Genomic DNA, 57,226 nt, shown 5'->3' with positions numbered 1-57,226 from the left:
ATCGGTGTGCGCCATGAGCGCATCGCCGCCATCGGCCAAGACCTGGGCACGGCTGCGCAGGAAATCGACGCCAGCGGACTGCTGGTGACGCCGGGCTTTGTGGATGTGCACACGCACTTCGACGGTCAGGCAACCTGGGATGAAAGGCTTTGGCCAAGCTCCCAGCAGGGCGTGACCACCGCAGTGATGGGCAACTGCGGCGTGGGCTTTGCCCCCTGCCGGCCCGAGGACCGCGACACGCTGATTGCGCTCATGGAGGGCGTCGAGGACATCCCCGACACCGCGCTGCATGAAGGCCTGCCATGGAGCTGGGAAAGCTTCCCTGAATACCTGCGAGCCCTGGCAGCGCAGCGCTACGACATCGATATTGCCGCCCTGCTGCCTCACGCTCCACTGCGCGTCTATGCCATGGGCAAGCGCGCCATACGCCGCGAGCAGGCCAGCGCCGAGGACATCAGAACCATGCAGGAGCTGATCAGGCAAGGCCTGACAGCCGGAGCCGTGGGGCTGTCCACCTCGCGCACCATGGCCCACCGCTCCAAGTCGGGGGACTTCACCCCCATGTACCAGGCCGTGAGCGAGGAGTTGCTGGCGCTGGGACTCTCGCTCAAGAGCTATCCGAACAGCGTTTTCCAGATGATCTCGGACTTCGAGCAGGTCGAGGACGAATTCAGCATCCTCACACGCGTCAGTCAGGACACGGGCTGCGCCAGCACGCTCACCGTGCTTCAGTATCCGCACCGCCCGCAACTGCACCGAGAGCTGCTGCGGCATATTGACGCCGCCAATGCCGGCGGGCTGCGCATCATGGGCCAGGTGCTCAACCGCCCTGTGGGCGTACTCATGGGGTTTGAATGCAGCCTGAACCCCTTCTCCTGCAAGCCCAGCTATGAAGCGCTGGCGCAGCTCAGTCCAGCAGAACGCCTCCAGGAGCTGGCCCGACCGGGCACGCGCAGCGCCATCCTCGGCGAGAAGGACCGCAATCCCCACCTGTTCATGGAGTACTTCGGCCAGAACTTTGCGGGCATGTACCCCTGGTGCGGCCAAGAGCCCAACTATCTGCCGCAAGAAGGCGAATCGGTTCAGGCGCTGGCCGACGCAGCCGGCCAGCCGCCGCTCGATTGGATGTATGACTTCATGCTGGGCAATGAAGGCCAGGCGCTGGTCTATCTGCCCATGGCCAATTATCTAAACCATGACTGCAGCGCCCTGCACGAGCTGCTCGACCATCCGCACACCGTACCCGCCTTGGGCGATGGCGGCGCCCATGTGGGCACCATCTGCGATGGCAGCGCAACGACTTTTCTGCTCACCGAATGGGTGCGCGAGCGCGGCCTGTTCAGTATCGAGCAGGCCGTCCATATGCTGACGCAGCGGCCGGCTTCGCTCTACGGCTTTGCCGACCGAGGAGCCCTGCAGGTCGGCAAGCTGGCGGATCTCAACCTCATTGACCTGCAGGCGCTCAAAATTCTGCCGCCGCACATCGTTCGCGACCTGCCTGCCGGCGGCAAGCGCTTCTTGCAAGGCGCGCAAGGCTACCGCTACACCATCAAGTCCGGCCAGATCACCTACCGCGACAGCATGGCCACCGATGCATTGCCGGGCCGCTTGCTCAAGCGCAGCGAGCAAAGGGCCAGCTGAACGCTGTGAGTCCTGCCGCCAGAGCGGAGCAGATCCGCTCGACCCGCCCTGCTTGCGAGCCGCCATACTCCCTGGCCTCCTTCGCACAGATCGGACGTCTCGACCAAGCGCCTCGAACAGGTGCATCAAGCAGGTGCCCTGAACAGGTGCCTTGGGCAGATCGTGTTCACGCCATGCAGATGCCAACGATATAGTGACCCCGTCATCCTCCATGTCTGCCCACCATGCATTTGCGCAAGTTCTACCCCCCGCTTCAAACGTGGCTCATGCTGCTGGGCTTTTGCGCCATGCCTTGCGGCGCGCAGGAAGCTGCGGCCTGGGAAAAGCAGGTCACGGGCCACACATCCATCACCAAGCTGGGCAGGATTGACTACGAGGTGAGCTACAGCAGCGCCGGCTTTGACCATTTCTCTTCTGAAATCGTGGCCAGATGGAATGACGGGGAAGCGCAGGAGCAGACGCTGTACGAAGGCATTTACGACAGGCCGCCCGCCAAGGTCTGGGGGAACGGGCCTCATCTTTGCATTGCCATGCAGACCTGCGCACGCTATTCGGACCGCTGCAGCCGGTATGTGATCGCACACCGCTATGACGCGCAGGCCAAGGCCTTTGTGGAGCTGAAGTCCGAGAAGACGGCGCGCCGGATCTGCGCTGCGCCACGCTGAAGATAAAAAAGAAGGAGGCCGAAGCCTCCTTTAAATCCCGTCGTCAGGCGCGACGAACAGGGTATTCTTTCTGCTGTCTGCAACTGCTCTCTTGCCTCCGGTTCAGGCCTCTATGGCGCTCAGCGGTTCATGCTCGGCCGCATAGGCCTTGGCCCAACGGTAATCCGCCTTGCCTGCCGGGCTGCGCTTGACTTCCGGGGCCAGATACACGGCACGCGGGATCTTGTAGCCCGACAGATTGCTGCGGCAGATCTTTTCGAACTCCTGCAGGTCGAACTCGCGGCCCTGCTGCACCTGCACCACGGCCACCACCTTGCTGCCCCAGCGCTCGTCGGGAAGCCCCACGACCACCACATCCTGAACCGGCGGGTAGCGGCGCGCGGTTTCCTCCACCTCTTCGGGGTAGACCTTCTCGCCTCCGGTGTTGATGCACTGCGAGCCTCGTCCAAGCACCATCAATTCACCCGTGGTGTCGATGCGGGCCTTGTCTCCCGTCAGCACCCAGCGGCTGCCCTCCACGACCACAAAGGTTTCGGCCGTTTTCTTGGGGTCGCCGTAGTAGCCCAGGGGCATGTGACCACGGCGCGAAAGAATGCCTTCTTCCCCTGGCTGAGTCAGGATGCGCAGATCTTCGGAAATCACGCTGAGGTCGGGACGCGGCGCGATGCGCATAAAGCCTTCGCCCTCGGGCGTCTTCTCTCCCCCGCCCAGAACGCCGGATTCGGAGCTGGCCATGCCGTTGTTGAGCATCAGATGCGGCACCTGCACCAGCAGCCGCTCCTGCAGATGACGCGAGAACACGGCACCGCCGTTGCCGAAGATCCTCAATGACTTGAGAGGCCAGCGCCCGGGGTTGTTCTCCAGCGCCTGGATGATGGGCAAGGCCATGGCATCGCCAACCACGGCCATCACATTGATCTGGTGATGCTCGATCAGGTCCAGCATATGCACGGGATCGAAGTGCTTGCGATCGTTCACATAGACCGGATGCCCGGAAAACAGGCTGATCAGGGTGGCCCACATGGCTGCGCCATGCATGAGCGGGGCCGCAGCCAGATAGGCCAGCGCCGGGCTGTTGGGCACCAGCTGCAGCAGCTCCTCGGGCCTTTCGATGGGAGGTCGACGGAAGTAATAGCCGCCACCGCCCAAGGCCCCCATGAACAAGGATTTATGCGGCCACATCACCCCCTTGGGCAGCCCCGTGGTGCCGCCGGTGCAGAGCATGAAGATATCGTCATCGCTGCGATCGGCGTCCGTGAGCTCCTTTGCACCTTCGGCCAACACGCGCTCGTAGGGTTGCACCGTCCTGGACTGGCCATGGCGCTCCTCGCCAACCCGCAGCGCCAGGCGCAAAGTGGGCACCAGGGCAATGACTTCCTGCACCGACGCATCGAAGTCCGCGCCATAGACCAGGCCGCGCAGATCCAGGCTGTTGAACAGCCCCTGAAGTTCATCGGCCACATAGCGGTAGTTGACGTTGACCGGCACGGCACCGACCTTGCTGCAGGCGAAAAAGGCCTCCAGATACTCGGCGCAGTTGTAGAGCTGGATGCCGACGTTGTCGCCCCGCCCTATGCCACGCGCACGCAGCGCATTGCCCAGCCGATTGGCTCGCTCATCGAGCTGTCTGAAACTCAGCGTCTGGCTGCCGCAGCCAAAAGCAACGCGATCCGGCACAGCTTGCACCACCAACTCAAAAATATCCGCCAGATTGAAGGTCCGTGTCATCTCTTGTCTCCGTCTGTCTTCCCGTTTTATGAATCCACTTGTCCCGCAGGTGCTGCAATGCTCGTCGGCGGTCTGTCCACATTCATCGTCCGCTTGAACCTGGTGCAGACCCTTGTGGTTTCGAGGGGGCATGCTCGCAGATCGGTCAGCAGCGCCCAACAGCACCTACCCTGAAAAAACTTCCGCCCGGGCATTCCCCGGGGCTTGGTCGACGAAAGCACAATCTCAGAGGAAATACGCTCCATCGTTTGTCTCCAGATCGCCTCAAGCCATCTTTTTCGTAGTCACCATCGATGCATAGGGCTTGATGGTCCCGGCATAGATCAGCAGCGCAAGCGCATAGAAGGCGAGCATGCAGATCAGCGCCCAGCGCAGCGATTCATTGCCCGCCCGAACGCTGAATGCATCGCTGAGAAGGCCCACCGCCAGAGGTCCCAGACCACCGCCAACGGCAGTCAGCAGCAGGTTGTAGATGGACAGCGAAGTCGCCAGACGGCTGGAGGCAATCACATTGGTCAGAGCAGCAAACACCGGCGCCGCCCAGAAGCTGGAGAAGATGGAGAACAGGCCGTAGTAGGCAATCGCATGCGGAATCTGCAGCCCGGCCAGCGCCCACTGTCCCGCAGAGTCATCCAGATAGAAAGCCAGCCCCAGCGGAATCGAAATCAGCGTCCCCAGAACCGGAATGCCAATCTGCCAGCGCACGTCCCTCCTTGCCATCAGATCGGTGACCCAACCGCTGAGCAAGGCCCCAAAAATCGCCCCCGGCCCGCCGATAAATCCCATGATGGCGCCAGCGTCCTTGAGCTGAAGACCATGGGAGCGCACCAAAAACGCGGTATTCCACATGCCGATCGCATAGCCCGAGAACGCCATCAGCATGCTGGCCAGCCCCAGGCCCACAAACGCCTTGTTGCGCACCAGGGCCGACATCACCTCGCTGAACTTCTCGGTTGCTGCCTGCACCACGGCACGACCTTCCTGCGCGCCGCGCAAGGGCTCGCGGCAAGTCAAGCGCAGCAGCAAAGCGATCAGCACGCCGGGCACAGACAGCCACAAAAAGGCCGCACGCCAACCATAGTGCTGGGCAATCCAGGCGCCCACACCCAGACCCACCAGCGAGCCCAGATGCGGGCCCAGGCTGAACACGCTCATGGCTCGGCTGCGCTGCTCGGGCGGGTAGACGTCGGCGATCATGGTGGTCGATGCCGCCGTGCTGCCCGCCTCGCCCACAGCCACGCCCACACGAGCGGCCGTCAGGCTCCAGAAGCCTACCGCCATGCCGCAAAAACCCGTGGCAACGCTCCAGCCGGCGCAGCACCAGGCAATCAGGTTGCGGCGATTGGTGCGGTCGGCAAAGCGGCCAAAGGGTACGGCCAGAATGCTGTAGAACAGCGCAAAGGCCAGACCCGTGAGCAGGCCCATGGCACTGTCCGAAACCCCCATCTCCTGCTTGATGGGCTGAATCAGCACCCCCATGATCTGACGGTCTATCATGCTCACGCCATACACGAGCAGCAGCACCAGCAGCAGATAGTGACGACGCCAGCCCGTCACATTGCTCGCCGGCAGCACCCTGACCGAAGCGGCTTGCGGCACTTGGGCCGCAGCAGATGCACTCATTTCCTGTCTCCTGAAAAACGTGATCTCCGCCACGTGGATTGAATGGAGCCTTGCATGCCCGGCAAAAAAGGACGCGGCACATTGCGGCGTGCCGCGCCAAGTCACTAGGCGAGCAGTTCGCAGAAGGGAAGGTCCTTGTCCGCACGGGGCTCGGCAGCCAGCCCCAGCACGCGTTCGCCAATGCTGTTGAGCACCACCTCGTCGGTACCGCCCGCAATGCGCATGCCGGCAGAGCCGAACCACAGGCGCTCCACCATGGCAAAACGCTCGCCAAGTTCGCTGGCGGCCAGCACGCCGCGCTCGCCCAGCAAGTCGATGGCGAAATAGCTGAAGGACTGCAGCGCGGCAGCGGCCACGTTCTTGGCGCCGCTCATTTCGGGGCCGGGCTGTCGCCCCTTGCTCAGCGCCGTCAGCGCGCGGCACTGCAGCAGCCACAGCGCCTGCTCCTTCAGATAGAGGTCGGCCCAGCGCTCGCGCAGGCGACCGTCCTGCAGCGCCGGCTTGCCGTCAAATCGATGATCGGCCAGCAGGCCCGCCGTGGTGCGCCACAGCTCGGCGGGCATCACGCCGCCAATGGCCAGGCGCTCTGCCATCAAGCCTGTCAGCGTGACCTTCCAGCCACCGCCCAGCTTGCCCACCATCTGACTGTCGGGCACGAACACGTCCTCGAAGAAGACCTCGTTGAACTCGGACTCGCCCCCTGCCTGGCGAATCGGCCGCACGGCAATGCCGGGCGAGTTCATATCGAGAAAGAAGGTGGTCAGTCCCTCAAACTTGCTTGCCTGCGCATTGGTCCTTGCCAGCACCAGACCCAACTGGGCAAACTGCGCAAGAGAGGTCCAGACCTTCTGGCCGTTGAGGATCCAGCCTTCGCGGCCATCGGTTGCACGCTCGGCACGTGTGCGCACCATGCCCAGATCGGAGCCGGCACCCGGCTCGCTCAACAGCTGGCACCAAAGGTTTTTTCCGCTCAGTGCCGGGGCCACATGCTGGCCCAGCACTTCGGGACTGGCATGTGCCATCACCGATGGCAACACCATGCCCAGGCTCACATTGAACATGCCCGTGGGCACTTTGACCTTGCCCTCTTCCTGGCGCCAGATCAGCTCCTGCATGGGTGTGCCGCCCCGGCCCCCCAGCATCTTGGGCCAGGTAATCGCACCAAAACCCGCTGCCGCCTTCTTGCCCTGCCAGAGCCGGGCTGCTTCCATGCGCTGCTCGGCAGTCATGTCGCGACCGAAGTAATCGTCGGCACTTGCCTTGGGCTGGGCATTGGCTTGCAGCCAGTCGCGGCATTCGGCACGGAAGACGGCTTCTTCGGGCGTGTCCTCAAAGTCCATGGACTGGCGCTCCGCCGCGGCCGTGCTCTGCACAATCTTCTCTTGCGCAGGAGCAAGCACCCGCTTTTGCAACTCGACCGCCACCTGCTCGCGCCAGGTGTGGATACTGCCCAGCTCCACGGCCTGCTGACGCGCGCGGCGATAGAACAGATGGCAGTCCAGCTCCCACGTATAGCCCATGCCGCCGTGGGTGTGCAGGTTTTCCTGCGCGGCATCCGACAGCGCCTGGGTGCTGCTCACGCGAGCTGCCGCTGCTGCGCCGGCCAGCTCGGGCGCACCATCAGCCAGAGCCATATCTGCCGTCAGCGCCCAGGCTCCGTAGTAGCAATGCGCACGGGCCAGCTGGTTGCTGGTGTAGAGGTTGGCCAGCTTGTGCTTGATGCCCTGATAGGAGCCAATGGGCCGGCCAAAGGCCTTGCGCTCCCTGGCATAGCTGCAGGCCATCTCCAGCGCGGCGTCGGCGGCTCCCAGCTGTTCGAAGGCCAGCATCACGGCAGCACGATTGCGCACGCGTGCCAGCACCTGAGCAGCGCTGCGGGCTCCGTCAAGCGGCTCGGCCGCCGTGCCGTCAAAGCGCAACAAGGCATAGGGCTTGGAAGGATCCAGCGTCTTGAGTTTCTTGCGCTGCACCGAGCCGTCACAGCTGAAGGCCACCAGCACATCCGCCCCCGTCGCATCGCGCGCCAGCGCCACACCCCATTGCGCGGCCATGCCGTCGGCCACCAGCGGACATTCCCCCTTCAAGGTCTTGCCGTCAAACAGGGGCAGCCCGGATGGCGGCTCCTGCCCGTCCACAGGCGCTGCCAGGCAGCCAATGCTTCCCCCCGAAACCGGCAGCAGCCATTGCCGGCGTTGCGCAGACTGATCCTGTGTAGATAACAGGACGGCCTGCACCGCCAGATACATGGTCGATGCCAGAGGCACGGGGCTGAGCTGGCGGCCCACCTCTTCGGCCACCACGCACATCTCCATGGCACCGAGGCCGATACCGCCACAGTCCTGCGGCAGCATCAGGCTGGTCACGCCCAGCTGGGCCATGCCGCTCCATACGTCCCGGGCATGGTGCCCCTCGCCGTCGAGCAAGGCACGCGCCTGGGTCAGCGGCGATTCGCGGGTCAGGAATTTGCGTATCTCGTTGCGCAAGGCGTTCTGGTCGTCACTGAAATCGAAGTTCATCTTTGTTGTCTCCACCCATTCTTCCAACGCTCAAACCACGGCGGCGGCAGCTGCGACATCCGGTAGCACCGCAGCCACACTCCACTGCCTTGCAGCGGGCGGCGCCAGGCCCAGCACCAGATCTGCGCCCTTGTCGCCAATCACCACCGATGCAGCATTCGTGTTGCCCGACACCAGATGCGGCATGACCGAGGCATCGATCACACGCAGCCCCTGCACGCCCTTGACCCGCAGGTCTGGCGTGACCACGCTTCGCGAATCGGTGGCATGGCCCATGCGGCAGCTGCCGCTGGCGTGGTGGCCCGAGCCCATGTACATGGAGATCCAGTCCAGCAGCTCCTCATCGCTTTGCAGGCCAGGTGCCGGGCGCGTCTGCGTTTCGATCAGACCGGCCAGCGCGCTCTGGCGGGCAATCGTGCTGGCCATGCGTACTCCATGGAGCAACGCCTTGCGGTCACGCTCGTCATGCAGAAAGTTCATGCGAATGCTGGCCAGTTCCTCGGGATGGCGGCTTCTGAGCCTGAGCTGCCCGCGTGAATAGGGCCGCACCTGATAGGGTGCCATCGTCATGCCGGGGAAGGCTTCGGTGCGGTAGTTCCTGCCGCCCCGCATATAGCCCTCGATATCGCCGGTCACGGGCAGGCCGTGAATCTGGATGTCGTTGTAGGGCAGGCTCGCATCGCTGCTGAACCAGGCGGCAAACTCCGAGGCCGGCATGGCCATCGCGCCCTGCCTGGTCAGCAGGTACTGAATGAGCGAAGCGCCAATACCCAGGCCGCGCAGCGAGCGGTTGAGGCTGGGCGTGCCGGCCTTCATGCGCCAGGACATGGGGACAATCGCATGGTCCTGCAGATTGGCGCCCACTCCGGGCAGATCCACCTTGACCTCGATGCCCATCTCCTGCAGGTGCGCTGCCGGGCCGATGCCCGAAAGCATCAGCAACTGGGGCGACTGCAGGGCCCCTGCACACAGCAGCACTTCCTTGCCTGCGCAGGCGGAGTGGCTTGCGCCGGCTTGGTCCTTCCAGTGCACCGTGCTGGCGCGCAGCCCGTCCAGGCCTATGCGGGTGACCAGCACCTGCATGCGCACATCCAGATTGCGCCGCTGCATGGCGGGCTCGATGGCGTTCCTGGCCACCGACGAGCGCTGACCATTCTTGAGATTGACCTGAAACAGCCCTGCCCCGTCGGGGTGGCCGTTGTTGAAATCCTTGCAGGCGGGCATGCCGGCTTGAATGGCGGCCTGCACCATGGCCAGCGATACCGGATGTGGGTTGTGCAGATTGTTGGCCGTCAGTGGCCCGCCGCGCCCGTGCCAGGGCCGGGTGAATTCCTGTTCGCTGCTCTGCTGGTCTTCGGTGCGCACAAAGTAGGGCAGCAACTCGTCATAGCTCCAGCCCTTGGCCCCTTGCTCGGCCCAGCTGTCGAAGTCCGCCCGATCGCCGCGCACATAGATCATGCCGTTGATGGAGGATGAGCCCCCCAGGCGCTTGCCTCGCGGCAGGCTGATGCGGCGCTTGGCGGCGTACTGCTCGGGCTCTGTTTCGTGCCCCCAGGAATACCGGGGGCTGTTGATCATCTGGCCCCAGCCCGAAGGCATGGAAACCAGCAAATCCTTGTGGCTCGCGCCGCCTTCGAGCAGCAGGACCTTGTGCTCGCGGTTCTCGCTCAGCCGCGCAGCCAGTGTGCCGCCCGCCGAGCCCGCGCCTATGACGATGTAATCGAAGACTTCATCCATGGCTTGTCTCCATTGATGTATTTATCGGATGAGTGTCTGCACCTGGGGCAAGCCCTGGCCCGCCCCTTGCGGCACGTTGGTGCTCTTGTCAGGCTCTTGCGCTCTTGCCGTAGAAGGTCTGCCCCCTGGCCGCCATATCGCGCAGCAGCTGCGGCGGGCGCAGTTGCTCGCCGAACAGATCGGCCAGACGGTCGGCCTCGGCCACGAACTGCGGCAGACCTATGCCGTCGATAAAGCAGAACGGGCCGCCTGTGTAGGCCGGAAAGCCCACGCCCAGAATCGAGCCGATGTCGCCGTCGGCCGGTGCCAGCAGCACGCCCTCCTCCATGGCACGCGCTCCTTCGACGGCCTGCACATAGAGAATGCGCTGCTTGAGATCGTGCGCGCTGGGCTGCAGGGCTTTGAGCGGGTAATGCCCGGCCAGGCCCGGCCAGATGCGCTTGCCGCTGCCACCCTCACTGGGGTCGTAGTCATAGAAGCCCTTGCCCACCTTGCGGCCCAGGCGGCCCAGCTCGAACAGCTTGCCGATTACCGGCACGGAGCGACCGGGCCGGTACTCCTCTGGGAACTCCTTGGCCTGGGATTCGCCCGCATGCTTGGACAGATCAATCGACAGCTCATCGGTAATCGCCAGCGGCCCCACGGGCATGCCCGCATGTTTTGCACAGTTCTCTATCAATGCAGGGGCAATGCCTTCGGCCACCATGCCGATGGCGTCATCCACAAACGCGCCGATGAAGCGGCTGGTGAAAAAGCCGCGCTTGTCGTTGACGACAATGGGCGTCTTCTTGAGCTGAGCCACGAAGTCCAGTGCCTGCGCCAGCGTGGCATCCGATGTCTGCTTGCCGCGAATGACTTCCACCAGCGGCATCTTGTCGGCCGGCGAGAAGAAATGCAGACCGATGAAGCGATCGGGCCTGTCGCTCGCCTGCGCCAGCAGGCTGATGGGCAGGGCCGAGGTATTGCTGGCCAGCACGCAGCCAGGCGGCAGCACGGCGTCCAGCTTGCGGGTCACTTCGGCCTTGATGGCACGGTCTTCGAACACGGCTTCGACCACCATATCGGCATCGCGCAGCAACTCGTAGTCGGTGCCGGGCGTAATGCGCGCCAAAATGGCATCGGCCTTCTCACGCGTCTGGCGGCCCTTGTCCACCTGTTTGGCCAGCACCTTCTCGGAGTAGCGCTTTCCCTTGTCCGCAGCGGCCTGATCCCGGTCTATCAGCACCACCTGGATACCGCGCTGGGCTGCCACCAAGGCAATGCCCGCGCCCATCATGCCTGCGCCAATCAGACCCAGCTTGCGGCATTTGAAGGGCTCGAAGCCTGCAGGACGGTGCATGCCTTTTTCGGCCTTGGTCTTGTTGACGAAGAGCGTGCGGATCATGCCGCGCGCCACGGGGCTGCGCGACAGCGTGGCCATGTACTTGCTCTCGATGCGCAGGCCCTTGTCGATGGGCAGCTGGCAGCCTTCGTAGATGCAGCTTTGAATGCACAGCGGCGCCGGCATATTGTGAAAGGTCTTGGCCTGCAGCAGGGTGTTGCCCACCACGAAAGCCGGGGCCACGCGCGCATCCAGCGGGCCGCCACCGGGAATGCGAAAGCCTTTCACGTCCCAGGGCTGCACCGCCGTGGGACTGGCCAGCAGCCAGGCCTTGGCAGCGCCCAGCAACTGCTCGGGAGCCACCACCTCGTCCACCAGACCCGCTTCCCTGGCCTTCACGGCCTGCAGCTGCTTGCCTTCCATCAGAAAAGGCATGGCGGCCAGAATGCCGATCATGCGCGGCAGGCGCTGGGTGCCGCCGGCGCCGGGCAGCAAGCCCACTTGCGCCTCGGGCAGGCCGACCATGACCGTGGGGGCATCGGCGGCAATGCGGTGGTGGCAGGCCAGGCAGATTTCATAGCCACCTCCCAGTGCCATGCCGTTGATGGCCGCCACCAGCGGCTTGCCCAGACTCTCCAGTTTGCGCAGCAGCCTGGAAAGCGATGCGCAGGAGGCGAACAGCTCCTCGATGGGCATGTCCGCCATGGCGTCGATATTGGCCTCCATGCCCATCAGGTCGGCCCCCGCGACAAAGCTGTCCTTGCCCGAGGTGATGATGCCGCCGCGCACCCGGTCGTCGCCTTGCATGCGTTCAATACAGGCCTGCAGGCTGTCCATGAAGGCCTGGTCGATCACATTCATGGTCTTGCCGGGGTAATCCAGCGTCAGCGTGGCAATGCCATCCTCATCGACGGCGTAGCGAATGATTTCTGTTGTCATGACTTGTGCTCCCTCATTCACACGCGTTCGATGATCATGGCCGAGCCCATGCCCGCCGCAACGCACAGACTGATCAGCGCCGTGCGCTTGCCGGTGCGCTCCAGCTCGTCCAGCACCGTGCCCAGAATCATGGCGCCCGTCGCTCCCAGCGGGTGGCCCATGGCAATCGCTCCGCCGTTGACGTTCATGCGCTCATGGGGAATGTCCAGCTCCTCCATCATGGTCAGCACCACCGTGGCAAAGGCCTCATTGAGCTCCCACAGATCGATGTCGGAAGCCTGCATGCGCGCCCGGGCCAAGGCCTTGCGTGCGGCAAGGGCCGGGCCGTCCAGCATCAAGGTCGGCTCGGAGCCGATGCTGGCAAAGGCGCGGATGCGGGCCCTGGGCTTCAGGCCCTGCCTGGCACCGGCCTCGGCCGTACCTATCAGCACGGCAGCCGCACCGTCGACAATGCCCGAGCTGTTGCCGGCATGGTGATGATGGTGAATCTGCTCGACCTGCGGATAGCGCTGCAGCGCCACGCTGTCGTAGCCGTATTTCTGGCCCATCTCTGTAAACGCGGGCTTGAGTGTCGCCAGCGACTCCACCGAAGTCCCGGCTCGAATGGTCTCGTCCTTTTCCAGCAGCGTCATGCCCAGGAAGTCCCTGACAGGCACGACAGACCTGTCAAAGCGACCTTCAGCCCAGGCCGTGGCCGCACGACGATGGCTTTCAGCCGAGTACGCATCCAGATCACGGCGGCCGTGGCCACGCAGCGATGCCAGCAGATCGGCCGAGATGCCCTGCATCACGAAATAGGTCTTGCTGGCCAGCTGCGGGTCCTGCGCCCAGGCACCACCGTCCGAGCCCATGGGCACTCGGGACATCATCTCCACACCGGCACCGATGACCATATCGGCCTGGCCCGCCATCACCTTGGCCGCGGCAAAGCTCACCGCCTCCAGGCCCGAGCCGCAGTAGCGGTTGAGCTGCACGCCGGCCACGCTCTGCGCATAGTCGGCCTGCAGCACCGCCATGCGGCCCACATTGCCGCCCTGCTCGCCCACGGGCACCACACAGCCCATGACCACATCGTCCACCACCGCCGTATCAAGCCGATTGCGCTCACGCAGCGCCACCAGTGGCTGCGCTGCCAGCCAGACCGGCGTCACCTCATGCAGCGCTCCATCCGGCTTGCCCTTGCCTCTGGGGGTACGGACATGGTCGAAGATCAATGCCTCCATCTGCTTTCCTCACATCACCAGGTTGTTATCGAGTTCTTTTTCAGATTGCCATACGGCTTTTGCTCCAACCTACCTGATTCAGACTAGGGGCAGACTATGAGAAAAACCGGCCACAACCGCCCCTGGCGGCACATGGCTTGCCTCTGCGGACGCGAAAGCCGGTTTGCGCCGCGACAATGCCCCCAGCGGGGGCTTTGTCGCCCTCGGAGCCACAGCTCGCGGTCTCTTGAGTGACAAAAAAGCCTCCCGGCTTTCACCACCGCAATGCCGTCGAGCAAGGCTGGCGGGCTCAGGCCACCAGACCACCGCCGCTGACCAGCGCCACTTTCCCGTCCAGCCTGAACATGTCTTGCTCTGCTTTTCTATGGAATATCCAGTGTTGGCCTGGCATGCACCCCGGACATACTCCAAACGGACGGGTCCAAAACCGGCAGGATCCACAAGATAGAAAAGTCAGACACCCAACAGGAGACCGACTTGAGCACAGAAAACCCGTCCCAGGGCCAGAACGCTGGCCCCTTGTCCGGAATGCGCGTCCTCGAATTTGCCGGCATAGGCCCTGCACCCTTTGCCGGCATGATGCTGGCCGATATGGGCGCCGAAGTGATTCTCATCGAGCGCAGCGCCGACCATGCGGCGGCATCCCGCTACCCGCGCATGGCGCAGAACCGGGGCAAGAAGTCCATCGCACTGGACCTCAAGTCCGAGGCCGGACGCGCCGCCGCCTGGAAGCTGATCGAGTCTGCCGATGCACTCATCGAAGGCTTCAGGCCCGGCGTGATGGAGCGCCTGGGCTTCAGCCCCGAGGAAGTAGCCCGCCGCGCGCCCCGGCTGGTCTTTGGCCGTGTCACCGGCTGGGGCCAGACCGGCCCGCTGTCCCAGGCCGCCGGTCATGACATCAACTATGTGGCGCTGACGGGCGTGATGTCCACCTCCATGCGTCCCGGACAGGCTCCCGTGCTGCCACCGACCATCGTGGGCGATATGGCGGGCGGAGCCATGTTCCTGCTGTTCGGCATCATGTGCGCCATGCACGAGGCGCGAAAGTCCGGCAGGGGTCAGGTGGTGGACGCGGCCATGATCGACGGAGTGACCGCCATGAGTGGCCTGATGCACCAGATGCGCGGCGCCATGGGCTACTGGAAGGACGATCCCGCGCAGAATCATTTTCTCAACACTTCCCCCTTCTATGAAGTGTTCGAGTGCGCAGATGGCAAGCACATCACCCTGGGCGCCATCGAGCCGCAGTTCTATGCCTTGCAGCTGCAAAAGCTGGGCCTGACCGATGTCGATCCCAAGCGCCAGTACCAGAGCTGCGACTGGCCCGAAGTCAAGGCCCGCGTGGCAGAAATCGTGTGCAGGAAGACGCAGGCACAGTGGTGCGAAGAGCTCGAAGGCAGCGATGTCTGCTTTGCCCCGGTACTGAGTCTGGCCGATGCACCCGCTCACCCGCACAACGCCCAGCGCAATCTGTTCATCGATCTGGAAGTGGACGGCAGCACCCAGCGCCAGCCCTCACCGGCCCCACGCTTTTCACGCACCCCCGCGCGCAGCCCCACACCGGGAACCAGGATCGGGCAGGACACCGATGCCGTGCTCGCATCCCTGGGCTATGCCAGGGCAGATATTGCAGCGCTGCGCGATAGCGGGGCCTGCGCCTGAACCCCGGCGCAGAATATACGCTATAGAAAATATAGCTTCTACCGCCTTTGTTTATTGAATTTCAGATACTTTTTATATTGAAACTCATATAAATCATACGGTAGTAGCTATCATTAATTATCAGTCTGCGGGGCACGCCACTATGCAGCGGGCGCGCTGGAGAGAACGACCTTGTTGCGCCCGGTCATCTTGGCGCCATACAGCGCCTTGTCGGCCGCACGCAGCACCTCCTGCATGTCCAGATCCTTGCCCGGCACCCAGGCCGCACAGCCAATGCTGACCGTGATGCAGCCGAATTCGCTTCCGGTGTGCGCAATCGCAAGTTCAAAGACCGCCTCCCGGATGTTCTCCGCAATCAGCGCGCCCCCATCCAGGGCCGTGTCCGGCAGCACCACGATGAATTCCTCCCCCCCATAGCGGGCCGCGCTGTCCTCGGGGCGTCGGATATTGTTGGCAACGCACCTGGCCACGGTAGCCAGAACCGCATCCCCGGCCTGATGCCCGTAGGTGTCGTTGTAGGCCTTGAACCAGTCGATATCCACGAACAGCAGCGAGAAGGCGCTGTGACTTCTTTTGGCCCTGTGCCACTCGTACTCGATGATCTCGTCGAGCTTGCGGCGGTTGTTCAGGCCGGTCAGGCCATCGGTGCGCGCCAGCAGCGCCAGTTCGGACTCTGCGCGCATGCGGCGCTTGAGCTGCACTCCGAACGCGAAGGACAGGCCGATGAACGCCATGGTGAGCGCTCCCATGACCGAGGTAATCAGCAAGGCTCTCTGTCGCCAGACCGCGTAAATATCGGAATGCGCCTTGGCGACCATGATGATGAATGGCAGGCTGGGCAGATTCTTGAAGTAATACGCCCGCTGAGCACCATCAAGGTAGGAGGTATCCGAAAAGCTCCCTTCGGGTGCCGACATGAACTGCTGGAACGTGCTTGCATTGCGGATATTGCGCCCGATGACTTTTGCATCGAAGGGCTGCCGCATCATCATGGCCCCGTCTTTCCTTATCAAGGCCAGCGATCCGTGTTTACCTAGCGAAAGCACGGAAAACAGTTTCTGAAAGTACTCCAGCTGAACATCAATCAGCACAATGCCGGCGAAAGAGCCGTCTGCATGGGAAATCCGACGGCTCAGAGGAATGCTCAGGGAGCCACCATGCAGCATGGATGAATAAGGGTCTCCCACGTAGAGACCGATGCTCGGGCTCTCCTTATGCACTTTGAAAAAGTCATAATCCGAGTAATGCCCGTTCGCCGAATTCTCGCCCCCTGCATTCAGGACAATTTTTCCGTCTGCGTCAAGAACCAGGATGGATCCCAGATAGCTCGCAGTTGCGGCCTTGTCGAACAAGGCCGCATTACGCACATGCGGCGAGGCAGCCATCACTTCGGAATCGTTGAGTCCATCGACCACGGCTTGCAACGACAGTGCATAGAGCTCGAAGTTCCGCACCACATCGTTTTCAGCAAGAAGCGCCACATTGCGCGATGTCTCTATCGCATGCTCCATTGCATCCAGTCGACTCTGATAGAGGACTACGGTACAGATCGCCGTCATTGACAGCGCAATAATCCCTCCCACCACGAGCATTGCATAGGGCGCACGAGAGATGAAGTTGAAGTGATCAAAAGCAGGCTTGCGAAATAGTTTCATGTCGTTGCTTTATTTGAGCGAGCCGGTCACATTTCTTCCGTTTAGCCATGCAGGTGCTTTCTTCCGTAGGAACACCGAATACTCCCCCCCGCGCCCCGTCATTCTGCCTTGGTTTCTCCAGTGAGGGTCGGGGCTTATCTTGCTGTGACTGGCTGGCATTCGCGCCGCGACCGCCAGCTTGTTTTCAAACGATTGAACTTGCGTGGATGGAATATGCGAGAAGCAAGCCAGCGAGACAACAGGACCATCCTGCACAGACAAGCTGCACGCAAGCAGCCTGAACCGGGCCTCCCATCGACCGGCTGCGCGAGGTGTTTTTGCACGGTCATAGTTGAAGGCAGATTGTCCGACTCTGCTCCAAATGCAAAAAACGGGCCGAAGCCCGCTTTTCATTTCCACCAACCGTCTTCACTTGTTGCCCAGCCAGGCCACGCTGTTGAGGAAGATACGCACCAGCTCGGTCTGGCGGCGCACCCCCGTCTTGGAGAAGATGGAGCGCAGATGGGCTCGCGCCGTATTGCGGCGGATGTTGAGCGCTTCGGCGGCCTCTTCCAGCGACAGGCCGTTGGCCAGCTGGATGGCCAGCGAGGTCTCGGCCGGCGTCAGCTGGAACAGCTGCTGAGCCAGCTTCAGGGGTGGGTCGGCCTTGCCACCGGTGTCGCGTACAAAGACGGCGACACTGGGGCGCTGCTTGCCCTCGGTCCACTCGTCGGGCGAGATGCTTTGCACCACCACGCCCCAGTTGAGCTGGCCGGACTGGCGGCTGACCGACATGCCTTCGGTCATCGACAGGCGCGAGACCTGGGTATGCATGAGCGCATCCTTGATCAGGCGCTGCAGCTTGCGGTTGTCGTTGGCGTAGTTGGCCTCCAGCATGCCGCCGGAGATCTTCAGGCCGTCCTGCATGTCCAGGATGCTGGCCGCAGCGGGATTGCACTCCAGCACATTGCCGTTCTGATCGAGGATGACCACCCCCACCATCAGCTGGGCCGTGGCCTTGCTGTAGAGGGAGATGACCTGACGGTCCTGGTTCACCGACAGATGCAGATTCAGCGCGCGCTTGATGTGAGGCAGCATCATGGAGCCGAAGGCACGCTCCTGCTTGTTGAAGGCCGGAGCCCCTTCGGGCCGCGTGATGCGCAGACCGTAGACGCAGCGGTCCTTGGTGACGATGTCGGCAGCCATCACATGAAACACCTGCAGCTGCTTGCACCAGTCGTTGTAGTAGCTTGAAGCGCGCCACTCGGACTCGGGCATCACATCCCCCACCGTCACGATGCGGTCGGTAGGCATGCTGCGAAACGGGCTCATGCTGATCTTGGGACAGTTGGGCATCAGATCGCGGCGGTCGCCTGCGGCCGAGACGATCAGCCCCACATCGTCGGCGGAGCCGGGGCGCACTATGAGCGAAGCGTAATTGCCGCCCAGTTGCAGACGCAGGGTCTCCAGAAAAGGCTTCCAGCCTTCTGGGTCCATGGCAGCTTCATAGAGCTGACTGATCAGCGAGCTGAACTGCTCGGCGCTCACGAAGGGCGCATCGGCCGATGCGCGCACGGGAGCCGGGGTGTCGAATATGGGCACATCCTTGATCACGCAAGCGATGGAGCTCGGCGTGTAGGTGGAAAAGCCCATCTTGGCGAAAGCGCTGTCCATCATGTTCAACTCCTTGGTTGAAGGTTGGTTGCAGACAGATAGGCTCAGTTCAGCTCAAACAGGCCGGCAGCGCCCATGCCGCCGCCGATACACATGCTCACCACCACAAAACGCACGCCACGGCGACGCCCCTCCAGCAGGGCGTGACCCACCAGGCGGGCGCCCGACATGCCAAAGGGGTGGCCGATGGAGATCGCGCCGCCGTTGACGTTCAGGCGCTCATCGGGAATGCCCAGCTTGTCGCGGCTGTAGATCACCTGGCAGGCAAAGGCCTCGTTGATTTCCCACAGGCCGATGTCGCCAACCGTCAGCCCATGCTGCTTGAGCAGCTTGGGGATGGCATAGACGGGACCGATCCCCATTTCATCGGCACGGCAGCCTGCCACGGCCACACCGCGATAAGTGCCCAGTGCCGCGAGGCCACGACTGCGAGCTTCATCAGCGCTCATCACCACACAGGCGCTGGCACCGTCGGACAGCTGGGATGCATTGCCGGCCGTGATGAACTGGCCTTGCTCCACCCATTGGCCGTTCTTCCAGACAGGCTTGAGCTTGGCCAGACTCTCCAGCGTGGTGTCGGCACGATTGCCCTCGTCGCGGGTCAGCGTGACTTCCTCGCTGCCGGCGACATTGCCTTCCTTGTCAAACAGCTGCCTGACCGTGGTCAGCGGCACGATTTCATCGTCGAACAGACCACGCTGCTGTGCAGCGGCCACGCGCTGCTGGCTGCGCAGCGAGTACTCGTCCTGGGCTTCACGACTGATGCCGTAGCGCTGACTGACCAGCTCGGCCGTCTCTATCATCTGGATGTAAGCTGTGGGCTCTGCGGCCAGCACCGCCTTCGACTGGGCTCGGTACGAATTCTTGTACTTGTTCTGTACCAGGGAGATGGACTCCAGGCCTCCGGCCACAGCGATATTCATCTCGCCGGTCATGACACCCTTGGCAGCCGTAGCAATGCTCATCAGGCCCGATGCACACATGCGGTCGATCACCATGCCGCCCACGGATTCCGGCAGGCCGGCGGTATAGCCGCACAGACGCCCCAGGTTGTAGCCCTGCGTGCCCTGCTGCGCGGCAATGCCCAAAATGACATCATCCACATCCGCACCAGCCACACTCACCTTGTTGAGCGCCGCGCGAATGACGTGTCCGCCCAGCACCGGAGCTTCGGTGTCGTTGAAGGCACCACGGTAAGCCTTGCCTATGGGGGTACGTGCCGTCGAAACGATGACTGCGTCTTTCATGTCTTTGTCTCCTAACTTTCTTGTCGTCGCGCCCTGGGCAGCTTTTGCTGCCGTATCGAGGTCGGCCACTCTGCTGGCGGCTCGTCCCTCCTCACAAAAAATGCAAACGTCCACCGAAGCAGGCGCTTGCACACACTCAATTTTCCGGGATAAAGAACAGCCTGCTGATGGTTTCAACCACACAGCCGGGTTTATCCTGATCCTTGACCTGTACGGTGATCCGGATCGTGACCTGTACGCCGTCTTCCCCGATCGGCGTCGCCGCCACCACCTCGCCACTGCCACGCACGAAGCTGTTCACCAGCACCGGAGCCGGAAAACGCACCTTCTCGCAGCCATAGTTGACGCCCATCTTCAGCCCCTGATAGCTGACCAGCTGAGGCAAAAACAGATTGGCCAGCGACAGCGTCAGATATCCATGGGCCACGCAGGCGCCGAACGGGCCGCTCCTGGCCTGCTCGGGGTCCACATGAATCCATTGGTGATCGCCCGTGGCATCGGCAAACTGATTGATGCGCTCCTGCGTGATCTGCACCCATTCGGTCTCGCCCAGCTGACGTCCCACCGATGCCTGCACCGAGGCTGCCGAGTCAAACAGCATCTTGTCTGCGACTGCATTCATGCTCAGGCCCTCTGCGAGCTGACGGAAACCACTTCACCCGTCATGTACGAGGAGTAGTCGCTGGCCAGGAAGATCATCACGTTGGCCACTTCCCAGGGCTCGGCACCACGGCCAAAGGCTTCCTTCTCGGACAGCTTGGCCAGCAGCTCTTCAGAGGCGGACTTCTTGAGGAAGGCGTGAATGGCGATGGAAGGCGCCACGGCGTTGATACGGATGCCGAATTCGGCCGCTTCCAACGCCGAGCAGCGTGTGAGGGCCATCACGCCTGCCTTGGCGGCGGCGTAGTGCGCCTGCTCGGTCTGAGCGCGCCAGCCCAGCACCGAGGCGTTGTTGACGATCACGCCCTTGCCGCGTGGCTGCATCAGCTTGAGCGCTGCGCGCGTCATGCGGAAGGTGCCGGTCAGCGTGATGTCGATGACCTTGTTCCACTCGTCATCGCCCATGTCGACGACCTTGCAGCTGGTGCCCAGACCGGCGTTATTGATCAGCACATCGATCCCGCCCATGGCGCTGTCGGCTTCGGAGATCAGTGCCTGAACCTGTTCTTCCTTGCTCACATCGCAGAGCTTGCCAAAGACCTGGGTCAAGCCCGTATCCTTTTTGATCTGCTCCACGGCTTCGGCCAGCCGGCGCTCATGCACATCGGAGATGAACAAGGCCTTGCAGCCCTCCTCTGCTGCTCGTTTTGCAGCTGAAAAGCCGATACCGGCGCCAGCAGCAGCGGTAACGAGCACAGTTTTGCCTTTGAGCAGGCCATGGGGAGCAACGTAGGAAGGAGCGCTAGTCATTTGTCATTCAGAAGGTAGTTACCCTGATCTTCCGGCTCCCGCTGCGCTGCAGCATCGTCACTTTGGACGATAGGTCATTCCCTAGTGTCGCTGGACCGACATTTCAAACGCAAAGACGCCGTAAACCTCCAGGGGTCAACCCTTGATTTACGGCAGCTTTACGTCAGCCAATCAGAGTCATCACCCGCACAAAGACGAACACTCCAAGCACCTGGAATCAGCGCGGCATGCCCAGCGCACGCTCGGCCATGAGGTTCATCTGAATCTCGTTGGTGCCGGCGTAGATGGTGTCGGCGCGGCTGACCAGCCACAGTTGCTGCAGGACAGCAAGCGCAGGCTCCTTGAGCACCAGCTCGCCCTGCTCGCCAAGCACATCCATGGCCAGCTCGCCCAGATCACGGTGCCAGTTGGACCATGCGTATTTGGAGACGGAAGCCACACGCAAGGGCGTGCTCTCATCGCTGGAGCGCAGCGCATGGGCGCGCAGAGTCTGCAGGCCCATATCGGCCTTGGCCAGGCGCTGACGGATCAGCGGGTCACGGGCCGCGCCGTTGCGCTTGGACAGGGCGATGATCAGGTCCAGCTCATGACGGAAATGCGCCTGCTGACCCAGCGTGGAGGCACCGCGCTCGCAGCCCAGCAGATACATGGCGACCTTCCAGCCATCGCCCACGGGGCCCAGGTGCAAGGTGCCTTCGGTGCGTGCACCGTCGAAGAAGACTTCATTGAATTCCGAGGTGCCGGTGATCTGGCGGATCGGACGCACTTCCACGCCCGGCTGCCTGATAGGCACCAGCAGCAGCACCATGCCGGCGTGGCGCGCGCTGACCTCTGCCGCTGCGGCCTCATCGGTGCGAGCCAGTACAAACACCCATTCGGACTCATGGGCCCAGGAGGTCCAGACTTTCTGGCCATGGATCACCCATTCCCCCGTGTCCGCATCGCGGCGGGCCCTGGTACGGATGCCGGCCAGGTCGGAGCCCGCGCCGGGCTCGGAGTAGCCCTGAGCCCAATAGTCGGTGCCGGCCAGAATGCCTGGCAGGAAGCGCTGTTTCTGCTCGGCCGTGCCAAAGGCCATCAGCGTAGGGGCCAGCAGGGTCTCGCCGATATGGCCGATACGGCCTGGGCCACCGCAGCGCACATACTCCTCGTGGAAGATGACTTGCTGGGCCAGCGGGGCGTTACGACCGCCATACCGGGCCTCCCAGCCCAGCCCTGTCCAGCTGCCCTTGGCCAGCTCCTGCTCCCACTCCTTGGCCAGTTGCGCGTCATACCCCTCGGCACCCAGACCGCTGGCATGCTTGAGCGGGGCGAACCGCCCTGTCAGATGTTGCGCCATCCATTCACGCACTTCAGCGCGAAAGGCTTCATTGATTTCCGACTCCTGCATCTTCATGCTGCCTCCGTCACGCTCTCGTCCAACAAACGCGCAGCCACCAGCTCGCGCCACTGCTCCACCGTGCCCATGCGCTGGCTGGATGCCTGCGCGCGGCGAAAGAACAGATGCGGATCGAACTCCCAGGTAAAGCCCACGCCGCCGTGCAACTGAATGCTTTCACGCGAGGAAAAGAGAGCAGCCTCCGTCGCATCTGTGCGGGCTTGCGCTGCAAAATACGTCAGATTGTTTGCATCACCAGTGGTATCAGCTATGAAAGCTGCAGCATAGACGGCTGATCTGGCCGTCTCCACCTTCACCAAAATCTGCGCTGCACGGTGCTTGACGCCTTGGAAGCTGCCCACGGCTTTTCCAAACTGCTGACGCTCCTTGGTGTAATCCACCGCCAGATTCAGCGCGCGATCGGCCACACCGACCTGCTCGGCGGCCAAGCCAATCGCCGCCAGATTGCGGGTCTGAGCCCACAGTTTTTTGAGCGCGTCGCCATGCACCAGAACGGCAGCGCCGCTCAGGTTTACATTCACGGCAGCCACATTGGCGCTGCTGCGCGTGGCATCTACCGTCGTCAGCGCCTGCACGCTCAGGCCTTCAGCCTTGGCGGACACTTCCAGCAGGCCCAGCGAGCCGCAAGGCAGCGTGGCGGGCAGCAAAAACACATCGGCGTGCGAGCCCGAGCCCACTTGATTCCACTGGCCGTTCAGCACCAGCGTATCGCCTTCAACCGTCACCGTCGCAGCAGCAGGCAGCTCGCCGCGCACCGTCATGCCCAGCACGCAGATCTGGCCCGAGGCCGCCAGCCGCTCCACCACGGGCAAGCCCTGCTCGGTCTGACTCAGCGCCTGCCACAGTGGAGTGACGGCGACAACAGCATCAAAAAACGGCACGCAGGCCAGGTGGTAGCCCATCTGCTCTTGCAGCAGCACCAGCTCGCGCCAGCCCAGGCCCATGCCGCCTGCGGCTTCGGGCAGCGCCACGCTGCACCAGCCCATGTCCACCACTTCCTGCCATAGAGCGCGGTCCAGGCCCCCTTCTGTTTCTGAGACTTTGCGCACCTGCGCCGTGCTGCTTTTTTCCTGCAGAAACACCGCCGCGCTTTCGGCGATCATTTTTTGTTCTTCGTTCAGACTTAAATCCATGATGGCTCGCGTCCTGAGTTCTTCATCGAATGGGAAGGCCAGGCCCCACGACCCGGCTGTTTCTTGCGCTCAGGTCCCGTAGACCTTCTGAGGAGCCTTGCCCTCGGCGATCAGCCGATCGACCACACCAGACAGCTCGGCAGGCTCCCAGCGCGCCTGCTTGTCATTGACCTTGCCGGTGAACCAGCCGTCGGCCACGGACAGCTCGCCGCCCTTGGCTTCAAAGCAGCGGCCCGTCACATGCCTGGACTGGCTGCTGCCCAGCCAGACGACGATGGAGGCCACGTTCATGGGGTCCCACACATCAAAGCCGGATTCGGGCTTCTTGACCATATCGGGCATGGCGCCTTCGGTCATGGAGGTGCGCGCGGCAGGTGCCAGACAGTTGGCTGTGATGCCGTAGCGCGCCAGCTCCGCAGCCTGCACCAGAGTCAGACCGGCGATGCCGGCCTTGGCTGCGGCATAGTTGCTCTGACCGATGGAGCCTTGCAGGCCCGCGCCGGAGCTGGTGTTGATGATGCGCGCATCCACGTCCTTGCCGGCCTTCTTCTGATCGCGCCAGTAGCTGCCAAACACCTTGGCCATGCAGAAATGTCCGCGCAGATGCACGCGCATGACCATATCCCAGTCCTCTTCGGACAGGCTCAGGAACATGCGGTCACGCAGCACGCCGGCGTTGTTGACGATGACCTGCACATCGCCAAAGGCGGCCAGTGCCGCATCGAGAATCGATTGCGCTCCGGCCACGGTGGTGATGTCGCCCGTGTTGGCCAGGGCCTTGCCGCCAGCGGCCCTGACTTCCTCGGCCACGGCCTGAGCGGCTTCGGCACGGATGTCGTTGATCACCACATTTGCATCCTCTTGCGCGAAGGCCAGCGCATAAGCGCGGCCCAGGCCACCGCCTGCACCGGTGATGACGACGGTTCTCTGGTTGCAAATACCCATTTCTTTCCCCTTTTGCTTGCAATGCAGACAAGCTCATGGCCGTCTGCCTTTTTGAAATTACGCTTTGAAAACCGACAGATCAGGCTGACGATGTGCCCAGGCAGCGGCCTGCTCCAGCTGCGCGGCCAGCGCCAACAGGCGCCCTTCGCGGCCAAACGGCGCAGCGAAGTGCGCCCCCACGGGCAAGTTGTCCCTAGTCCAGTGCATGGGCACAGACATGGCGGGCTGGCCCGTCATATTGAAAAGCGCGGTATAGGGCGAAGCCTTGACGGCTTCGCGCGCGAATGAGTCATAAGGCTGGTCCAGCGTCAGCACACCCAACAGCGGTGGCGGCACGGCCATCACGGGGGTCAGAATCAGGTCGTACTTCAGAAAGAAGCGGTCCAGAATCTGGCCGGCCGTATCGAAGTTGGTACGCGCCATCAGCATCTGCTCGGCGGTATAGGACTTGGCCTTTTCCAGATACAGCCAGTCCATCTGCTCTAGCTCATCCTGGCGCACTGCGCGACCGAGCAGCTTTTCGCGCGCACGGATGCTGGCCATCATGCCCACGGATGTCACCACGCCCAGGCCCGAGAACACCTCAGCCACAGGCAACTCCGGCATGTCTTCCACGATTTCATGTCCCAGCGCCAGGCAGGTCTTGATGGCCTTGTCCACCGCAGCCTGACAGTCCGCATGTACGGGAATGCCAAAGTAGTTTTTGGACCAGACGGCAATCCTGAGCTTCTTGGGCGGCTGTTTGAGGGCGTCCAGATAGCTGCCCTCCACGTCGCGCGGCGGCACGGTGCGCGAGCCGGGCTCACGCCCCTGCGTCAGATCGAGCAGGTGAGCGCTGTCGCGCACGCTGCGACTGATGACATGGTTCATGGACAAGCCCATCCAGCCTTCCATATTGGCCGGACCGGTAGGCAGACGGCCACGGCTGGGCTTGAGGCCAAACAGGCCGCAGTGCGAAGCGGGAATGCGGATGGAGCCGCCTCCATCGCTGGCATGGGCCACGGGCACAATGCCTGCGGCAACCACCGAGGCCGCACCACCCGAGGAGCCGCCTGTCGTGTGGGCAGCATTCCAGGGGTTGGGCGACTTGCCGTAGAGCAAGGACTCGGTCGTGGGCGTCTGGCCGAACTCGGGCGATGCCGTCTTGCCGAAGATATTGAGACCGGCCGCCTTGTAGCGTGCCACCAGGGTGCTGTCGTACTCTGCCACGGCTCCCTTGAAAAAGCGGCAGCCATTGGTAGTGATCGTTCCCTTCAGATACTGGTTCAGGTCCTTGAGCAAAAAGGGCACGCCCCACATGGGCGCCCTGGCTGTGGCTTCGGCACGCGCAGCGCTGCCCAGAGCCGACATCTGCCTGGCCTGATCACGTGCCAGCTCGTAGTCCTTGATGACCACTGCATTGAGCTTGGGCAAGGCCTCGGTGCGTGCAATCGCTGCTTCCAGCGCTTCCAGCGGCGTGATATCGCCCCGGCGGATCTGTTCTGCCCAGGCGTAGCCATCCACCGCAGTCGCCTCATTTTTCTTCTGTGCGGCCATCGCCGGCATGGTCGCGGCGGCGGCTGCGGCACCTGCGCCCTGAATAAAGCCGCGACGATCCACACCTTGATTCAATGTATCCATGGTCTCCATCCTTTTGTTGTTCGGGATTCATGTTCCGCGTGCGGACAGTCAGGCACCCGATGCGGGGCCGGCGCTGGCTGTCGCGTCGTCTTGCATGTCCTTGTCTCCGCTGGTTTTCTGGACGACTTGCCCAGGTGCTCACACCTGAAATCCGGGGCGATGCAGGCACTGCAGTGCCTGCATGAGCGCCCTCAGAGACGTTCGATGATGGTGACGTTGGCCTGACCACCACCTTCGCACATGGTCTGCAGCCCATAGCGACCGCCCGTGCGCTCCAGCTCGTGCAGCAGTGTGGTCATGAGCTTTGCGCCCGAGGCTCCTAGCGGATGACCGAGCGCAATCGCGCCGCCGTTGACGTTGGTCCTGCCATGGTCGTAGCCGGTCTCCTTGAGCCAGGCCATGACCACGGAAGCGAAGGCCTCGTTGATCTCGACCAGGTCGATGTCGGACATGGTCATGCCAGCCTTCTTGAGCGCATGCTCCGTGGCGACAATCGGAGCGGTCAGGTGCCAGATGGGGTCATCGGCGCGCACGCTCATATGGTGAATGCGGGCGCGTGGCTTGAGGTTGTAGCGCTTGAGAGCGGCTTCGGACACCACCAGCACCGCAGCCGCTGCATCGCAGGTGGAGCTGGAGACAGCTGCCGTGATGGAGGGATAGCTGGGGTCCACCGGCTCCAGAGTGGCCATCTTCTCCAGAGTGGAAAGGCGAGCCGTCTCGTCCATCCTGAAATCGCCGAACGGCACGATTTCACGGTCGAAGCGGCCCTCGGCAATCGCATTCAAAGCGCGGTCGTGGCTTTGCTTGGCAAACACTTCCATGTCGGCACGACTCACACCCCAGTGATCGGCAATGCGCTGGGCGGCATAGAACTGGTTGACGGGCGCGTTGCCGAAACGGGCCTGCCAGCCCTTGCTCTCGGCAAACGGCGTGGTAAAGCCCAGGGGCTGACCGGCGAGCATGGCCGAGGAGATGGGAATGGCGGTCATGGTCTGCACGCCACCGGCCAGCACCACGTCCTGCGTGCCGCTCATCACGGCCTGGGCCGCAAAATGAATGGCTTGCTGGGACGAGCCGCACTGGCGGTCGATCGTGGTGCCGGGAACGTTCATGGGCATACCGGCTGCCAGCCACGAGGTGCGGGCAATATCACCGGCCAGAGAACCGATGGTGTCCACGCAACCAAAGATCACATCGTCGTAATCGGCTGCGGGAATGTCGTTGCGCTCGACCAGCGCTTTGATCACATGGGCGCCGAGGTCGGCACCGTGCACGGTGGCAAGAGAGCCCTTGCGCTTTCCGGTAGGAGAGCGCAGCGCATCAACGATATAGGCCTGGGCACTCATGCAGCCACCTCTTCAGCAATGTTCTTGATGGCATCTTGCGCAAAGCAGGAGGCACATGAATCGATTTCTCGATCAAAAGTCGATCCGGGCCCCACAGGGGCATTGGGACTTCGCAGCAGGCCCTGAGTCAGGCGGGCTGCATGGTATGCCTTGTCGCCCCAGGCCGCGTCCAGTACCCAGGCGCGCTTCATGAACATCTGCAGATCGACTTCCCAGGTGTAACCCATGGCGCCATGCACCTGCAGACTGTTGCGTGCCGCAAACCAGCTCGCTTCGCTGCACTGGAGCTTGGCGTGCGAGATACGCACGGCCAGATCGGGTTCGCCGTGCTGCAGCGCATAGAAGGCACGATAGAGCACGGGTTTGGCAAACTCGATCTTGGTGACAATGTCCGACAGGTGGTGCTGCACGGCCTGAAAGCTGCCGATGACCTTGTCGAACTGCTTGCGCTGCGCCACATAGTCCACCGAAAGGTCCAGCATGCGCTGAGCCAGGCCCAGCATCTGGGCAGCTGCGGCGAGTGCACCGCGCTCGCCGGCAGTGTCCCAGACCTTCTGGCCCTGAGTTCCATCGAGCAAACGGGTGGCATCGGATGCCGTCCAGCGTACCCGTGACAGACGACGCGAGGAGTCAATGCTGCTCAGCGCCGTGATCTCGCACTGTGCGGGCCTGACCAGGTGCAGTTCCAGGCCGGTGGCCGTGGCATGGGGCAGCAACAGCACATCGGCCAGTGCGGCGTCCGCCACATTAAGGTTGACGGGATGGCCCACGGCCACGCGGCAGCTGCCTTCGGCAATCCTGGACAGCCAGACACGGCTGTCATGTCCTTGCGGCAATGCACTCAGCATGCCCACGGCCACATAGGCCGTGTCGGTCAAGGAATCGGGCAGCGCGTAATAGCCCACTTCCTGCAGCAGCAGCGCCCAGTCCACATCGGCCATGCCCATGCCGCCATCGGCTTCGGGGGCGGACAGCCCCATCAGGCCTTGTTCTGCAATCTTGGCCCACAGCTCGGGGCTGCGACCGGTCGGGGTTTCCCAGATGTCGCGCAGCAGCTCGGGGGCAGCTTCGGTCATCAGAAAGCGGCTGATCGAGTCACGGAATGCGATTTGATCTTCGGTAAAGGTGAAGTCCATGGTTGTCTCCCTGCCGATCAGGATTTGGGCAGGCCCAGCATGCGCTGAGCGATGATGTTGCGCTGGATCTCGTTGCTGCCCGCGTAGATGGGACCGGCCTGCGAGAACAGGAAACCTTCCAGCCATTCGTTGGCCTCGGCGTCATCGATGAGTTCGGCACGCGCGCCCAGAATGCGCATCGCGGTTTCGTGAATCATGATGTCCAGCTCGGACCAGACAATCTTGTTGGTGCTGGCTTCGGCGCCAATCTGTGCGCCCTTGTTCAGGCGGCCTACCGTGTGATAGGAAGACAGCGTGTATGCCTCCGCCCCCTGCCAGGCACGCAGAACAGCGTCGCGAATGGAGTGGTCGCGGTCGGCATCGCCCTGATTGCGCAGATACAGGTCCACCAGCTTCTGCGCACTGCGCTGATAGCGGGCGGGAGAGCGCAGCAGCAGGCCGCGCTCGAAGCCGGCCGTCGCCATCGCCACATGCCAGCCCTTGCCTTCTGCACCCAGCAGGTTCTCCACGGGTACTTCGACATCGTCGAAGAAGATTTCGGCAAAGTGCTCGCGGCCATTGATGGCACGAATGGGACGCACGGTGATGCCGGGCGTATTCAAGGGCACCAGTATGTAGCTCAGGCCATGATGGCGGCTCGATGTCGGGTCGCTGCGAAACAGGCCGAACACCCAATCGGCAAAGATCGCACGGGTAGACCAGATTTTCTGACCGTTCAGAATGAATTTGTCACCCATGCGAATGGCGCGGCTGCTGATGGCCGCCATGTCCGAGCCAGCGTTGGGCTCGGACCAGCCCTGGGCCCACATATCGTCGCAGCGGGCCATACGGGGCAGAAAGCGGGCCTTCTGCTCGAGCGTGCCGAATTCCATCAACGTTGAGCCCAGCAGCAGAATGCCGTTCTGGTTCACGCGGGATGGCGCATCGGCTGCCCAGTACTCTTCCTCAAAGATCAGCCATTCGGTCAGATCGCAGCCGCTGCCTCCCAGGTCCTTGGGCCAGGTCACGGCGCTGTAGCCGGCGTCGGCCAGCCGGGCTTCCCACTGGCGGTGCTGCTCGAACCCCTCTCGAGTGTCATAGCTCTGCAGTCGCTCCGCAGGCACATTGTTCTTGAGCCATTCACGTACCTGGGCACGGAAGGTCTTCTGCGCTGGGGTGTATGTCAAATCCATGGTTGTCTCCTCTTCGCGCTAGTGATGCTCAGAATTTGGCGTCGCGCTTTTCCACAAAGGCGCTGCGCGTCTCGGCAGAGTCGGGACTCATATAGGCTTGCAGGGTGAACCCCTGCTCCCAGCGGTATTTGTCTTCAAGATTGCCGTCTTCGATGCCGGTCAGCGCTTCCTTGGCGATGCGGATCATGGCGGGACTCTTGGCGGCAATCTTGTTGGCGATCTCCATGGCGACGTCGCGCAACTGCTCACGGGGAACTACACGCTCGATGGCCCCCAGGCGCAGGGCTTCTGCCGCAGCGATCATCTCGCCCGTGAAGAAAAGATAGCGGGTCTTTTGCACGCCGAACATGCGCTGCAGATGGGCGGCGCCGCCCATGGCTCCTCGGTCCACCTCGGGCAGACCGAAAGTGGCGTCTTCGGCCGCGATCACGATGTCCGATGCCCCGCAGATACCGATGCCGCCGCCCAGCACAAAGCCGTGCACGGCCGCAATCACAGGCACCTTGTTCAGATGCACGGCCTTGAACGTGGCGTAGTTGCCTGCGTTCACGTCGATGATGAGCTTGTCGTTGGTCGCCAGCTCCTTGATGTCCACACCCGCGCAGAAGCCACGGTTTTCGGCACGAATGACGATAACGCGCACGTCAGGGCGTTGACCCAGCGCCTCGATTTCCTGGGCCAGGCCGTTCCAGCCAGCGGCATTCAGGGCATTGACGGGAGCACGGTCGATCACCAGCTCTGCCACACCGTTGTCGTGAATATTGGAGTGAAATTGTTGAGTGGACATATCCAGCCTCGTTGGCTTGTTGTTATGCGGGAGTCAATGCGTTCAATGCGTTGCGACGGTCCATGGCCTGGCGGACGATGCCACCGATCACTTCCTCGCAGCTGTCGAGCTTGCCGATCAGCGCGGCCACCTGGCCGGCTGACATCACACCTTCTGCAGGGTTGCCGTCCACCATGGAGCGCTGCAGCAGCATGGGGGCATTGGCGGCCATCACGGTCTGGGCGACGGAAGAAGAGTCTTCGCGCATGGCCTTCATGAAGATGCTCAAGGCCTGGCCCGTGGTCATGCCGGTCTCGGCCTTCCACTGCAACGCCAGACCCAGGGCGATGCGCAAGCGCTTCATGGGGCTGGCTTTTTCCAGCATGGCCAGGTATTCGTTGGGGATCATGCGCTGGGGCATGCCGTCGACCAGGTGCGAGATGGCGATCTTTTCCGCATCCTTTGTAGCCAGATAGCGCTGCAAAGTCTCCGCGGGAACCTTGGAGTCGCTGGTCATCAAAAAGCGTGTACCCATGGCAATGCCCGATGCACCGTAGGCCAGCGCAGCCAGCAGGCCACGGCCGTCATAAAAGCCGCCTGCGGCAATCACGGGCACCTCAACCGCATCCACTACCTGAGGCAGCAGCACCGTGGTGGGAACGCTGCCGGTATGACCGCCCCCTTCACCGCCCTGCACGGTGATGGCATTGGCGCCCATCTCGATCGCCTTCTGAGCGTGCTTGAGGGCTCCCACGGTAGGCATGCAGACGATGCCGGCATCGCGCAGACGGCCAATCACCTTCTTGTCCGGGCCACGGCCGTAGCTCACCGCACGAAGACGGTACTTCACAGCCAGATCCAGCAGCTGCTGGGCATTGGGCTGGAACATGTGAAAGTTCAGCCCGAAAGGCTGATCGTCGGTCTCGCGCTTGACACGCAGGATTTCGGCTTCGATCCTGTCGGCGGCAATGGTGGCACCTGCCAGGAAGCCAAAGCCGCCAGCATTGGTCGTACCTATCACCAGATCAGCCCCCGCCACATAGCCCATGGCAGTCTGGATGACGGGATATCGGCACCCCAGCAGGTCGCAGATAGGAGTGCGCAGACTGCCCATATCGTTCATATTGCTCATGCCTTTGACTCTTCTTTGTTGGCCTTTGCCATGGACCTGGCATCCTGGCCGCCCAGTTGCCCCATGCCCATGGCCTGGCTGTGTGCGTGCGCAAAGTGGTGGTAGCCAAAAGCCATGTCCATGGTGGAGCGCAGGCCCTGCAGCTCCTCCGCCTTGTTGACGACCATCTTGGTCAGCGCCAGGCCCAGACGCGGCTGGGCCGCCATGCGCTGGGCCATGGCATAGACCTGGTCCTCAAGCTCGGCGCGCGGCACCACGCGGTTGACCATGCCCATCTGATAGGCGCGCTCTGCCGGCATGCGCTCGCCCAGCAGCAGGAACTCCTTGGCAATACGCGGATGCAGCTCGTGAGCGTGGGCGAAGTACTCCACACCGGGAATGCCCATGCGCACCACGGGATCCTGGAAAAACGCATCGTCGCTGGCCACGATCAGGTCGCAGACCCAGGCCAGCATCAGGCCGCCGGCCACGCAAGCGCCCTGCACCATGGCAATCATGGGTTTGGGGATGTCGCGCCAGCGGCGGCACATGCCCAGGTACACCTCCTGCTCGCGGGCAAACAGCTGCTCGCCCCCGGGCTTGTTGGTGTGATCCCACCACAGGTGCACGCGGTCAAAGGGCTTGTTGATATCTCGCCCGGGCGTGCCGATATCGTGACCCGCGCTGAAGTGCCTGCCTTCGCCGCGCAGCACGATGACCTTGACGTCGTCGTCATCGGTCGCCTTGCGCAAGGCCGCATCCAGCGCATAGGTCATCTGCGAGTTCTGCACGTTGTTGAACGTGGGTCGATTCATGGTGACCGTGGCAATGCCGTTGCCCACGCTGTAGAGCACGGGCTCGTCGGTTTCGTAGACGGCCTTGTCTTCGCGTGTCACAAATTCGCTGGATGCATCATCCATATCAGGCTCCCATGACCGTAGCGCGCAGATTGTGCGGATCGAGCTGGGCCAGCAAGGCCAGTTGCTCGGGCGTTGGATCAGGTGTCACACCCACGTTCTCGGGGACATGGATCGGAAAGCCCGTGGCCTCCTTGACCTGCACCGCCGTCACGCCGGGATGCAGCGACACCAGGCGCACTTGATGGCTGGGTCCGCCAAAGTCCATCACGCACAGATTGGTGAAGATGAAGCGGATGTCGGTGGTCTCCTCCAGCGTCCAGCCCTTGGCCAGGCGTGCGCTGTTGTAGCCCACGCTGCCCACTGCATCGACCTCGCCCGACACAAAAACCTTGGTGCTGTGGTTGGGCACGAAGAAGGAGTTGGCGTGGTTGATCGAGTTACCGGGGAAGCCGCGCACGCCCAGCATCATGGACTTGGGGCGGGCGTAGTCGCTGCCCACCATGGAGATATTGCCCTGACCGAAGCGATCCACCTGCACGGGACCCACCATGGCGTGTCGCTTGCCTCCCCAGACGTTGTCGAAGATGCGCGAGAAACCCATCCAGCTTTCACGCTTGATCTTGTAGTCACCTCGCGGACCTACGGGCACGGGCTCGTTGACCACCCAGGCTTCAGAGTCCGTCATGATCAGATCGGTGTTGATGGACCGCATGCACAGCGAAGCCGCCAGTCGCGGCCCCAGGCCGATGCCGGTGGCCAGCACCTCACCGTCGTTTGCCCAGGCGCGTGCCGCGGCGCAGATGACGCGATCTACCAATGCAATTTCACTCATCTCTGTGCCTCCTCAGAACACGGGCAAGGGCAGGCGCTTGATTGCTTCCATGCCACCCACTTTTTCCAGATATTCCTGCTCCGTGCACTGCACGTATTTCTGCTGGTAGCTGCTCCAGCCGCCCTCCTCCTTGCTGCTGGCCGCGTATTCCTTGAAGTGCTTGACATCAAAGCCATACAGAGGTGCGCAGGACGATGGATGAGCACCGCCAGGCAGATGCACGACGCCCGTGGTTTCAGAACGCTCCCAGAACACCAGGCGCGCGGCTTGCTCCGACTCGAAGCTGCTGGACTCGACCAGTTCGTCGCAGCTCACAAACGTATGGGTTGCGGCTCGGGCAAACAGGTCGTCCATATAGATATCGGGACCGGCAATCTGGCAGACACCGCGAGAGTCCGCGCGATCCACGTGCAGCAGGGCCACATCCAGATTGATGGCGGGCATCGCCACCCACTCCTTGCCGTCGTAGGGCGATTCGATCAGGCGGATAGAGCTGTTGTGCTTGAGCACGTCGGTGCCCAGGCCGACGCGGGTGGGAATGTAGGGAATACGCATGCCCGCAGCCTTCAGGCCCAGCACCATATGACCTTCGTCAATTTCCATGACCTCGATCTCACCGCTCTGGCGGGCCTTGCGAAAGTAAGGCTCAAGCGGAATGAAGTCCAGCGACACGAAGGCGAAGATCAACTTCTTGACCTTGCCGGCCGCACACAGCATGCCCACATCGGCACCGCCATAGGCCACCACGGTCAGGTCCTTGACGGGGCTGCGCAGCAGCTCGCGCACCAGGGCCATGGGCTTGCGTCGGGGCCCCCAGCCACCAATTCCGATCGTCATGCCATCCTTGATGGATGCCACAACGTCCTTCGCTGTCATCAATTTATTGGCCATATCTCCAAGCCTCCTATCAGTTGTTTTCAGGGCGGCCCACGCTGAAGTCGTGCCCCCAGAGGCTTACGGTCGTGAACTCGTGCGTGATGTGGTGATCCCAGTCGATGACGGCGCCGCCATAGCCGAACTCCAGGTCGAAGTTGGAGGGCGTCTTCATGTAGAACGAGATCATCTTGTCGTTGGTGTGCTGACCCAGGGTGGCCGAGAGCTTGACCTGGCTCTTTTGCATGCGGTCCATGGCACGACCCACTTCGGGCATGTTGTCCACCTCCACCATCACGTGTACGCAGCCCGATGCGGAAGGGAACTCGGCCAGTGCCAGGCTGTGGTGACGAGCATTGGCACAGTGGAAGAAGTGGATTCGGACCGTGGGGCCGGCATCGCCTGCGGGCTTGAAGTTGTAGATGTCCGAGAGGCCAAAGCCCAGCACATTGCGCACAAAGGCCACGGTCTTGTCAAAGTCGGGAGCGGGCAGCACGGTGTGACCCAGACCATAGTCGCCGGTGATGAAGCGCGACACACCCTGGGGCGATGCGAAATGACTGAAGTCGGACTTGAAGCCCCAGACGATCTCATGACGGTTTCCGGAAGGATCCATCACGATGGCCAGCTCCTGCACATGGCGCTTGGCACACAGCTCGGAGTTGCCTATTTCGTAGTGCACATCCGCTGCCTGCAGCACCTTGAGCGCCTGCTCAAAGGCTTGCTTGCCGGCCACTTCCCAACCGGAGGCGGAGTATCTGTCATTGCTGCCAGGCTGAACCTGGAAGCGGAACTGACGCTCATCCATCTTGATCAGCAGATCGCCATCGGCAGTGGTGCTTGGCATCATGCCAAGCACATCACGTGCATAGCTGACCCAGCGATCCAAATCAGAGCTCTCGGCAACAACGTACGCTAGTCCACGTATTTCCATCATGATGTCCGGGCCTCCAACCCAAATCCTTTAGTGATGCTGAGGATTCTGAAGAGGGGAGCCTTTGCAAACATCGTCCATTGAGACTAACGATTTAGCGCTTCATTACCCAAATTTAATAGCATCCATACAAGAATCAGCATGCAGTTCAGAGCAATAGACTAGATTGCTTTCGGACCTTTGAATCGGGCCGATCCGACACCCTCGCGACAGCCGTGAAAACCCGCAGTGCAAAAAAAGGCCGCACCCCCAAGGCGGGAATGCGGCCAACACGATGAACTCAGTTTCTTGATGGATCAGACGGTCTGCACTTCTTCTGCAGACGCATAGTCGTTGTAGCCTCTGGCACCGGGGGTGTAGAGCGTGTTGCGGTCAAACCTGGCCAGAGGCAGGCCCTGACGCATGCGTTGCACCAGATCAGGGTTGGCGATGAAATGCCGCGCAAAAGATACCGCCTTGCCCTCGCCTGCCTGCAACGCGGCTTCGGCACTGTGCGCATCAAAGCCGTCGTTGAGAATCAGGTTTTCACCAAAATTCTCACGTGCCAGCTTGAAGGCGTCGATTGAAGGATCGAACACCGCACGCATCACATGCAGATAGGCAATGCCCAGCTTGGCGGCCTGACGCATCAGCTCGGCATGGGTGGCAGCAGAGTTTTCGTCCGCAGTGTCATTGAAGGTGTTGCCCGGATTCAGGCGCAGACCCACGCGATCAATGCCGATGGCATTGCCCATGGCGCTCAGACATTCCGCGGCGAAACGCGAACGGCTGCAGGCGTCGCCGCCATATTCGTCGCAACGCCGATTGGTGCTGGAGTGCAGGAACTGCAGACTCAGGTAACCACTGGTGCCATGCAGCTCGACGCCATCAAACCCCGCATCCATGGCGCGCTGGGCGGCCGCAGCATGCTCGGCAATGGCCTTGCGCACTTCTTCCGTCGTCAATGCCTGGGGCAGGTCGAAATCCTGCATGCCCGCAGCATCGGTCCAGATCTTGCCCTGAGCCTGAATGGCGGACGCCGATACGGAACGCACACCAGCGGGTTTGATATGGCTGCTGCCGATACGACCGGAGTGCATGATCTGCAGCACGATGGATCCGCCACGCGCATGCACGGCGTCCGTCACCCGGCGCCAGCCGCGCACATGCTCAGCAGTTTCGATGCCGGGCTGACGACAATAGGCTTGACCTGTGACCTCGGGCCAGGCCCCTTCAGCCACGATCAGACCGGCATCAGCGCGCTGGGCATAGTGCTCGGCCATGATGTCGGTAGGCCTGCCATCGGCATCGGCGCGGTTGCGCGTCATGGGGGCCATGACCACGCGGTTGCGCAGAGCAATCTTGCCCAGCTGTATGGGCGTGAAAAGCGTTTGACTCATGCCGGCTCCTTAGCGCACACGCATGCGCGGCGCGGGTGTGCCACGGCGCATGGTTTTGAGGAACTGCTCCAGTGGCGCAGGCGCGGCCACTTGCGGCAACTCATCCTTGTCAGGGCGGCTGGCCCAGAACTCCTTCCAGCTCGGGAACAGATCATGAAAAGCGCCATGGTAGGGTTCACGACCGGGCCAGCGCATCTTCATGTCGCCAATCGGCGGCTTGTTCAGGTCGGTGGCATACCAGTAACAGGGCAGACGGCGACGGAAATACCACTGGCCGTCAATGCGCTCGTAGTCGTCCCAGTACAGCATCTGCATGATGACCCACTCGGCACCGCACTCATGCTCGTTCTTGGAGTAGACCACGCCGGTGGCGTGATCCCGGTCCACAAACTCGATGATGTGCTGGCCCAGGTGGTGCGAGGTTCCCGTGAACTGGTCACGCAGCGTGCTGTCCTGCCAGGCCATGAAATGCGCACGCCCCACTTTGTCCTTACCCACCTTGATATCGGGAGCGAACAGGTTCACATGGGCGTCCATGTCACGCATGTCCAGGGACAGGGAATACTTGCCAGCCAGCTGACGAATCGCATCCAGCGACTCCAGCCTGTCGATGCGCTCATCCAGCGTTTGCGGCCACTGATTCACGGGTTCTTCACTCATCTCTTCAGCCCCTTTCTTACAGCGCCGTCACCAGCACCGCGGAACGGCCGCCATCCACGGGCAGGGCGACACCTGTCACATAGCTGGCTTCTTCGCTGGCCAGAAACAGCACGGCATTGGCCAGCTCGCTGGACTGACCCACGCGCCCCATGGGAATGAGCTTTTCGGTGTTCTTGCGCGAGGCTTCATCGGCCAGCATGCCGGCCGTGGCAGGGGTTTCCACCACGGCGGGGATCACCACGTTCACTCGGATGCCCGCCGCCGCTCCTTCGGCAGCCGCCGCACGCGAGAAGTTGATGATGGCGGCCTTGGCCGCCGAGTAACCCGACATATAGGGCGTGCCCAGCGTGCCGCAGATGGAGCTGATATTGACAATGGAGCCGCCCTTGCCGGTCATCAGCTTCAGCGCAGTGCGCGTCCCCCAGAAAGTGCCGTCCACCGAGGTGGAAAAATTGGCATGCCAGTCGGCCGTGGTCATGGCATCGATGCCGCCCCAGGTGTAGGCCATGGCGTTGTTGACCAGAATGTCCAGGCCGCCATGCTTTTTGGCAGTCTGCTCCAGCGCACCAACGAACTGGGCTTCGTTGCCCACATCGGCCACGATGGCCTCGGCACTGCCGCCTGCCGCCTTGATCCTGGCCACGACTTCGTCGAGAGGCTGCTTGCGGCGGCCGCAGATCACAACGGTTGCCCCCTCCTGGGCGAAACGCTCAGCCGTTGCGGCACCGATACCGGAGCCACCACCGGTCACAAATGCCATCTTTCCTTCCAGACGCTTGCTCATGCTTGTCTCTCCTTAGAGGAAGGCGCTGCCGCCGTTGACTGCCACGTTCTGACCTGTCACAAAGCCGCTGTCGTCGCTGGCCAGGAACACTGCCACCTTGGCGATGTCTTCTGGCTCAGCCATGCGCCCCATGGGCACGCCGGCGATGATGGCATCGGCCCATTCCTGAGGAATGCCCTGCATCATGGGCGTGTTGGTGGGACCGGGAACCAATGTGTTTACACGGATCTTCTTGGACGCCAGCTCCTTGGCCATGCCACGGGTCAAACCCATCAGGGCGGCCTTGGAAGCGCAGTAGTGCGCCGGACCGTCACCACTGACAGCCGAGGTGCTGGAGATATTGACGATGGCTCCGCCCTTGCCTTCCTGCATCTGCTTGACGGCGGCACGGGCGCAGTAGAAAGCGCCGTTCAGGTTCACGCCAATCACGCGCTCCCAGGTTGCATCGGGAATATCGGCAAACTGGTCCACCGAGCCTACGCCGGCGTTGTTCACCAGCACGTCGACGGCGCCCAGCTTTTCGCGGATCTCGACAAACAGCGCATCGACCGCAGCGCTGTCGGCCACGTTGGAGGATCGGGCCAGATGCTTGCCAGGCTTGCCTTGCAGGGTCTGCTTGGCCGCTTCTTCATTCAAGTCCACGGCCACCACAGTGGCTCCCTCATCGGCAAAACGCTGTGCAATCGCTCGCCCCATGCCCTGGCCCGCCCCCGTGACCACGGCAACTTTTCCTGCTAGACGCATTCTTGTCTCCTTGTTGATGTGCAATCAAAACCTGGAGACAAGCGTAAAAAGAAATCGCCTTCAGCCCATCGTCCAAGAAGACTAAGCGAATTTGCGCAAAAAAGCTATTAAATCAATAGCAACTGAAGCAATACAGAATTGCGTTTCACTGCATTTTCACATCTGGCAATCAGCTGGTGCCCGCAATCCCGTGTCAGATGCCTCATCTCCAACTTCACCGCACATGGCAGCAGCAGCTAACCGCCATAGGGGACAAACCCGCTCTCGTTCTCATTGACCTTGAGCGGTTTGGCCACGTACGGGAAGGCACGTTGCGGGCAAGCGCCGCGCTCGCATACCTTGCAGCCCATGCCGATAGGAGTCGCTGCTCCTATATTGCGCAAATCCATGCCTTGGGAATACACCAGCCGCGCGGCGTGCTGCAAGTCGCAGCCCAGGCCGATGGAGAAAGTCTTGCCTGGTGCCCCCCAGCCCTGGCCAGCATGGCTGATGGTGCGAGCAATCCACAGGTAGACACGCCCGTCCGGCATGCTGGCGAGCTGGGGCACGATGCGACCCGGCTGGGTAAAAGCCTCGTACACCACCCACAACGGGCAGGTGCCGCCTGTCTTGGAGAAATGAAAATGCGTGGCCGACTGGCGCTTGCTGATATTGCCGGCCCGGTCCACTCGGATAAAGAAAAACGGCACACCCGGCGCGTCGCTTCGCTGCAAGGTTGAGAGACGATGGCAGACGGTCTCGAAGCCCACACCAAAGTGCCTTGCCAGCAAGTCTATGTCGTAGCGAAGGCCTTCGGCCTCACGCAAAAACACTCCATATGGCAGCACGAATGCCCCGGCTACATAGTTGGCCAGCCCCATGCGTGCCAGCCGGAGCGTGGCCTCGTCCTGCCAGGACACGCTTTGCAGCTCCCTTTCAATCAGTGAGTCAAACTCCAGCAGTGCCAGTTGCGTAGCCAGCTGAAACGCCTGCTGCATGGGGCTCAGCTGCGGTGCCACATACAAGGTGCGCGTGAGCGCATCGTAGCGCCTATGGCTGCCCGCTTTCTCAGCGGTCCCGACATGAGCACGCAGAACCAATACCCCATGTCGTGCCTGCAACCGGTACTGCAGCCAGTCATGCAGATGCCCGCCTTGCTCTGCAGCCTGCCGAGCCAGCGCTTCGGCAGCACGATCAAGCGCATCAAGGTAATTGCGGTGGGAAAAGAAGAAATCACGCACCGCCTCGAACGGCATCTGGCGCAAGGGCTCAGCCAGCAGGCCCGCCATTGCACCATTCCCAGCGACATCTCTGTGAACTGAGGTGTCGGCATCCGGCCCGGCACGGCCATCACCCAGATGGACGCTCAAGGCCTCCAGCCGCTCTGCGTCCGCCAGGTGACGCTGGTGCATGGCCAGCAGCATCTGTGCCACCTGCGGTAGCTTGGCTGCGACCTCGCGCAGCTCGGGCAGCGGCACGGCACCTTCTGGCTGAGGCATGGCGGCCACCGCATCGCGCAACTGCGCCAGCAAGCGGGCCTCCTCATCCTCGGAGAACTGCTGGATATCGACGCCCAGCACCCTGTGAATCTTGAGCAGCACGGCCACCGTGAGCGGGCGCTGATCCTGCTCGATCTGGTTCAGATAGCTGGGTGACAGCTCCAGCGCTTGGGCCAGCGCAGCCTGCGTAAGACCACGCTCGGCACGCAGGCTGCGCAAGCGCACGCCCATGAATGTCTTGGCCACTTACCCACTCCCTATTCCTGATGCCAAAGATTCGCAAAATTTGCAAATACATGCAATCACCTTCACAAGCATTCACTAATTCAGGTCTATACGCATGAAAAGCAAATGCGTAGATTGCGAAGTATCGCAGACCAGCAAGAGCCTGCACTGCATATCCAAAGGAGACACCCATGAGCACTGTGACCGACGCAACATCTCCAACCGCCACTGCCCACGCCGCCGCAAGTTTCAAGCCCAAAAAGTCCGTCGCCCTCTCCGGTGTGACCGCAGGCAATACGGCGCTGTGCACCGTGGGCAAGACCGGCAACGACCTGCACTACCGCGGCTACGACATCCTGGACATTGCCGAGGTCTGCGAGTTTGAAGAGATCGCCCATCTGCTGGTACATGGCAAGCTGCCCACACAGGCCGAACTCAAGGCCTACAAAGCCAAGCTCAAGGCTTTGCGCGGCCTGCCCGGCAGCGTAAAGACTGCGCTGGAACAGTTGCCCGCCGCCAGCCATCCCATGGACGTGATGCGCACCGGTGTCTCCGCCCTGGGCTGCGCGCTGCCGGAGAAAGACGACCACAACCTTCCAGGTGCGCGCGATATCGCCGACCGCCTGATGGCCAGCCTGGGCAGCATGTTGCTTTACTGGTACCACTTCAGCAACTCGGGCCGCCGCATCGAGGTCGAAACCGGGGACGACTCCATCGGCGGTCACTTTCTGCATCTGCTGCATGGAGTCAGGCCTTGCGAGAGCTGGGTGCGCGCCATGCATACCTCGCTCAATCTGTATGCCGAGCATGAGTTCAATGCCTCGACCTTTACCGCCCGCGTGGTGGCCGGAACCGGCAGCGATATGTACTCGGCCATTACAGGCGCGATCGGCGCACTGCGTGGCCCCAAGCATGGCGGAGCCAACGAAGTGGCGTTCGAGATCCAGAAGCGCTATGACAACCCTGCCGAAGCCGAAGCCGACATTCGCCGCCGCGTGGATGCCAAGGAGGTCGTGATCGGCTTTGGCCACCCGGTCTATACCGTGAGCGACCCCCGCAATGTGGTCATCAAGGGCGTCGCCAAGAAGCTGTCGGATGAAGCCGGCAGCACCAAGATGTACGACATTGCCGCGCGGCTTGAGTCAGTGATGTGGGAAACCAAGAACATGTTCCCCAATCTCGACTGGTTCAGCGCCGTCAGCTACCACATGATGGGCGTGCCCACTGCCATGTTCACGCCGCTGTTCGTGATTGCGCGCACCAGCGGCTGGGCGGCGCACATCATCGAGCAACGCCAGGACAACAAGATCATCCGTCCCAGCGCCAACTACACAGGCCCGGAGGATCTGATGTTCATCCCCATCGACGAACGTCAGTAAATCTCTTCCAAGCGCCATGACCGCCAAGCCCATGCAATCCCATTCACTGTGCATTGCCATCGCCAACAAACTGCGCGAGCGCATTCTGAGCCACCGCTTGCCGCCCGGATCCGACGTCAACGACGGCGCTTTGGCGCAGGAGTTTGGCGTGAGCCGCACCCCTGTGCGCGAAGCCATGAAGCTGCTGTGCCATGAAGGACTGCTGACGGCCCAGCCAAGGCGGGGCATGACGGTCACCCAGCTCACGGCGGCTCAGGTGGCCGAGGCCCAGCAGCTGTGCACCTTGCTTGCACATCATCTTGCGCAGCTGCAACGCCAGCAGCCCCGGGGCTGCGCAGAGCTGACCGAGCACTTGCATGCCATCGCACAAGCGAGGCTGCAACTGGCCTTGGGCCCCGCGCCGCGTACTCCCCTGACGTTTTCCGCCCCACTGACCGAGCACCGGCGCACAGCCCTGGCGCTCTGAAAACTGCGAACAGACACCACAATGAGCAAAACCCAATCCCAGCGTTACCGCAAGCTCCTGCCAGGAAGTCAGCTTCACTACTTCGATGCGCAAGCTGCTGTGGAAGCCATACGCCCTGGCAGCTGGGCCACACTGCCCTATACCAGCCGCGTCCATGCCGAAAACCTGGTAAGGCGCAGCGATCCGGCCCACCTGACCGAGTACCTCACGCAAATCATTGAACGCAAGCGCGAACGCGACTTTCCCTGGTTCCCGGCCCGCGTGGTCTGTCATGACATCCTGGGACAGACTGCGTTGGTCGATCTGGCCGGCCTGCGCGATGCGATTGCCGAGCAAGGCGGCGACCCGGCCGCGGTCAACCCCGTGGTGCCCGTGCAACTGATCGTGGACCATTCGCTGGCCGTGGAGTGCGGCGGCTACGATCCTCAGGCCTTTGAGAAAAACCGCGCCATCGAAGACCGGCGCAATGAAGACCGCTTCCATTTCATCGAGTGGTGCAAACTGGCCTTCAAGAATGTGGAAGTGATTCCGCCTGGCAACGGGATCATGCACCAGATCAATCTGGAGCGCATGAGCCCTGTGATCCATGCTATCGATGGCGAAGCATATCCCGACACCCTGGTGGGCACGGACAGCCACACGCCGCATGTCGATGCACTGGGCGTGATCGCCGTGGGTGTGGGCGGGCTGGAAGCCGAGAACGTGATGCTGGGCCGCGCCTCGTGGATGCGCCTGCCCGAGATCGTTGGAGTGCAGCTCACTGGCAGGCGGCAGCCCGGCATCACTGCCACAGACATCGTGCTGGCCCTGACCCAATTCCTGCGTCAACAGAAAGTGGTGGGCAGCTATCTGGAGTTCCATGGCGAAGGCGCGCGCAGCCTCTCCATCGGCGACCGCGCCACCATCTCGAACATGGCGCCCGAATATGGGGCTACGGCCGCCATGTTTGCGATCGACGAACAGACGATCGCCTATCTGCGCCTGACGGGGCGCGAGCCTGCCCAGGTGCAACTGGTCGAGAACTACGCCAGACAGGCCGGCCTGTGGGCAGACAGCCTTGAAAATGCCGAATACGAACGTGCGCTGAGCTTTGATCTGTCCAGCGTGGTGCGCAATATGGCCGGCCCTTCCAATCCGCACGCCCGCCTGGCAACCAGCGAGCTTGCAGCAAGAGGCATTGCCGGTGAGTGGGCGAGAGCCGAGGGCCGTATGCCTGATGGGGCCGTGATCATTGCCGCCATCACCAGCTGCACCAACACCAGCAACCCGCGCAATGTGATCGCGGCCGGCCTGCTGGCACGCAACGCGCGCAATCTGGGTCTGGCGCGCAAGCCCTGGGTCAAGACTTCTCTCGCCCCCGGCTCCAGGACCGTGCCGCTGTATCTGCAGCAAGCTGGTCTGCTGCAGGACCTGGAAGCGCTGGGCTTTGGCGTGGTGGCCTTTGCCTGCACCACCTGCAACGGCATGAGCGGCGCGCTGGACCCCGTGATTCAACAGGAGATCATCGACCGCGACCTCTACACCACGGCCGTACTCTCGGGCAATCGCAACTTCGATGGCCGCATCCATCCCTATGCCAAACAGGCCTTTCTCGCCTCGCCGCCGCTGGTCGTGGCCTATGCGATTGCGGGCACCATCCGCTTCGATATCGAGAACGATGCGCTGGGCGTCTTCCAGGGCCGCGAAATCCGCTTGAAGGACATCTGGCCCAGCGACGAGGAGATCGACGCCGTGGCCAAGGCGTCAGTCCAACCCGAGCAGTTCCGTGCGGTCTATGAACCCATGTTTGCCATCCGCGCAGACCAGGGCGAGAGGGTCGAGGCACTGTATGACTGGCGCCCGCAGAGCACCTATATCCGCCGACCGCCGTACTGGGAGGGAGCCCTCGCGGGCGAGCGCAGTTTGCGCGGCATGCGTCCTCTGGCCATACTGCCCGACAACATCACCACCGATCACCTCTCGCCCTCCAACGCCATCCTGATGGACTCGGCCGCTGGCGAGTATCTGCACAAAATGGGTCTGCCCGAGGAGGACTTCAATTCCTATGCCACGCATCGCGGCGACCACCTGACCGCACAGCGCGCCACCTTCGCCAATCCCAAGCTGTTCAACGAAATGGTGGTAGACGACCAGGGCAAGGTGCGCCAGGGCTCTCTCGCCCGCGTCGAGCCCGAGGGCCGGACCCTGCGCATGTGGGAAGCCATAGAAACCTATATGCAGCGCAAGCAGCCGCTGATCATCATCGCCGGAGCCGACTATGGCCAGGGATCGAGCCGCGACTGGGCAGCCAAGGGCGTGCGCCTGGCCGGTGTGGAGGCCATCGTGGCCGAGGGCTTCGAGCGTATCCACCGTACCAATCTGATCGGCATGGGTGTGTTGCCGCTGGAGTTCCTGCCCGGCACAAGCCGCCACACACTGGGGTTGAATGGCACTGAGAGCTTTGATGTCATCGGCCAGCGTAGCCCCCAGGCCATGCTTACACTTCATATCCACCGAACGACCGGTGTTCGCAGCGAAGTGCCGATACTGTGTCGCCTCGATACCGCAGAAGAAGTCTCGATTTACGAGGCCGGTGGCGTGCTGCAGCGCTTTGCCCAGGACTTCCTGGCGGACAGCGCAGCGGCCGATTCCACATCGACGGCTGAACTTGTGAGCTAAGGAGCCGCTATGAGCCAGGCACGCATACTGATTGTCACCCAGCCCCAAAGCCTGGTACGTCATCGCCTGTGTGCCCGGATCAACGCTTTGGGCCTTGATAAGGAACTGGGCGAGCGCCTGTTCTCTCCAGATCACTGGCACCAAACCTGGTGTGGCCCGTTTGACTCCGGGCAAGAGGCACTGCTCGCCCTGCTGGCCGCAGGCAATGCCGTGCAAGCGGCACAGCTGAAAGCCTTCGAGCTCAGCTTCAACCGCATTCGCGGTGAGGTGGGCGAGCGCATTCACTGGTCTTTGCGCACCTGCGGACGTCCAGAGCCTTTCAACCGGCTGCTGACAACGCTGCAGACCGAGTTGAAATCCCACGGCTTCAAGGATGGCGGTCATAGACCGCACATCACCATCAGCTACAGAGCACTACATGCCCTGCCCACTCGGCGTATCGATCCCTTTGACTGGCTGATCGATGAGATTCAGCTGGTCGAGCGAACCGTCACAGGCAAGCAGTTACGCTACCAGGTACTGCATCGCTGGCCATTGGCTTCCGGCTCTGCGCCCCGTCCCCAACAACTACGCCTGTTTCACTGATTCAAGGCTCAAGCCCTGGCTTAAACCTTGAATACCTTGTTTGTTTGCCATTCCATGTCCCTCACTTCGCAAATCCGCATTCCCGCCACCTATATGCGCGGAGGCACCAGCAAAGGTGTGTTCTTCAAGCTTCAGGATCTGCCCGAAACGGCCCGGCAGCCCGGCCCTGTTCGCGACGCCATCTTTCTGCGCACCCTTGGCAGCCCCGATCCCTATGGCAAACAGATTGACGGCATGGGTAATGCCTCATCCTCCACCAGCAAGGGCGTGATCCTCTGCCAGAGCGCAAGCGCCGATCACGATGTGGACTATCTGTTCGGCCAGGTTTCCATCGATCAGCCTTTTGTGGACTGGAGCGGCAACTGCGGCAACTTGAGCGCAGCCGTCGGTCCCTGCGCGATCCACATGGGTCTGATTCCGGCCGAGCGCATTCCGCACAACGGCGTGGCTACCATCCGCATCTGGCAGGCCAATATCGGCAAGACCATCATCAACCATGTGCAGATCCGCGATGGTCAGGTGCAGGAAACCGGGGACTTCGAACTTGACGGCGTGACCTTTGCCGCTGCCGAAGTGGCCCTGGAGTTCCTGGATCCCGCCGATGAAGGTGAGGACGGCGCTGCCATGTTTCCCACCGGCAATGTCAGCGACGAGCTGGATGTGCCCGGTGTCGGCCGCTTTTGCGCGACCCTCATCAATGCCGGCATTCCGACCATTTTTCTCGATGCCAGAGAGCTGGGTTACACCGGCTGCGAACTGCAGGATGCCATCAACAGCGATGGCGCAGCACTGGCCAGATTCGAAGCCATTCGCGCCCATGGCGCACTCAGGATGGGCCTGATCAAGGATCTCGATGAAGCCGCCACACGCCAGCACACGCCCAAGATCGGCTTTGTGGCTCCTGCGCAAAGCTATATCGCCTCAAGCGGCAAAGCCATTGCCGCCAAGGATATCGATCTGGTGGTGCGGGCGCTGTCCATGGGCAAGTTGCACCACGCCATGATGGGCACGGCAGCCGTCGCCATCGGCACGGCTGCCGCCATTCCCGGCACGCTGGTCAATCTGGCAGCGGGCGGCGGCGAGCGCCAGTCCGTGCGCTTCGGCCATCCCAGCGGAACCCTGCGTGTGGGGGCCGAAGCCAGGAGCGACCAGGGTCAATGGCAGGTCACCAAGGCCTTGATGAGCCGTAGCGCCCGCATTCTGATGGAAGGCTGGGTACGGGTGCCTGGCGAAGTGCTGCAGGCCTGACACCGGGTGTGCACTGCCGGTCGCCTGCGGCATGCAGGCCTTGGCAAGGCTCAAGGGCTCAAGGTCACGCTTTCAATCCGGTGGCGGCCTTTGTTCTTGGCCGCATAGAGCTGCCGGTCCACGGCTTCGATGAAGCCGGCAGGTCGAATATGCTCTGCCGGCAGCACCGTACCCGCGCCAATGCTGACGGTCACCCTTCGGTCATGGGGCGACAGCGCATGCACGATGGACTGCTTCTGGATCAGGCGCTGGCAGCGCTCGGCCACCTTTTGCGCAGTTTCGGCATCTGCTTCGGGCAGCAGCACCACAAACTCCTCGCCACCGTAACGCGCCACCAGGTCACGCTGTCCGTCCAGCGCCAGGCTCAGGGTCTGAGCAATATCCACCAGACATTTGTCGCCCTGTATATGACCGTACAAATCGTTGTATTGCTTGAAGAAGTCGACATCGAACAGCAGCATGGACAGGGGCTTGCCATCGCTGCGCGCGCGCTCCCACTCCTGCTCGAAGCTGGCGTCGAAGCAGCGTCGGTTGGCAATGCTGGTCAGGCCATCCTTGAAGGAGAGCACCTCCAGCTCCTTCTGCAGACTCAGCAGTCTTTCCTCGGTCTTTTTACGTTCGCTGATGTCGAACATGAAGCCGATCAGCGCCTGGGCTTCACCGTGTTCGTTGCGCACCACATGAACCACATCGCGAATCCAGACATAGCCGTTGTCCTTGGTCAGCGCGCGATAGTCAGCCTCATGGTCCACGCCGGCCTGGGACTGGCTCACACAGAAATTCACCACATATTCGCGGTCGTCGGGATGCATGCGCATGGCCCAGTCTTCGACGCTGACCCAGCTTTCACGGCTCCAGCCAAGCAGGCTCTCGATCTGAGGGCCGATATAGGCGAACTTCATGGTCGCCCAGTCGATCTTCCATGGAATGGCCTTGGTGGACTCCAGCAAGGTTCTGTAGACCGCACTCTCGTTCTCAAGCTCGCTCACGTCGGACATAAGCCGTCTCCCTCCCGATTCCAACCGATAAATCTACGGCCTGTCCTGTTGCAGGTCCTGGCCTTGTCGCGCTTGCAGTCGTTCAGAGCTTGAAGGCTCAAGTCAAAGCCCAATCCAAGCTTGCAGGAGATTGTTGCGCCAGATGCCGAAATTCACGCCGTCCACTCACGATATTGGCCGAAATCATACGTATGGTGACCTGCTGCCGCTCAAGCCGCTCCGCAGCTAAGCCTTCATGCGCCGCCACAAAGTGGCCCGGCTGATGCCGAGAATCTCACAGGCCTGCCGTTGATTGCCGCCGACCGACTCCAGCACCTCACACAATCGCTTCTGCTCGGCAAGGCGACCCGCGTCTCTGAGCTGTGCCTGCCGGGCCGCAGCAGGCTCAGCCAAAGCCAGGCCGTCGGCACACTCCGGGAAGACTTCAAGCAAACGCGCCATATCCAGAAGGCCGCCCCGGCCTGAGCCCAGATAGTCGCTGCAGGCCAGCAGACGCTCCACCCAGTTGTCCAGTTCACGGACATTGCCGGGCCAGTCATGCGCCGCAGCCCTGGCCAGCAGCGCATCGAGCTGCTGCTCCACTCTGTCATGCAGTGCGCGGGGCAGCCCGCTTGCCGCGCTCAGGCGCTGAGCCAGCATGGCGCGGCCCAGTTCCGCAATATCGGCGGCACCACGCATGTGCAGCGAAGGCGTACTCAGGCGCAGCACCGCCAGCCGGTAGTAGAGATCGCGCCGGAAGCGGCCGCGCTCCACCTGATCCGCCAGATCCGCATGGGTGGCGGCAATCACGCGCACATCCACGGGAATCGGCGCGGTGGAACCTACGCGCAATACCTCGCGCTCCTGCAGCACTCGCAGCAGCCGCGATTGCAGCGCCAGCGGCATGTCGCCAATTTCATCGAGAAACAGGGTCCCGGTATGCGCAGCCTCGATCAGCCCGGTCTTGCCGCCACGCCTGGCCCCGGTAAAAGCGCCCTCCTCGTAACCGAAAAGCTCGCTCTCCAGAAGGCTTTCACTGAGCGCCGCGCAGTTGACCGCCAGAAATGGCTGCTCCGCACGTCGTCCCGCGCTGTGAATGCCTTGCGCCACCAGCTCCTTGCCGGTCCCGCTTTCGCCCAGGATGAGCACCGTCGCATCGCTGTTCGCGTACTGCCTGGCCAGCAGTCGCACACGCTGGGCAGCGGGGCTGCTGCCCAGATAGTCCTCAATACGCCAGCGCACACCGCTAGCTCTTTGCCGCTGATTGGCGCGCAGGCTGCGATCGGCCCGCTGGATGACGGCAGGATCGCGGCAGACCAGCAAAGCGCCGGTCACCAGCCCGTTCTCCACAATTGGCGCACGTCGCACCACCAGGGTACGCAGGGCCAGTTGCACCACCTCTTCTCCGCCCTCCTCGCCCGCCAGTGCCCGAGCCGTTCCCAGGGACGGAGCCACCTCCTCCAGCATGCGGCCGTGCAAGGCCTCGACCGAGGCCCCGAGCAAGGCTGCCATGCGCGGGTTCAGCGCGCAAATGCGGCCACGCTCGTCCACAGCCGCCACACCGTCCTGCAACTGGTGCAACACGGTTTCCAGTCGTTGATGCCGGTCGCGCTCGGCACGTCGATGGCGGGCCAGCAGCATGGCGTCACTGAGTGCCTGACGCACCGAAATATCGGAATACAGCAACACGCTGGCCATGCCCGCCTGCTCTGCCAGATCGGCCACCAGGCCTGGCGCCACCACGGCACCAACGCCTGCAGCCTTGAGCTTTTGCACACAGGCCGGCGCATCATGCGGACCTTGATAGGCGATCTGGACCAAACCCAGGCCGAACAGGCTGTCGAACTGAGCCACCACGGGCGACGGCACCTCGAAGTTGACCAGGCCCACGCGCGCAGCCTCTTGCGTGGTTTGCAACTTGGCCTGGCGCAGCGCCTGCAGCAAATCCAGGCCGCGCACCTCGACCATGGCCAGCGGAATGTCCACGCGCTCGCGAATCCAGGCACCGCTGGCTCCGGCCCCCACCAAGGCGTCGATAGGCTGGCGCAGATTGAGCGCCTGCACCTGGGCCACCGCATCGTCGAAGGAAGCCGAGATATGCGAGAACCTGGCCTCACCCGACCAGGGCTGTGCCAGCCGCTCCAGCACCCGCCCCACACGATAGCGGCCTACGGTGACGATGTGGGGCAAATGCGGCTGACCAGTTGTCGGCATCCGATTGACACCATCGTCCGATATCTCATCTGTTTCATTCATGAGAACAATTATTTCATCATCGAAACATAACCAATACACCCTCGCAGAAAGGCACCCCGAGAAATCACAAAAAATTCAATGATTTCAAGCATTTGATTCACAAAGGGTTTTCCCTGGATCTGCCTGGCACAGTGCTTGCGGTAACAGCCCATACCCATATGAATTTGGATCCAGGAGATATCGATGTTTTTGAACCGCCGCAATCTTGTTGTCCAGGCCTTGGCTCTGTCCGTGCTGGCTCCCGCAGGCCTGGTCCAGGCCGCCGACTGGCCCACTCGCCCGATTCGCCTCGTGGTGCCGTTTTCCGCTGGCGGTGCCAATGACTTGATGGCCCGATCGGCAGCCGAAGGCGCTTCCAAGATCCTCGGCCAGCCTGTGGTGATTGACAACCGTCCTGGCGCGGGCGGCACCGTGGGTGCTGATATCGTGGCCAAGGCCCAGCCCGATGGCTATACGCTGCTGGTCAGCGCGGCCGGCGTCATCTCAAACAGCATGATCAAGAAGACCATGCCTTTCAAGGACGATGCTCTGCAGCCCGTGGTGATGATCGGCCTGGCGCCTTCGGTGATCGTGGTGCCCAAGAACGCGCCCTATAACAACCTGCGCGACTTCGTCGAAGCTTCGAAGAAGGGTGCCGGCTTCAACTTTGCAACCGCCGGCACGGGCAGCACGCCGCACTTCGTGGCCGAGATGCTGAATGTGAAATATGGCGCCAAGCTGCAGCCCGTGCCCTACAAGAGCGGCTCGGAGAGCACCACCGCCGTGCTGGGCGGCCAGGTCGAAGGCACGTCCGAAGCCAGCATCATCGCGCTGCCGCACATCATTCATGAGGGCAAGTTCAAACCTCTGGCCACGACCTGGACCCAGCGCATCTCCGCCTACCCCCAGCTCTCCACCGCCGTGGAGCAAGGCTTTGCCGACCTGCAGATCGCGCATTGGGCCGGCATTCATGCCCCCAAGGGCACACCACCCGCCATTCTGGACAAGCTGGCTGCTGCCGTGGACAAGGCCATGAAGGAGCCCGCCACCGTCGAAAAGCTCAAGGGCCTGGGCATCGAGCCGGTAGGCGGCACACGTGCGGAGTTCGTGAAGTTTGCCGATGCCGAGCGCAAGCGCCTGGGCGAGATCGTCAAGGCAGCTCATATGCAGGAAAAGTGAGCTGCGCAAAAAAACATAGCAGCCAGCGCATGCCCCATATACGCTGGAGCCTTATAGCAATACCGAGACCTGATTCATGATTTCCCGTAGAAACGCCTTGCTGCGCGCCACTGCCTGCGCCGCCGCCATCACAGCCTTGCTGGGCGGTGCCTCTGCCGCTCTGGCCCAAGGCTCGGATGCCTGGCCCACCCGCACCGTCAAGCTCATCGTGCCCTATGCGGCAGGCGGCTATGCCGATACCCGCGCACGCCTGATTGCCGACTCGCTGGGCAAGGCGCTGGGCCAGCCCGTGATCATCGACAACCGTGGCGGTGCCGGCGGCGTGACGGGTACGGATGCCATCGCCAAGGCCAACGACGGCCACACCTTCGGTTTCGGCTCGCCCGGCCCCCTGGTCACCAATCCCATGCTGATGAAAAAGATGCCTTATGACGCCAAGACGGCGTTCAAGCCCATCATCCTCATCGAGCAGGCGCCCCTGTTTCTGACCACCGCTCCCAACCAGCCCTTCAAGAACGTGCAGCAACTGCTGGCCCATGCCAGGGCCAAGCCCGGCGATCTGACCTATGGCTCCTCGGGCGTGGGTGGGGCCCATCATCTGTCGGGCGAGCTGCTGGCCTACCAGACCCAGACCCAGCTAACCCATGTGCCCTACAAGGGCGGCTCACTGGCAGCCACTGACCTCATGGGCGGCCATCTGGCCATGATGTTCGAGATGGGCTATTCGGCCCTGCCTTCGATCAAGGCCAAAAAGATCAATGCCCTGGCCGTTTCCAGCAAGACCCGCCTGGCCGTGCTGCCCGACGTACCTACTCTGGACGAAGCCGGGGTCAAGGGCTTTGAGTCGTACAACTGGCTGGGCATGGTTGCACCGGCCAACACGCCCGACGCCGTGGTGGCCAAGCTCAACCAGGCCGTCAACGAAGCGCTCAAGAACGACAAGTCTCTGCGCCAGATGATCGAAAGCAGTGGCGGCCAGATCATGGGCGGCACGCCTCAGGCCTATGGCAAATACCTGGAAGCCGAGCGCGCCAAGTGGGCACCTGTGATCAAGAACGCGAATATTTCGCTGGATTAATCCGCCGAGGAGCTGCGCGGCAGCTCTGCCTGACTGCACCAGCCAGAAGTGCATACAGCCATCACGGCTGATAGCTGAATGCGCCCATCAGATAAGTCTCAGAGTCCTTTTTTAACAAGAAATCTCATGAACCCGAAGCAACAACTCAAGGCCCTGGCCGATGCCCGCCGCGGCGTCATCGTTCCCGGTGCATTCAACGCCATGTCGGCGCGGCTGATCGCCGACCTGGGCTTTGAAGCCATCTATGTGACCGGTGCCGGCGTGACCAATATGTGGTTCGGCATGCCAGACCAGGGTTTTATGGGTCTTAGCGATATCGCCGACCATACGGCCCGCATCCGCGACGCCGTGGAGGTGCCGCTGCTGGTCGATGCCGACACCGGCTTCGGTAACGCCGTCAACACCTATCACGCCGTGCGCACGCTGGAGCGCGCCGGTGCCGACTGCATTCAGCTTGAGGACCAGGTCAGCCCCAAGCGCTGCGGTCACTTCAATGGCAAGGCCGTGATCGAAACCAGCGAAATGCTGGGCAAGATCAAGGCCGCTGTCGATGCGCGGCGCGACAGCGGCACTCTCATCATGGCCCGTACCGACGCGGCAGCCGTTCACGGCTTTGAAGCCGCCATCGAGCGCGCTCAGCAGTTTCAGGAAGCCGGTGCCGACATCCTGTTTGTCGAGGCCGTCACCCAGGCCGAAGAAGTGCGCGCCCTGCCGCAGCGCCTGCAAGCTCCCCAGCTCATGAATATGGTCATCGGCGGCAAGACCCCCATCTTCAACGCTGACGAACTGGGTGAACTGGGCTATGGCTTTGTGCTCTATGCCAATGCCGCACTGCAAGGCGCTGTGGCCGGCATGCAAAAGTGCCTGACCCTGCTGCGTGACGATCACAAGGTCGATGAAGACCCCGCCATCGTCGCACCTTTCCTTGAACGCCAGCGGCTGGTGAACAAGGACTTCTGGGATGGGCTGGAGCAGAAGTACCAGTAACTCCAAAGCATGTCCTGAGGAGCAGACGGCGTGCAACGCCTAGGCATCAAGCGTTGCGCGCTGTTTTTTTATCATCCCGCATAGGTGGCTGAGCCTATGGAGCTGGTCTTGGCCTGGACCTCAACTCACGGCGATAGGCGCGCAGCATCTGGCGTGGATAGCGGCTGCCATCTGCGAACAGGCTTTCTTCGTACTTCTGGCGGAAATGCCGTATATCCAGATCCAATTTGGCAATCCGGCCCCGACCCGCCTTGAAATGTTCGACCGCAGCTTTGTGCCAGGCACAGAAGATCGCCCAGACCATCAGCTGATGCGCTTCACTCCACGCTTTTGCATGGGCTTGCGCCATCTCCCAGTGTGCGGACAGCTGCGGAGACAGACCTCCGTCGCCGGCCATGAGCCACCCGTCAGAAATCCATCTTTGCGATGGCCAGAGCCGCAACGCTTCACGAAGCACTTTCTTAAATTTCATGGGTTCGCTGAAGGTGCAGGGCTCACGCAAGATAGACAGCACCAGCTCGCACACCATCTCTGACGCCTGCAAACTGGCACGATGCACTCTCACTGGGCGCCAGATTGCGCCCGATAGTATGCGACCAGCGCGTTCGCATGTCCGTGGCCGATGCCATGCTCGACCTTGAGATACGTGACCTGCTCCATATGTTTCTTGTCGTGCAGGCCTTCGAGAATCTTGATCCAGTGCGTGACCGGCTGGCCGTAGGTTTTCTCGATGGAGGGAAAGTAGGAGGCCGGGCCTTTGATCTTCGGTTCAGTTGTCATGTGCAGCTCCAAGGGTTGGTTGAAAAGTCATGCGCAAAGCATCACCGAAGCCCGGCCACTTTTCCATCAGGATTGCGCCGCATGCAACAGATGCAGCAGCGCCGCCACTGCATCTTCCTGCGCCTGTCTTCGGCGGTCAGCCTGCAGGCATCGAAGATACCCGTCGGGGCACCGGCTCACGCCGCCTTCCAGCCTTGCAGCATCAAATCCAGCGCCTGCAATGCCTCGTTCAGGCGCTCGGGTGGAGCGCCCTCCTCGGCAATCCAGAAAGCCGCTTCGATCAGGCAGCCGTTGAGCAACCTTGCCAGCGCCGCTGCACTGGCGCTCACGATGACGCCCTGATCAATGAGCTGCTGCAAAAAACCGGCGATAAAAGCAATGCATTGCTGGTGCTGCTGCCCCTGGTCGGTACCGGTGAGCACAGAGCGTGCATCCTGCAACACAATGCGGCGAATCTCAGCCTCCTGCGCCATGCTCAGATAGGCGCGGCAATAGGCCAGAAAACCTTCCCATGGATCGGCATGGCCCCGCAGCACCAGCTCCAGCCGCTGGTCCATTTCTTCATCCATCTGCGCCACCACGGCAGCCAGCAGACCGGGCTTGCCACCAAAGTGGTGATAGAGCGCGCCGCGCGTCAAACCGGCCTGCGCGGTCAACTCGTCCATGGCTGCCTGGGCATAGCCATGCTCGGCGAAAGCGCTGCGCGCCGCGCTGATCAGCTTGGCCCGCGTGGCTTCGATCATGCTGGCACGACTCTGGCGAACTTGGGTCACTGCGAACTCCCGGCAATATTCACATACAAAGCGTATGCCAATCATACGCGCTACATCCCAAGCTCCTAGAATGTCACTCGCATACACAATGTATGCGAGTGAATCTATTCAAGGGTTTCCATGTTGAATGCTTACCGCAAGCTGTTTACAGCGCCGGGCAGCACGGGCTTTGTGCTGGCCGGGCTGCTGGCGCGACTGCCGCTGTCGATGACGGGGATTGGCTTGATCACCATGCTGTCGCAGCAGCGCGGCGCCTACACGCTGGCAGGCATGGTGTCGGCCTGTTTCGCACTGTCGATTGCCGTTTTGGCACCGCGCATCTCGGCGTTGGTTGACCGTTACGGCCAGTTCAGGGTGCTGCCGTTTGCGGCCGCCAGCAGTGCGCTGTCCATGCTGGCGCTGCTGGCCTGTGCCCACTGGCAGGGACCGGACTGGCTGCTGCTGGTACTGGCCGCTGCTGTCGGCAGCCTGCCCAGCATGCCAGCGATGGTTCGCGCCCGCTGGACGGCAATCTACAGCGGAACGCCCCAGTTGCAGACCGCGTTTGCACTGGAGGGCGTGCTTGACGATCTGGCCTTTATCGTCGGCCCGCCGCTGTCGGTGGGCCTCAGCATGCTGCTGTTCCCCGAGGCAGGCCCGCTGGCTGCGGCGCTGTTCCTCATCATCGGCGTAGGCCTGTTTGTGGTGCAACGCCGCACCGAACCACCTGTCAGCCCGCATGCCGACTCGGAAAAAGGCAGGACCTCGTCGATGCTGCGCCAGCCTGTGGTGCGCACGCTGGCGCTGTTCATGCTGGCGCAAGGTGTCATCGTGGGCGTGATCGATGTGGCCAGCGTGGCCTTCGCCACCGCACAGGGCCAGCCCGGCATGGCCAGTGTGGTGCTGTCCTTCTATGCGCTGGGCTCCTGCGCCATGGGCTTGCTGTTTGGCACGCTGCGCCTGCAGATGCCACTCAGCCGCCAGATCGTACGGGTCGGTGCATCGGTCGCCATTTCCGCCCTGCCCCTGCTGCTGGCCAGCAATCTGACTGCGCTGACGCTGGCCGTGCTGCTGGCAGGTATCACCTTTGGCCCGACGATTACCGTAGCCATGAGCCTGGTGGAGCAACAGGTACAAGCCAATCGCCTGACCGAGGGCATGACCTGGCTGCTGACTGGCCTGGCCAGCGGCGTGGCCCTGGGTGCAGCCGCTGCCGGCTGGCTGATCGACCACTGGGGCGCACAGCAATCGTTTGTGCTGACGCTGCTGGCGGGCGGTGCCATGTGGCTGTGGGGCGTGCAGGCCGGACGGCAAGCCGACCGGGCGTCCGCACCGGGCATGAGAGCCATCAATATGTGAATCAGCCGCTATCGCTTATTGAGCAATCGGTTTCCGATATCTTTTCAGGATTCTTTCTGCGTGGGTGCCGCAGCCGGCAAAGCCAGGCCAGGTGCCCGTGCCAGCGCAATAAAGGCCTGCAGATAGTCGGTATGCAACTCTGCCTCGCGGGCACCGAGGTAGATTTGCTTGGCGATCCCCTTGCTGCCCAGCTTCACGGGTACGACGGCCATCTTTTCGGCATATTCCAGAGCCAGCCAGCGCGGCAGGGCCGCGACCCCACGGCCGCTGGCGACCATCTGCATCATGATGTCGGTGGTCTCTATGGTTTTATGGCGCCGGGGGGCAATGCCTTTGGGCAGCAAAAACTGGGTATAGATGTCAAGCCGGTCCACGGCCACGGGGTAGGTAATCAGCACCTCGCGGGACAGATCACCGGGCTTGATATGACCAGCCTGGGCCAGGGTGTGATCCGCCGCAACGACCAGCACCTGCTCGTAGTCAAAAACGGGCTCAAAGTGCAGACCCGGCTTGAACAGCGGATCGGGCGTGACCAGCATGTCGATCTCATAGCCGAACAGCGCACCGATGCCGCCAAACTGGAACTTCTGCTTCACGTCCACATCCACATCGGGCCAGGCGGCCAGATAGGGTGAGACGATTTTCAGCAGCCACTGGTAGCAAGGGTGGCATTCCATGCCGATGCGCAAGCTGCCGCGCTCCCCCTGGGCAAATTGCTGCAAACGCGACTCGGCCAGATCCAGCTGAGGCAGCACGCGATTGGCCACCGCCAGCAGGTATTGGCCCGCCTGCGTCAGGCGCAGGCTGCGCCCTTCACGCAGCCAGACATCGGTGCCGAGTTGGCCCTCCAGCTTTCTCATGCTGTGGCTCAGTGCGGACTGGGTGACGCACAACACATCGGCTGCCGCAGTCAAAGAACCTTGCTTTTCAACCTCTTGCACGATGGCGAGATGGATACGCTCAATCATCTGTGAACACAATTCATGGATACATGAGAAACAACCATTTTACTTCATGCATCGATTCCAAGAACATCCAGTCCGCTGACCCGAGCCACTCTGGCCATGGGCCAAAGATCAAAAGACTGGATTTCTGCATGACGACTATTCACAACCTGGGCTTTCCT

Annotated in this window: 48 protein-coding genes (2 of these 48 only partly in view); 13 read left to right on the top strand and 35 right to left on the bottom strand. The window is 62.2% G+C overall.

What is annotated here, in order from left to right:
* Nucleotides 1-1,641, top strand: partial view of an N-acyl-D-amino-acid deacylase family protein gene (locus tag AC1RTQ_RS20575; protein ID WP_492878458.1) — the 3' portion only. The gene continues 75 nt to the left of window position 1, outside the view; the window shows 1,641 of its 1,716 coding nt (coding positions 76-1,716); its start codon lies beyond the left edge, outside the window; the stop codon is at nt 1,639-1,641.
* A 266-nt stretch (nt 1,642-1,907) separates the two neighbouring features.
* The gene (locus tag AC1RTQ_RS20570; protein WP_492878456.1) at nt 1,908-2,306 is read left to right on the top strand and encodes a hypothetical protein; all 399 of its coding nucleotides are present in this window, start codon (nt 1,908-1,910) and stop codon (nt 2,304-2,306) included.
* 102 nt (nt 2,307-2,408) lie between these two features.
* Here AC1RTQ_RS20570 and AC1RTQ_RS20565 read toward each other — a convergent pair whose 3' ends face one another.
* From AC1RTQ_RS20565 to AC1RTQ_RS20540, 6 genes are all read right to left on the bottom strand, one after another.
* Complete coding sequence (locus tag AC1RTQ_RS20565; protein ID WP_492878454.1) at nt 2,409-4,034, bottom strand: AMP-binding protein; 1,626 nt, start codon at nt 4,032-4,034, stop codon at nt 2,409-2,411.
* 264 nt (nt 4,035-4,298) lie between these two features.
* The gene (locus tag AC1RTQ_RS20560) at nt 4,299-5,657 is read right to left on the bottom strand and encodes a spinster family MFS transporter (protein ID WP_492878452.1); all 1,359 of its coding nucleotides are present in this window, start codon (nt 5,655-5,657) and stop codon (nt 4,299-4,301) included.
* Between the two features lie 104 nt (nt 5,658-5,761).
* A complete protein-coding gene (locus AC1RTQ_RS20555; RefSeq protein WP_492878450.1) occupies nt 5,762-8,173 on the bottom strand; it encodes an acyl-CoA dehydrogenase family protein in 2,412 nt (803 codons plus the stop codon).
* A gap of 30 nt (nt 8,174-8,203) precedes the next feature.
* Nucleotides 8,204-9,910, bottom strand: coding sequence for a GMC family oxidoreductase (locus AC1RTQ_RS20550; protein ID WP_492878447.1), 1,707 nt, complete (start codon nt 9,908-9,910; stop codon nt 8,204-8,206).
* An 88-nt stretch (nt 9,911-9,998) separates the two neighbouring features.
* Nucleotides 9,999-12,170 (bottom strand): 3-hydroxyacyl-CoA dehydrogenase NAD-binding domain-containing protein, encoded by a 2,172-nt coding sequence (locus AC1RTQ_RS20545; protein ID WP_492878445.1) that lies wholly within the window; start codon nt 12,168-12,170, stop codon nt 9,999-10,001.
* Nucleotides 12,171-12,187: 17 nt separating this feature from the next.
* Complete coding sequence (locus AC1RTQ_RS20540; RefSeq protein ID WP_492878443.1) at nt 12,188-13,393, bottom strand: acetyl-CoA C-acetyltransferase; 1,206 nt, start codon at nt 13,391-13,393, stop codon at nt 12,188-12,190.
* A 528-nt stretch (nt 13,394-13,921) separates the two neighbouring features.
* Between AC1RTQ_RS20540 and AC1RTQ_RS20535 the strand changes: the two genes are divergently transcribed.
* Complete coding sequence (locus AC1RTQ_RS20535; protein ID WP_492878622.1) at nt 13,922-15,055, top strand: CaiB/BaiF CoA transferase family protein; 1,134 nt, start codon at nt 13,922-13,924, stop codon at nt 15,053-15,055.
* A gap of 140 nt (nt 15,056-15,195) precedes the next feature.
* Here AC1RTQ_RS20535 and AC1RTQ_RS20530 read toward each other — a convergent pair whose 3' ends face one another.
* From AC1RTQ_RS20530 to AC1RTQ_RS20420, 23 genes are all read right to left on the bottom strand, one after another.
* On the bottom strand, nt 15,196-16,647 hold the full coding sequence (locus AC1RTQ_RS20530) for a sensor domain-containing diguanylate cyclase (RefSeq protein ID WP_492878620.1): 1,452 nt from the start codon (nt 16,645-16,647) through the stop codon (nt 15,196-15,198).
* 471 nt (nt 16,648-17,118) lie between these two features.
* A complete protein-coding gene (locus tag AC1RTQ_RS20525) occupies nt 17,119-18,366 on the bottom strand; it encodes a LuxR C-terminal-related transcriptional regulator (RefSeq protein ID WP_302091736.1) in 1,248 nt (415 codons plus the stop codon).
* Between the two features lie 41 nt (nt 18,367-18,407).
* A complete protein-coding gene (locus tag AC1RTQ_RS20520; RefSeq protein ID WP_492878441.1) occupies nt 18,408-19,610 on the bottom strand; it encodes an acetyl-CoA C-acyltransferase in 1,203 nt (400 codons plus the stop codon).
* Between the two features lie 136 nt (nt 19,611-19,746).
* Complete coding sequence (locus tag AC1RTQ_RS20515; protein WP_492878439.1) at nt 19,747-20,232, bottom strand: MaoC family dehydratase; 486 nt, start codon at nt 20,230-20,232, stop codon at nt 19,747-19,749.
* Nucleotides 20,233-20,234: 2 nt separating this feature from the next.
* The gene (locus tag AC1RTQ_RS20510) at nt 20,235-21,020 is read right to left on the bottom strand and encodes an SDR family oxidoreductase (RefSeq protein ID WP_302091739.1); all 786 of its coding nucleotides are present in this window, start codon (nt 21,018-21,020) and stop codon (nt 20,235-20,237) included.
* A gap of 217 nt (nt 21,021-21,237) precedes the next feature.
* Entirely contained in the window at nt 21,238-22,416 is a 1,179-nt protein-coding gene (locus AC1RTQ_RS20505) for an acyl-CoA dehydrogenase family protein (protein WP_492878436.1), read from the bottom strand.
* Complete coding sequence (locus AC1RTQ_RS20500; RefSeq protein WP_492878618.1) at nt 22,413-23,522, bottom strand: acyl-CoA dehydrogenase family protein; 1,110 nt, start codon at nt 23,520-23,522, stop codon at nt 22,413-22,415. Before AC1RTQ_RS20500 ends, AC1RTQ_RS20505 begins: the two co-directional genes overlap by 4 nt.
* Before the next feature lie 99 nt (nt 23,523-23,621).
* Entirely contained in the window at nt 23,622-24,497 is an 876-nt protein-coding gene (locus AC1RTQ_RS20495) for an SDR family oxidoreductase (protein WP_492878434.1), read from the bottom strand.
* Between the two features lie 57 nt (nt 24,498-24,554).
* Nucleotides 24,555-26,117: an amidase gene (locus AC1RTQ_RS20490; protein WP_492878432.1), complete on the bottom strand. Its 1,563-nt coding sequence runs from the start codon at nt 26,115-26,117 to the stop codon at nt 24,555-24,557.
* 191 nt (nt 26,118-26,308) lie between these two features.
* Nucleotides 26,309-27,463, bottom strand: coding sequence for an acetyl-CoA C-acetyltransferase (locus AC1RTQ_RS20485; protein ID WP_302091744.1), 1,155 nt, complete (start codon nt 27,461-27,463; stop codon nt 26,309-26,311).
* Nucleotides 27,460-28,599, bottom strand: a complete 1,140-nt coding sequence (locus tag AC1RTQ_RS20480; protein WP_492878430.1) for an acyl-CoA dehydrogenase family protein — start codon at nt 28,597-28,599, stop codon at nt 27,460-27,462. The genes AC1RTQ_RS20485 and AC1RTQ_RS20480 overlap by 4 nt, the downstream gene beginning before the upstream one ends.
* 17 nt (nt 28,600-28,616) lie before the next feature.
* Nucleotides 28,617-29,771, bottom strand: a complete 1,155-nt coding sequence (locus tag AC1RTQ_RS20475) for an acyl-CoA dehydrogenase family protein (protein ID WP_492878428.1) — start codon at nt 29,769-29,771, stop codon at nt 28,617-28,619.
* Nucleotides 29,772-29,799: 28 nt separating this feature from the next.
* Complete coding sequence (locus AC1RTQ_RS20470) at nt 29,800-30,558, bottom strand: enoyl-CoA hydratase family protein (RefSeq protein ID WP_302091747.1); 759 nt, start codon at nt 30,556-30,558, stop codon at nt 29,800-29,802.
* Between the two features lie 22 nt (nt 30,559-30,580).
* Entirely contained in the window at nt 30,581-31,669 is a 1,089-nt protein-coding gene (locus AC1RTQ_RS20465; RefSeq protein ID WP_492878426.1) for an NAD(P)H-dependent flavin oxidoreductase, read from the bottom strand.
* Entirely contained in the window at nt 31,666-32,568 is a 903-nt protein-coding gene (locus tag AC1RTQ_RS20460) for an enoyl-CoA hydratase (RefSeq protein WP_492878424.1), read from the bottom strand. Before AC1RTQ_RS20460 ends, AC1RTQ_RS20465 begins: the two co-directional genes overlap by 4 nt.
* Nucleotide 32,569: 1 nt before the next feature.
* On the bottom strand, nt 32,570-33,340 hold the full coding sequence (locus AC1RTQ_RS20455) for a CoA-transferase subunit beta (RefSeq protein WP_492878422.1): 771 nt from the start codon (nt 33,338-33,340) through the stop codon (nt 32,570-32,572).
* Between the two features lie 12 nt (nt 33,341-33,352).
* Entirely contained in the window at nt 33,353-34,231 is an 879-nt protein-coding gene (locus tag AC1RTQ_RS20450) for a CoA transferase subunit A (protein WP_302091751.1), read from the bottom strand.
* A 16-nt stretch (nt 34,232-34,247) separates the two neighbouring features.
* Complete coding sequence (locus tag AC1RTQ_RS20445; protein WP_492878420.1) at nt 34,248-35,150, bottom strand: VOC family protein; 903 nt, start codon at nt 35,148-35,150, stop codon at nt 34,248-34,250.
* A 293-nt stretch (nt 35,151-35,443) separates the two neighbouring features.
* A complete protein-coding gene (locus tag AC1RTQ_RS20440; RefSeq protein WP_492878418.1) occupies nt 35,444-36,526 on the bottom strand; it encodes an alkene reductase in 1,083 nt (360 codons plus the stop codon).
* 9 nt (nt 36,527-36,535) lie between these two features.
* Complete coding sequence (locus AC1RTQ_RS20435) at nt 36,536-37,186, bottom strand: nuclear transport factor 2 family protein (protein ID WP_492878416.1); 651 nt, start codon at nt 37,184-37,186, stop codon at nt 36,536-36,538.
* Between the two features lie 16 nt (nt 37,187-37,202).
* The gene (locus AC1RTQ_RS20430) at nt 37,203-37,970 is read right to left on the bottom strand and encodes an SDR family NAD(P)-dependent oxidoreductase (RefSeq protein ID WP_492878414.1); all 768 of its coding nucleotides are present in this window, start codon (nt 37,968-37,970) and stop codon (nt 37,203-37,205) included.
* 12 nt (nt 37,971-37,982) lie between these two features.
* Entirely contained in the window at nt 37,983-38,714 is a 732-nt protein-coding gene (locus tag AC1RTQ_RS20425; RefSeq protein ID WP_003078419.1) for an SDR family NAD(P)-dependent oxidoreductase, read from the bottom strand.
* A 236-nt stretch (nt 38,715-38,950) separates the two neighbouring features.
* Nucleotides 38,951-40,438: a short-chain fatty acyl-CoA regulator family protein gene (locus AC1RTQ_RS20420; RefSeq protein ID WP_492878412.1), complete on the bottom strand. Its 1,488-nt coding sequence runs from the start codon at nt 40,436-40,438 to the stop codon at nt 38,951-38,953.
* 170 nt (nt 40,439-40,608) lie between these two features.
* Between AC1RTQ_RS20420 and prpC the strand changes: the two genes are divergently transcribed.
* Genes prpC through prpF form a run of 5 tightly spaced genes read left to right on the top strand, consistent with a single transcriptional unit; the run spans nt 40,609 to nt 46,753 of the window.
* Nucleotides 40,609-41,796, top strand: coding sequence for a bifunctional 2-methylcitrate synthase/citrate synthase (gene prpC, locus AC1RTQ_RS20415; RefSeq protein ID WP_492878410.1), 1,188 nt, complete (start codon nt 40,609-40,611; stop codon nt 41,794-41,796).
* Nucleotides 41,797-41,827: 31 nt separating this feature from the next.
* The gene (locus AC1RTQ_RS20410; protein WP_492878408.1) at nt 41,828-42,262 is read left to right on the top strand and encodes a GntR family transcriptional regulator; all 435 of its coding nucleotides are present in this window, start codon (nt 41,828-41,830) and stop codon (nt 42,260-42,262) included.
* A 21-nt stretch (nt 42,263-42,283) separates the two neighbouring features.
* The gene (acnD, locus tag AC1RTQ_RS20405; RefSeq protein ID WP_492878407.1) at nt 42,284-44,920 is read left to right on the top strand and encodes a Fe/S-dependent 2-methylisocitrate dehydratase AcnD; all 2,637 of its coding nucleotides are present in this window, start codon (nt 42,284-42,286) and stop codon (nt 44,918-44,920) included.
* A gap of 9 nt (nt 44,921-44,929) precedes the next feature.
* Nucleotides 44,930-45,505: a 2'-5' RNA ligase family protein gene (locus AC1RTQ_RS20400; RefSeq protein ID WP_492878405.1), complete on the top strand. Its 576-nt coding sequence runs from the start codon at nt 44,930-44,932 to the stop codon at nt 45,503-45,505.
* A 54-nt stretch (nt 45,506-45,559) separates the two neighbouring features.
* A complete protein-coding gene (gene prpF, locus AC1RTQ_RS20395) occupies nt 45,560-46,753 on the top strand; it encodes a 2-methylaconitate cis-trans isomerase PrpF (protein WP_492878403.1) in 1,194 nt (397 codons plus the stop codon).
* Nucleotides 46,754-46,803: 50 nt separating this feature from the next.
* On the opposite strand, the gene AC1RTQ_RS20390 is transcribed toward prpF, so the two are convergent.
* The gene (locus tag AC1RTQ_RS20390) at nt 46,804-47,751 is read right to left on the bottom strand and encodes a sensor domain-containing diguanylate cyclase (RefSeq protein ID WP_492878401.1); all 948 of its coding nucleotides are present in this window, start codon (nt 47,749-47,751) and stop codon (nt 46,804-46,806) included.
* 225 nt (nt 47,752-47,976) lie between these two features.
* On the bottom strand, nt 47,977-49,986 hold the full coding sequence (prpR, locus tag AC1RTQ_RS20385) for a propionate catabolism operon regulatory protein PrpR (protein ID WP_492878399.1): 2,010 nt from the start codon (nt 49,984-49,986) through the stop codon (nt 47,977-47,979).
* 183 nt (nt 49,987-50,169) lie between these two features.
* Here prpR and AC1RTQ_RS20380 point away from each other — a divergent pair, with 183 nt between their 5' ends.
* The 3 genes from AC1RTQ_RS20380 (at nt 50,170) to AC1RTQ_RS20370 (ending at nt 53,209) form a co-directional block, all read left to right on the top strand.
* Nucleotides 50,170-51,144, top strand: coding sequence for a Bug family tripartite tricarboxylate transporter substrate binding protein (locus AC1RTQ_RS20380; RefSeq protein WP_492878397.1), 975 nt, complete (start codon nt 50,170-50,172; stop codon nt 51,142-51,144).
* Nucleotides 51,145-51,220: 76 nt separating this feature from the next.
* Nucleotides 51,221-52,222 carry a Bug family tripartite tricarboxylate transporter substrate binding protein gene (locus AC1RTQ_RS20375; RefSeq protein WP_492878395.1) on the top strand — a complete coding sequence of 334 codons (1,002 nt, stop codon included), beginning with the start codon at nt 51,221-51,223 and terminating at the stop codon, nt 52,220-52,222.
* Nucleotides 52,223-52,348: 126 nt separating this feature from the next.
* A complete protein-coding gene (locus AC1RTQ_RS20370) occupies nt 52,349-53,209 on the top strand; it encodes an isocitrate lyase/PEP mutase family protein (RefSeq protein WP_182286186.1) in 861 nt (286 codons plus the stop codon).
* Between the two features lie 94 nt (nt 53,210-53,303).
* On the opposite strand, the gene AC1RTQ_RS20365 is transcribed toward AC1RTQ_RS20370, so the two are convergent.
* From AC1RTQ_RS20365 to AC1RTQ_RS20355, 3 genes are all read right to left on the bottom strand, one after another.
* Nucleotides 53,304-53,681 (bottom strand): hypothetical protein, encoded by a 378-nt coding sequence (locus tag AC1RTQ_RS20365; RefSeq protein WP_492878393.1) that lies wholly within the window; start codon nt 53,679-53,681, stop codon nt 53,304-53,306.
* Between the two features lie 89 nt (nt 53,682-53,770).
* Nucleotides 53,771-53,989, bottom strand: a complete 219-nt coding sequence (locus tag AC1RTQ_RS20360; protein ID WP_492878391.1) for a DUF4287 domain-containing protein — start codon at nt 53,987-53,989, stop codon at nt 53,771-53,773.
* Nucleotides 53,990-54,165: 176 nt separating this feature from the next.
* On the bottom strand, nt 54,166-54,732 hold the full coding sequence (locus AC1RTQ_RS20355; protein ID WP_492878616.1) for a TetR/AcrR family transcriptional regulator: 567 nt from the start codon (nt 54,730-54,732) through the stop codon (nt 54,166-54,168).
* Between the two features lie 150 nt (nt 54,733-54,882).
* Here AC1RTQ_RS20355 and AC1RTQ_RS20350 point away from each other — a divergent pair, with 150 nt between their 5' ends.
* Entirely contained in the window at nt 54,883-56,100 is a 1,218-nt protein-coding gene (locus AC1RTQ_RS20350; protein WP_492878389.1) for an MFS transporter, read from the top strand.
* A 44-nt stretch (nt 56,101-56,144) separates the two neighbouring features.
* On the opposite strand, the gene AC1RTQ_RS20345 is transcribed toward AC1RTQ_RS20350, so the two are convergent.
* Nucleotides 56,145-57,068 carry a LysR family transcriptional regulator gene (locus AC1RTQ_RS20345; protein ID WP_492878387.1) on the bottom strand — a complete coding sequence of 308 codons (924 nt, stop codon included), beginning with the start codon at nt 57,066-57,068 and terminating at the stop codon, nt 56,145-56,147.
* A 128-nt stretch (nt 57,069-57,196) separates the two neighbouring features.
* Between AC1RTQ_RS20345 and metE the strand changes: the two genes are divergently transcribed.
* Nucleotides 57,197-57,226: the 5' end (the start) of a 5-methyltetrahydropteroyltriglutamate--homocysteine S-methyltransferase gene (metE, locus tag AC1RTQ_RS20340; protein ID WP_492878385.1), read on the top strand. 2,292 nt of this gene lie beyond the right edge of the window; only the first 30 of its 2,322 coding nucleotides appear in the window; it begins with the start codon at nt 57,197-57,199; its stop codon lies off the right edge, out of view.

It is taken from the genome of Comamonas sp. GW821-FHT11H03, from assembly GCF_058807955.1.
The sequence above is the reverse complement of the archived record's forward strand: the minus strand, read 5'-3'. Positions and strand labels throughout refer to the sequence as shown.

What these genes read in the sequence shown, in the direction of transcription:
- AC1RTQ_RS20570 (WP_492878456.1), top strand. Translation starts at nt 1,908, where the DNA reads ATGCTGCTGGGCTTTTGCGCCATGCCTTGCGGCGCGCAGGAAGCTGCG.
- AC1RTQ_RS20565 (WP_492878454.1), bottom strand. Translation starts at nt 4,034, where the DNA reads ATGACACGGACCTTCAATCTGGCGGATATTTTTGAGTTGGTGGTGCAA.
- AC1RTQ_RS20560 (WP_492878452.1), bottom strand. Translation starts at nt 5,657, where the DNA reads ATGAGTGCATCTGCTGCGGCCCAAGTGCCGCAAGCCGCTTCGGTCAGG.
- AC1RTQ_RS20555 (WP_492878450.1), bottom strand. Translation starts at nt 8,173, where the DNA reads ATGAACTTCGATTTCAGTGACGACCAGAACGCCTTGCGCAACGAGATA.
- AC1RTQ_RS20550 (WP_492878447.1), bottom strand. Translation starts at nt 9,910, where the DNA reads ATGGATGAAGTCTTCGATTACATCGTCATAGGCGCGGGCTCGGCGGGC.
- AC1RTQ_RS20545 (WP_492878445.1), bottom strand. Translation starts at nt 12,170, where the DNA reads ATGACAACAGAAATCATTCGCTACGCCGTCGATGAGGATGGCATTGCC.
- AC1RTQ_RS20540 (WP_492878443.1), bottom strand. Translation starts at nt 13,393, where the DNA reads ATGGAGGCATTGATCTTCGACCATGTCCGTACCCCCAGAGGCAAGGGC.
- AC1RTQ_RS20535 (WP_492878622.1), top strand. Translation starts at nt 13,922, where the DNA reads ATGCGCGTCCTCGAATTTGCCGGCATAGGCCCTGCACCCTTTGCCGGC.
- AC1RTQ_RS20530 (WP_492878620.1), bottom strand. Translation starts at nt 16,647, where the DNA reads ATGCTCGTGGTGGGAGGGATTATTGCGCTGTCAATGACGGCGATCTGT.
- AC1RTQ_RS20525 (WP_302091736.1), bottom strand. Translation starts at nt 18,366, where the DNA reads ATGATGGACAGCGCTTTCGCCAAGATGGGCTTTTCCACCTACACGCCG.
- AC1RTQ_RS20520 (WP_492878441.1), bottom strand. Translation starts at nt 19,610, where the DNA reads ATGAAAGACGCAGTCATCGTTTCGACGGCACGTACCCCCATAGGCAAG.
- AC1RTQ_RS20515 (WP_492878439.1), bottom strand. Translation starts at nt 20,232, where the DNA reads ATGAATGCAGTCGCAGACAAGATGCTGTTTGACTCGGCAGCCTCGGTG.
- AC1RTQ_RS20510 (WP_302091739.1), bottom strand. Translation starts at nt 21,020, where the DNA reads ATGACTAGCGCTCCTTCCTACGTTGCTCCCCATGGCCTGCTCAAAGGC.
- AC1RTQ_RS20505 (WP_492878436.1), bottom strand. Translation starts at nt 22,416, where the DNA reads ATGAAGATGCAGGAGTCGGAAATCAATGAAGCCTTTCGCGCTGAAGTG.
- AC1RTQ_RS20500 (WP_492878618.1), bottom strand. Translation starts at nt 23,522, where the DNA reads ATGATCGCCGAAAGCGCGGCGGTGTTTCTGCAGGAAAAAAGCAGCACG.
- AC1RTQ_RS20495 (WP_492878434.1), bottom strand. Translation starts at nt 24,497, where the DNA reads ATGGGTATTTGCAACCAGAGAACCGTCGTCATCACCGGTGCAGGCGGT.
- AC1RTQ_RS20490 (WP_492878432.1), bottom strand. Translation starts at nt 26,117, where the DNA reads ATGGATACATTGAATCAAGGTGTGGATCGTCGCGGCTTTATTCAGGGC.
- AC1RTQ_RS20485 (WP_302091744.1), bottom strand. Translation starts at nt 27,463, where the DNA reads ATGAGTGCCCAGGCCTATATCGTTGATGCGCTGCGCTCTCCTACCGGA.
- AC1RTQ_RS20480 (WP_492878430.1), bottom strand. Translation starts at nt 28,599, where the DNA reads ATGGACTTCACCTTTACCGAAGATCAAATCGCATTCCGTGACTCGATC.
- AC1RTQ_RS20475 (WP_492878428.1), bottom strand. Translation starts at nt 29,771, where the DNA reads ATGGATTTGACATACACCCCAGCGCAGAAGACCTTCCGTGCCCAGGTA.
- AC1RTQ_RS20470 (WP_302091747.1), bottom strand. Translation starts at nt 30,558, where the DNA reads ATGTCCACTCAACAATTTCACTCCAATATTCACGACAACGGTGTGGCA.
- AC1RTQ_RS20465 (WP_492878426.1), bottom strand. Translation starts at nt 31,669, where the DNA reads ATGAGCAATATGAACGATATGGGCAGTCTGCGCACTCCTATCTGCGAC.
- AC1RTQ_RS20460 (WP_492878424.1), bottom strand. Translation starts at nt 32,568, where the DNA reads ATGGATGATGCATCCAGCGAATTTGTGACACGCGAAGACAAGGCCGTC.
- AC1RTQ_RS20455 (WP_492878422.1), bottom strand. Translation starts at nt 33,340, where the DNA reads ATGAGTGAAATTGCATTGGTAGATCGCGTCATCTGCGCCGCGGCACGC.
- AC1RTQ_RS20450 (WP_302091751.1), bottom strand. Translation starts at nt 34,231, where the DNA reads ATGGCCAATAAATTGATGACAGCGAAGGACGTTGTGGCATCCATCAAG.
- AC1RTQ_RS20445 (WP_492878420.1), bottom strand. Translation starts at nt 35,150, where the DNA reads ATGATGGAAATACGTGGACTAGCGTACGTTGTTGCCGAGAGCTCTGAT.
- AC1RTQ_RS20440 (WP_492878418.1), bottom strand. Translation starts at nt 36,526, where the DNA reads ATGAGTCAAACGCTTTTCACGCCCATACAGCTGGGCAAGATTGCTCTG.
- AC1RTQ_RS20435 (WP_492878416.1), bottom strand. Translation starts at nt 37,186, where the DNA reads ATGAGTGAAGAACCCGTGAATCAGTGGCCGCAAACGCTGGATGAGCGC.
- AC1RTQ_RS20430 (WP_492878414.1), bottom strand. Translation starts at nt 37,970, where the DNA reads ATGAGCAAGCGTCTGGAAGGAAAGATGGCATTTGTGACCGGTGGTGGC.
- AC1RTQ_RS20425 (WP_003078419.1), bottom strand. Translation starts at nt 38,714, where the DNA reads ATGCGTCTAGCAGGAAAAGTTGCCGTGGTCACGGGGGCGGGCCAGGGC.
- prpC (WP_492878410.1), top strand. Translation starts at nt 40,609, where the DNA reads ATGAGCACTGTGACCGACGCAACATCTCCAACCGCCACTGCCCACGCC.
- AC1RTQ_RS20410 (WP_492878408.1), top strand. Translation starts at nt 41,828, where the DNA reads ATGCAATCCCATTCACTGTGCATTGCCATCGCCAACAAACTGCGCGAG.
- acnD (WP_492878407.1), top strand. Translation starts at nt 42,284, where the DNA reads ATGAGCAAAACCCAATCCCAGCGTTACCGCAAGCTCCTGCCAGGAAGT.
- AC1RTQ_RS20400 (WP_492878405.1), top strand. Translation starts at nt 44,930, where the DNA reads ATGAGCCAGGCACGCATACTGATTGTCACCCAGCCCCAAAGCCTGGTA.
- prpF (WP_492878403.1), top strand. Translation starts at nt 45,560, where the DNA reads ATGTCCCTCACTTCGCAAATCCGCATTCCCGCCACCTATATGCGCGGA.
- AC1RTQ_RS20390 (WP_492878401.1), bottom strand. Translation starts at nt 47,751, where the DNA reads ATGTCCGACGTGAGCGAGCTTGAGAACGAGAGTGCGGTCTACAGAACC.
- prpR (WP_492878399.1), bottom strand. Translation starts at nt 49,986, where the DNA reads ATGAATGAAACAGATGAGATATCGGACGATGGTGTCAATCGGATGCCG.
- AC1RTQ_RS20380 (WP_492878397.1), top strand. Translation starts at nt 50,170, where the DNA reads ATGTTTTTGAACCGCCGCAATCTTGTTGTCCAGGCCTTGGCTCTGTCC.
- AC1RTQ_RS20375 (WP_492878395.1), top strand. Translation starts at nt 51,221, where the DNA reads ATGATTTCCCGTAGAAACGCCTTGCTGCGCGCCACTGCCTGCGCCGCC.
- AC1RTQ_RS20370 (WP_182286186.1), top strand. Translation starts at nt 52,349, where the DNA reads ATGAACCCGAAGCAACAACTCAAGGCCCTGGCCGATGCCCGCCGCGGC.
- AC1RTQ_RS20365 (WP_492878393.1), bottom strand. Translation starts at nt 53,681, where the DNA reads ATGAAATTTAAGAAAGTGCTTCGTGAAGCGTTGCGGCTCTGGCCATCG.
- AC1RTQ_RS20360 (WP_492878391.1), bottom strand. Translation starts at nt 53,989, where the DNA reads ATGACAACTGAACCGAAGATCAAAGGCCCGGCCTCCTACTTTCCCTCC.
- AC1RTQ_RS20355 (WP_492878616.1), bottom strand. Translation starts at nt 54,732, where the DNA reads ATGATCGAAGCCACGCGGGCCAAGCTGATCAGCGCGGCGCGCAGCGCT.
- AC1RTQ_RS20350 (WP_492878389.1), top strand. Translation starts at nt 54,883, where the DNA reads ATGTTGAATGCTTACCGCAAGCTGTTTACAGCGCCGGGCAGCACGGGC.
- AC1RTQ_RS20345 (WP_492878387.1), bottom strand. Translation starts at nt 57,068, where the DNA reads ATGATTGAGCGTATCCATCTCGCCATCGTGCAAGAGGTTGAAAAGCAA.